The 43,301-nt window shown below is 39.7% G+C and carries 30 protein-coding genes, 1 tRNA gene and 2 pseudogenes; 20 read left to right on the top strand and 13 right to left on the bottom strand.

Annotated elements, in window-relative coordinates:
• Positions 1-943 precede the first annotated feature (943 nt).
• Genes RG963_RS08720 through RG963_RS08710 form a run of 3 tightly spaced genes read left to right on the top strand, consistent with a single transcriptional unit; the run spans position 944 to position 5,794 of the window.
• Positions 944-3,340, top strand: a complete 2,397-nt coding sequence (locus RG963_RS08720) for a glycosyltransferase family 4 protein (RefSeq protein ID WP_310575876.1) — start codon at positions 944-946, stop codon at positions 3,338-3,340.
• 13 nt (positions 3,341-3,353) lie between these two features.
• Positions 3,354-4,388: a glycoside hydrolase family 130 protein gene (locus tag RG963_RS08715; protein WP_310575875.1), complete on the top strand. Its 1,035-nt coding sequence runs from the start codon at positions 3,354-3,356 to the stop codon at positions 4,386-4,388.
• 29 nt (positions 4,389-4,417) lie between these two features.
• Entirely contained in the window at positions 4,418-5,794 is a 1,377-nt protein-coding gene (locus RG963_RS08710; RefSeq protein ID WP_310575874.1) for a glycosyltransferase, read from the top strand.
• Between the two features lie 153 nt (positions 5,795-5,947).
• On the opposite strand, the gene RG963_RS08705 is transcribed toward RG963_RS08710, so the two are convergent.
• Both RG963_RS08705 and RG963_RS08700 read right to left on the bottom strand, forming a co-directional pair.
• Positions 5,948-6,292, bottom strand: a complete 345-nt coding sequence (locus tag RG963_RS08705) for a hypothetical protein (protein ID WP_310575873.1) — start codon at positions 6,290-6,292, stop codon at positions 5,948-5,950.
• A gap of 320 nt (positions 6,293-6,612) precedes the next feature.
• Positions 6,613-7,368 carry an MBL fold metallo-hydrolase gene (locus RG963_RS08700; RefSeq protein ID WP_310575872.1) on the bottom strand — a complete coding sequence of 252 codons (756 nt, stop codon included), beginning with the start codon at positions 7,366-7,368 and terminating at the stop codon, positions 6,613-6,615.
• 96 nt (positions 7,369-7,464) lie between these two features.
• Here RG963_RS08700 and RG963_RS08695 point away from each other — a divergent pair.
• Positions 7,465-7,549 (top strand) — tRNA-Leu (locus RG963_RS08695).
• Between the two features lie 36 nt (positions 7,550-7,585).
• On the opposite strand, the gene RG963_RS08690 is transcribed toward RG963_RS08695, so the two are convergent.
• The 3 genes and pseudogenes from RG963_RS08690 to RG963_RS16560 all read right to left on the bottom strand — a co-directional run bounded on the left by RG963_RS08690 (position 7,586) and on the right by RG963_RS16560 (position 10,055).
• Positions 7,586-7,774, bottom strand: coding sequence for a PGF-CTERM sorting domain-containing protein (locus RG963_RS08690; RefSeq protein ID WP_310575871.1), 189 nt, complete (start codon positions 7,772-7,774; stop codon positions 7,586-7,588).
• Positions 7,775-7,828: 54 nt separating this feature from the next.
• Positions 7,829-9,111, bottom strand: a pseudogene (locus RG963_RS08685) (PGF-pre-PGF domain-containing protein); the annotation flags it as partial.
• Positions 9,112-9,947: 836 nt separating this feature from the next.
• A complete protein-coding gene (locus tag RG963_RS16560) occupies positions 9,948-10,055 on the bottom strand; it encodes a PGF-CTERM sorting domain-containing protein (RefSeq protein ID WP_396654705.1) in 108 nt (35 codons plus the stop codon).
• 303 nt (positions 10,056-10,358) lie between these two features.
• Here RG963_RS16560 and RG963_RS08680 point away from each other — a divergent pair, with 303 nt between their 5' ends.
• Positions 10,359-13,709, top strand: coding sequence for a PGF-pre-PGF domain-containing protein (locus RG963_RS08680; RefSeq protein ID WP_310575869.1), 3,351 nt, complete (start codon positions 10,359-10,361; stop codon positions 13,707-13,709).
• A gap of 594 nt (positions 13,710-14,303) precedes the next feature.
• Here RG963_RS08680 and RG963_RS08675 read toward each other — a convergent pair.
• The 3 genes from RG963_RS08675 to RG963_RS08665 all read right to left on the bottom strand — a co-directional run bounded on the left by RG963_RS08675 (position 14,304) and on the right by RG963_RS08665 (position 18,375).
• Positions 14,304-16,811, bottom strand: a complete 2,508-nt coding sequence (locus tag RG963_RS08675; RefSeq protein ID WP_396654704.1) for a HEAT repeat domain-containing protein — start codon at positions 16,809-16,811, stop codon at positions 14,304-14,306.
• Between the two features lie 679 nt (positions 16,812-17,490).
• Complete coding sequence (locus RG963_RS08670) at positions 17,491-17,658, bottom strand: hypothetical protein (RefSeq protein WP_310575868.1); 168 nt, start codon at positions 17,656-17,658, stop codon at positions 17,491-17,493.
• A 285-nt stretch (positions 17,659-17,943) separates the two neighbouring features.
• On the bottom strand, positions 17,944-18,375 hold the full coding sequence (locus RG963_RS08665) for a PKD domain-containing protein (protein WP_310575867.1): 432 nt from the start codon (positions 18,373-18,375) through the stop codon (positions 17,944-17,946).
• Positions 18,376-19,823: 1,448 nt separating this feature from the next.
• On the opposite strand from RG963_RS08665, the gene RG963_RS08660 reads away from it, so the two are divergent.
• On the top strand, positions 19,824-19,973 hold the full coding sequence (locus tag RG963_RS08660) for a hypothetical protein (protein ID WP_310575866.1): 150 nt from the start codon (positions 19,824-19,826) through the stop codon (positions 19,971-19,973).
• Between the two features lie 39 nt (positions 19,974-20,012).
• Complete coding sequence (locus RG963_RS08655) at positions 20,013-20,354, top strand: carboxymuconolactone decarboxylase family protein (protein ID WP_310575865.1); 342 nt, start codon at positions 20,013-20,015, stop codon at positions 20,352-20,354.
• Between the two features lie 64 nt (positions 20,355-20,418).
• Here the strand turns inward: RG963_RS08655 and RG963_RS08650 are convergent, their stop codons facing one another.
• Entirely contained in the window at positions 20,419-20,778 is a 360-nt protein-coding gene (locus RG963_RS08650) for an ArsR/SmtB family transcription factor (RefSeq protein ID WP_310575864.1), read from the bottom strand.
• A 1,053-nt stretch (positions 20,779-21,831) separates the two neighbouring features.
• Here RG963_RS08650 and RG963_RS08645 point away from each other — a divergent pair.
• Positions 21,832-22,503 carry a flavodoxin family protein gene (locus RG963_RS08645; protein ID WP_310575863.1) on the top strand — a complete coding sequence of 224 codons (672 nt, stop codon included), beginning with the start codon at positions 21,832-21,834 and terminating at the stop codon, positions 22,501-22,503.
• 336 nt (positions 22,504-22,839) lie between these two features.
• On the opposite strand, the gene RG963_RS08640 is transcribed toward RG963_RS08645, so the two are convergent.
• A complete protein-coding gene (locus RG963_RS08640; RefSeq protein ID WP_310575862.1) occupies positions 22,840-23,928 on the bottom strand; it encodes a radical SAM protein in 1,089 nt (362 codons plus the stop codon).
• A 218-nt stretch (positions 23,929-24,146) separates the two neighbouring features.
• Between RG963_RS08640 and sugE the strand changes: the two genes are divergently transcribed.
• The gene (sugE, locus tag RG963_RS08635; protein WP_310575861.1) at positions 24,147-24,464 is read left to right on the top strand and encodes a quaternary ammonium compound efflux SMR transporter SugE; all 318 of its coding nucleotides are present in this window, start codon (positions 24,147-24,149) and stop codon (positions 24,462-24,464) included.
• Between the two features lie 199 nt (positions 24,465-24,663).
• Entirely contained in the window at positions 24,664-25,542 is an 879-nt protein-coding gene (locus tag RG963_RS08630) for an SDH family Clp fold serine proteinase (protein WP_310575860.1), read from the top strand.
• A gap of 65 nt (positions 25,543-25,607) precedes the next feature.
• Here the strand turns inward: RG963_RS08630 and RG963_RS08625 are convergent, their stop codons facing one another.
• Both RG963_RS08625 and RG963_RS08620 read right to left on the bottom strand, forming a co-directional pair.
• Complete coding sequence (locus tag RG963_RS08625) at positions 25,608-27,407, bottom strand: DUF790 family protein (protein WP_310575859.1); 1,800 nt, start codon at positions 27,405-27,407, stop codon at positions 25,608-25,610.
• Positions 27,370-28,881, bottom strand: coding sequence for a DEAD/DEAH box helicase family protein (locus RG963_RS08620; protein WP_310575858.1), 1,512 nt, complete (start codon positions 28,879-28,881; stop codon positions 27,370-27,372). The genes RG963_RS08625 and RG963_RS08620 overlap by 38 nt, the downstream gene beginning before the upstream one ends.
• A gap of 523 nt (positions 28,882-29,404) precedes the next feature.
• On the opposite strand from RG963_RS08620, the gene RG963_RS08615 reads away from it, so the two are divergent.
• From RG963_RS08615 to RG963_RS08595, 5 genes and pseudogenes are all read left to right on the top strand, one after another.
• Positions 29,405-30,049, top strand: coding sequence for an HD domain-containing protein (locus RG963_RS08615; protein ID WP_310575857.1), 645 nt, complete (start codon positions 29,405-29,407; stop codon positions 30,047-30,049).
• Positions 30,050-30,137: 88 nt separating this feature from the next.
• Positions 30,138-30,866, top strand: coding sequence for a histidine phosphatase family protein (locus RG963_RS08610; RefSeq protein WP_310575856.1), 729 nt, complete (start codon positions 30,138-30,140; stop codon positions 30,864-30,866).
• A 425-nt stretch (positions 30,867-31,291) separates the two neighbouring features.
• Positions 31,292-32,572 (top strand): right-handed parallel beta-helix repeat-containing protein, encoded by a 1,281-nt coding sequence (locus tag RG963_RS08605; protein WP_310575855.1) that lies wholly within the window; start codon positions 31,292-31,294, stop codon positions 32,570-32,572.
• A gap of 868 nt (positions 32,573-33,440) precedes the next feature.
• Positions 33,441-35,750, top strand: coding sequence for an eCIS core domain-containing protein (locus tag RG963_RS08600; RefSeq protein ID WP_310575854.1), 2,310 nt, complete (start codon positions 33,441-33,443; stop codon positions 35,748-35,750).
• Positions 35,734-36,096: pseudogene (locus RG963_RS08595) on the top strand (IS1634 family transposase); the annotation flags it as partial. The gene RG963_RS08600 and the pseudogene RG963_RS08595, both read left to right, overlap by 17 nt.
• Positions 36,097-36,456: 360 nt before the next feature.
• Here RG963_RS08595 and RG963_RS08590 read toward each other — a convergent pair.
• A complete protein-coding gene (locus RG963_RS08590) occupies positions 36,457-36,744 on the bottom strand; it encodes a hypothetical protein (RefSeq protein WP_310575853.1) in 288 nt (95 codons plus the stop codon).
• 833 nt (positions 36,745-37,577) lie between these two features.
• On the opposite strand from RG963_RS08590, the gene RG963_RS08585 reads away from it, so the two are divergent.
• From RG963_RS08585 to RG963_RS08565, 5 genes are all read left to right on the top strand, one after another.
• A complete protein-coding gene (locus tag RG963_RS08585) occupies positions 37,578-38,246 on the top strand; it encodes an ATP-binding protein (protein ID WP_310575852.1) in 669 nt (222 codons plus the stop codon).
• Between the two features lie 98 nt (positions 38,247-38,344).
• A complete protein-coding gene (locus tag RG963_RS08580; protein ID WP_310575877.1) occupies positions 38,345-38,656 on the top strand; it encodes a DUF234 domain-containing protein in 312 nt (103 codons plus the stop codon).
• A 577-nt stretch (positions 38,657-39,233) separates the two neighbouring features.
• The gene (locus RG963_RS08575; RefSeq protein WP_310575851.1) at positions 39,234-41,603 is read left to right on the top strand and encodes an AAA family ATPase; all 2,370 of its coding nucleotides are present in this window, start codon (positions 39,234-39,236) and stop codon (positions 41,601-41,603) included.
• Positions 41,604-41,701: 98 nt separating this feature from the next.
• A complete protein-coding gene (locus tag RG963_RS08570; protein WP_310575850.1) occupies positions 41,702-42,301 on the top strand; it encodes a DUF4255 domain-containing protein in 600 nt (199 codons plus the stop codon).
• Positions 42,302-42,958: a hypothetical protein gene (locus RG963_RS08565; RefSeq protein WP_310575849.1), complete on the top strand. Its 657-nt coding sequence runs from the start codon at positions 42,302-42,304 to the stop codon at positions 42,956-42,958. It begins immediately after the preceding gene.
• The last annotated feature ends 343 nt before the right edge of the window (positions 42,959-43,301 follow it).

The raw sequence follows: 43,301 nt of genomic DNA, 5'->3' as shown, positions 1-43,301 counted from the left end.
AAATATTCTTTTTCTTCATTAGTAAGTGATATTTTGGGACGATGACTTATGCGAGCCATGACTATTATGTAAGGAAATAATTAATATTACATTAGAAAATACTTTATATTACATTATAAATATTATATTAATTAGATATACTGAATGGAATCGATGCACTAGACCCTATTTATGCACACGATCAGCTTATCGGGGAGGTCTTTAAAACTCAACTAGCCGCAGCTCCCATTCAAAGAATTCATGTTTTTCCTCATTAAATACTTTTAAATCTTACTATAACTTTTTTATATTTTGCTATTATTATTTAAATACATCCATATTTGGATAAACCGGGTAGGGATAATAAATAATTCATAAAAAGGTCTTAAGATAGATTCGAGAATAAATATTTTAACAGATTAAGGAAAGAGTAAAAATAACAATGTTGAAGCAGCTGCGTGATTCCGAGATACAGCTTCCAATTGACAAAACTTTTCTAATAGCTATTTTTGAGCGCTATCTTCTCTTAATTCTTTTTTCGCTTTCTTCAGTTAACTCGTACAATTATATTTATAAATAATATTAAATAGCATTGAATACAATTATTAGATTTAATCAATATTTTATTACTCACTTTGTTGAAATATCAAAGTGAGTAAGTAATTGGATGGGTATTTTAAATATAGCTATTCAGTAATCATCTGAGCTATTAATGATTAAAAATGCCTAACAAACTGACCATATTTACCGGTTCTAAAGGATATATTTTTCAATGTAATCGCATGTCCTGGATAACTATATATTGTATTAATTAAAAGTCATAATAATCTTTATTGGTATATATCTTTTGCATCAGTGTACCTCCGTATCGAGTTATGGAGAATTATGGTATGTGATTGGGGAATTATATATCTAAAAAAAATGGGGAATGAGATTAAATTACTTTGAGTCTGGGGGGAATTAATTGAATAGGCAACTGAAAGTATTATTTATAGGAACTTATGTTCCAAAAGAATGTGGTATTGCTACATTTACTTCTGATCTTTTAAATTCAGTATCTGAGAAGTACAATGACGTTCATTGTGAGGTAATTGCTCTGAACGATTCTTCTGAAACTTACAATTATCCTGAAGAGGTCGTTTTTCAGATTGAAAGGGACAAGCTCGAAGATTATTACAGGGCTGCCGATTATATAAACAAATCAGATGCTCGTATCGTATGTCTCCAGCATGAATTCGGTCTTTTTGGGGGAAATGCAGGAGATTACATTTTTGCTCTTCTATCAGGAATAAACAAGCCTGTAATATCCACAATGCATACCGTAATCCGGGAACCTGAACCGGATTACCGGGCATCCACTGAAAAGCTCATAAGATATTCCGAAAAGCTGGTTGTAATGAGCCAGACTGCAGTTGATATGCTCAAAGATGTCTATAAGGCTCCTGAAGATAAAATAGAAATTATTTTCCATGGAGTTCCTGACTATCCATTTAACAACTGCGGTAAGTATAAAAAAATGCTGAATCTTAAAGGGTCTCCCCTTGTCCTTACTTTCGGCCTGTTAAGCAAGAATAAAGGTATTGAAAGCGTGCTCAACGCTCTTCCTGACGTTGTAAACCAGTATCCTGACCTTATCTACCTTGTATTGGGTGCCACTCACCCCATGGTCAAAAAGACTCAGGGAGAAGTATACAGGCAATATCTTAAGAACAAGGTCTCCGAACTCGGGCTTGAAAACAATGTAGTATTCCACGACAAATTTGTCGAAAAAGAAGAACTCTGTAATTATATCCTCGCCAGTGACATGTATGTATCTCCTTACCTTTCCAGAGAACAGATAGTAAGCGGTGCTCTCACCTATGCAATGGGTATGGGAAAAGCAATAGTATCCACTCCTTACTGGTACGCCCAGGAAATGCTTTCCGACAATCGTGGACTGCTTGTAGATTTCGGAGACACGGATAGCTTTAAAAAATCCCTGTTATACTTAATTGAAAATCCAGAAGAGTGTGATAATATGCGCAAAAAAGCATACGATTTTGGTAGAAAAATGACATGGAAAAATGTGGGCAAAGAATATAATAATGTTTTCCTTAAGGCTTTAAAGAACCACAGTGCCTACCCCAGAACACCTAACAGATTTAATTTTCTTCCAAATCAGCTGCCTGAAGCAAAACTCGATTACCTTAAGCTACTAACCGATGATGTGGGCGTTATGCAGCACACTAATCTTGGCGTACCGGCTCGCCATCATGGGTACAGTACTGATGATATGGGCAGAGCTCTCGTTGCACTCACACAGTTAATAGATAACCAAAAAAAAGCTGAAGAGTTCTGGAGGTTAATTACCACATACATGAGCTTTCTTGAACATGCCCAAACCAACACGGGTCACTTTCATAACTTCATGAACTATAAAAGAGAATTTTTAGATGAAAAAGGCAGTGAAGATACTCTCGGGCGTGCAATTTACGGGCTTGGACATGTGGTGAGCTGCCCTTACCTGTCAAAGAATATACGTACGCTTGCACATACCCTGATCAGCAAATCCAGGCATGAAATGAAAAACGTGAGCTATCCGAGGGCAAAAGCCTATACAATGTGCGGTTTATATGAGATACTCAGGGCAGGCATAGGTGCAGACGAATTTGAGTCCGTGTTCAACTCTAGTAGAGACGCTGTAAAGCCCATAGACACTCTTGTAGACAAAGACACCTTTGAATGCATATTTACCAGCCACGCGAATTTCTTGGTCGACTTATATGAGGCCAACCATAAAGAAGACTGGAACTGGTTTGAGCCCACAGTTACTTACAGTAATGCAAAACTAAGCGAATCCCTTCTACTGGCGTATAATTACACCAAAAACAGAACTTACAGAGAAATTGGCCTTGCTACCCTGGACTTTCTTACTGAGATCCAATGGAAAGGAGACTTTTTTGACATTGTTGGAAATCAGGGATGGTACTCTTACAAAGGGGAAAAGCCGATTTTTGACCAGCAGCCCATAGAGGCAGGTTATTTAACTCAGGCATATGTTTCAGCTTATGAGATTGTGCGTGAGGAAAAATATCTCGAGCTTGCGAAATACTCTTTTGAATATTTCCTTGGTAGAAACCGTTTGCAGGCTCCAATGTACGATTATTCTACAGGTGCGGTTTGTGATGGGCTCAATGTAGATGGTATGAACTCCAACCAGGGTGCAGAATCCGTAATTTGTTTCCTTATGGCTTTAAGCTCTTTAAACAAACACACAAATAAAGCTTTCAACACGACCCTGCAATCCAGACTAAGCAACGAACTGGACGATGGAGCCATGCAGAAGAGAAAAAGCCTGTTATCAGTAAACCAAGTAGAGTGAAGAAGGGGATAACATGATATGGAAAGATCATGGGGAGCTGTTTCAAAGATGTGATAAAAATCCTATACTTACTGTTCAGGATTGGCCCTATAGAGCTCATTCAGTGTTTAACCCTGCTGCCGTTATAGTTGATGGTATAACCCTATTAATGGTACGTGTCGAAGACCACAGAGGTTTTTCTCACTTTACAGTAGCAAGAAGTAAGAACGGAATTGACAATTGGGAAATTGACACCGAACCGACTTTTGCTCCTGATCCTATAAACTATCCAGAAGAAATATACGGCATTGAAGACCCGCGCATAACTTACATAGATGAGATGGAAAAATGGGCTGTAGCATATACTGCTTTTTCGGATTCAGGTCCATTAACTGCGCTTGCCTTTACAGAAAATTTTCGTAATTTTGATCGAGTAGGACCTACCCTTCCGCCTGAAAATAAAGATGCTGCTATGTTTCCTGTAAGATTTAATGGCAGGTGGGCAATGTTGCACAGGCCTGTGCCCTGTATGCAGGGTGTAAAAGCAAATATCTGGATATCCTTTTCCCCGGATATGAAATACTGGGGAGAACACGAGGTCCTTCTGTATGCTCGGGAAGGCGGGTGGTGGGATGCAAACAAGATCGGGCTATCCCCTCAGCCAATGCGTGTATCTGACGGATGGCTAATTATGTATCATGGTGTACGCCAGACAACATCTAAAGCAAGTTATCGACTTGGGTTGGCCCTTCTTGATCCTGAAGATCCCAGGAAAGTGCTTCACAGGTCTGAAGGATGGGTTTTCGGGCCTCGTGAAATGTATGAACGCAGTGGGGATGTTAATGATGTTGTTTTCCCTTGCGGATGGGTCTTAGTAGATGATGAAATCCGCATTTATTATGGAAGCGCAGATATATCCGTATCAATGGCCAGCGCAAAAGTGCACGATATTCTGGAGTATATCCATGGATGCCCTGAGAAACAATGCCCTGAAGAGTACTGCAGATGGTTTGAAGAAGATATGGGAACTTCCACTGATCCGAAAAAAGGTTCTCTTAAGTTAAGATAAAATTAAATTAAAAAATTAAATTTGGGGATGTGAGTAATTTTGGGGGTGCCGTTATAAGAATTGCGATGTTATCTCCGATTGCCTGGAGTACGCCGCCTAAAAAGTATGGGCCGTGGGAATCTGTAGTATCCTTATTGACTGAAGGGCTTGTAAAACGGGGTATTGACGTTACGCTGTTTGCAACAGCAGATTCGCATACGGCAGCCAAACTTCATGCAGTATGCCCGAGACCATACGAAGAGGACAAGGAAATCCTTGTGAAGGTTTACGAATGCCTTCACATATCAGAAGTTTTTGAGAGGGCAAACGAATTCGATATAATACATAACCATTTCGACTATCTACCTCTTACCTACAGTGCGCTTGTCGATACGCCTGTCGTAACAACAATACATGGCATCTCATCTAGAAAAACCCTGTCTGTCTATAAAAAATACAACAATAGCACTTTTTATGTATCCATAAGTGATGCCTACAGATGCCAGGAACTAGATTATATAGCAACTGTCAGGCATGGGATAGATATTGAAGGTTTTACTTTTAACGACACTCCTGAGAATTATCTGCTTTTTATATCACGTATACATAGGGATAAAGGTACAAGAGAAGCTATAGAGACTGCCAAAAAAGCAGGAATGAAGTTATTGATTGCCGGTTTTATTGCTGATTCTGAATACTTTATGAAAGAAGTTGAGCCATATATCGATAACCAGCAGATTATTTATGAAGGGCATGTTTCCCAGGAACGCAAAAAAGAGCTTTTATCAAATGCCCGCGCTCTTCTGCATATGATTAATTACGATGAGGCTTTCGGGATTGGCGTGGTTGAAGCTCTGGCCAGCGGTACACCGGTAATTGCAATGAACAGGGGTTCGATGCCTGAGCTGATAATGGATAAAGAGACCGGATTTCTGGTTAACAGCGTTGAAGAAGCCGCAGAAGCTGTGAAAATGATTGGCTCCATATCCCGCAAAAAATGCAGGGAAAATGTTGAAAAACGTTTTTCTGTCGACAGGATGGTGGATGATTATATCAAAGTTTATGAAACAATCCTGGATAAGTGCAAACGTGAGTCGGTAAGACCCTGGGGTTATTATAAGGTGCTTAGTGAGAAGCCCGGATATAAAGTCAAAAGCCTTACGGTTTTACCTGAGGGTGAAATCTCACTTCAGCGCCATGCTCATAGAAAAGAGCACTGGTACATAGTCAGTGGAAAAGGAATTGTAACTAAAAACGAGAGTAAAATCAGGGTTTTAGCCGGGGATTCTGTCGACTTTCCGGTAAAGCAGGTGCATCGTGTTAAAAATATAGACAACGAAAACCTTGTTTTCATTGAAATTTCACAGGGTGATTATCTGGGGGAAGACGACATCGAAAGGCTTGAAGACAAATACGGTAGAGAATGAGAGATTTTTTACGGATGGAAACCTGTACAGACGATGATACAGCTTGTAATATCTTTTAGCCTTGCTTAAAGTTGTAATATCTTTTAGCCTCGCTTTAAGTCTTGCTCCATCATAAGCTCTGCCAGTTTCTATTTTACATACTCTAAATTATCCTTAAGCAGGGCATTCGGAATTTTCATAAGATTTTCTGACCTGGGATGCGATTTCTTCACCAAGCCTTTCAGAGACGTTTTCCACGAAGACAGTTATGTAATTAAAAGGTACGCAGCCCAGGCTTTCCTCTCCTGATAAAATAAGCCTGATAAGGTATTCGAGTTCATATCGGGATAATAAATTGATTCTTCTCAGGAAGTCGGCTGCATCTTTTGAATAATGATTTGCCAGGGGCGGAAGTATGGAACTGTAGGGTACTCCTGAGCCTGAGCAGAGGAGATCTTTACACTCCGGAGCAACCGTTTTCAGAATGCCGATGTCTGTTTCTGAGAGTATTCTTGCCATGGTGTCACCTGATGATAAAATATGCTGGTATTTCAGAACTTTACCTGAATAAAATATGATTCTGCTTTTCTGCTATTTAATGATAAGGATCATACTCTTAAACTGTAATAAGGCTACATATCGTTCAAGGCTACATATCGTTCGCCGCATAGCTATCAGGTTAAGAAATATGGAAAATAAACGTGAAAGATTTAAAGTCTGAGGAGTGCCGAAGAATTTGAAACCATTCTTCGGATTGTCTCTCATTCAACAGTACAAACTTACTTTCTAGCTGGAATTTTACTTTACAGCCGGAATTTCACTTTACAGCCTAAATCCCATTACAGTTCAAGTTTCATCAGATCTTCAGCAAGAATCACTTCTCCTTCGAAATATCCTTTCAAGCGGTATACTGCCTCTCTTTCATGTCCCCGCATATCCGGATAGAAATGCGTAAGGCAGATGCTTCCTATTTCTTTGTTATATTCTTCCAGCATGTCTGCAAGTGTGGTTGGAGTTGTGTGATTTGTGACGTTCGTGCCTGGGGGAAATGAGCATTCGTGAATCAGAAGATCGGCTTCAGCCGCAAGGTCCATTATGTCCCTAGAGGGCTCGGTGTCTCCTGAGTAAACAAACTCTCCGTCTTCTGCAGTTACACGGTAAGCCAGAGTCGGAACACTGTGTATTGCGGCTGTGCATCTGATCTCACAGTCAAAACCTTCTGGAGTAAAGTCCTTTCCAGGGAAGATCTCAATAACATCCACGTCCACTTCTTCCATAATATATTCATAGGCACCAAGCACCTTTGAAAGCCATTCTTCTGTCCCTTCTGGCCCGTAGATCCTCATATTGGTCTTTCCGCAGAGCCAGTTTGCTTTCAGGAGGGGAAGAAGGTCAGCCACATGGTCAAGATGAAGGTGTGAGAGCAATACGGTGTCTACCTCGGTATGGGAAATGTCTGTTTCAGGAAACTTGTTCAATACTCCGCTTCCGCAATCAATCAGTAGTGGCTTTTCCTCAAGCCTCACAAGGATTCCGGACTGTACCCGACCCTTCTGCGGGATCGCAACTCCAGTGCCAAGAAATGTAATCTCCATGAGGTAGAGAATAAACTTTAAATAATTTAACTTTATTTAAAGCATGTTCACATAACGAATTTTTGCGGCTCAAAAATAACCTTTCTTTTTTCAAGCGCGAGGGTTGCCCAGCCCGGTCAAAGGCGCCGGACTTAAGATCCGGTATCGAAGGATTTCGTGGGTTCGAATCCCACCCCTCGCACTACCTTTTTTACATCGAACTTGGATTTTACCTTTTTTACTTTCTTCTATACAGGAACACCGCAAGCAAACCAGCCACTCCATAATATATTTCAAAGCTTGGTGTACTCAGGATTTTCTTTTGTTGAGTCTGTAGTTCTTTATTCGTTATGTTGTTTTCATTAGTTGTTGTAGTGTAATCAATGTTTATTTTCGATACAGTTTCAGATAGTTTTGCTATACCCATTATTGCAAATGAAGAAAACCCTGAAGTTTTGGCTGTGAAATGCAAGTACTTGTTGTCTTCCCCGACAGGTTTACTGGGAATTGCTCCCATTTTTGATTGCTGTATCTGTTAAGAGTAATGGACTCTGGATTGACATTTTTATCCTTTACCCAGGCTCTTTCAACCTTGAAACAAAAAACTGGATTTTCTATATTCTTGGAAGTTGCAAACCCGCTGTTTCCAACCCAGACATTAAAGGATTTATAAACCTCTCCAGAAGGTAGTCCGGAAACCAAGGTCGATTTTCCTTTGAGCTGTTCGGCAATGGCTGTGGTTTTGCCGGCAGTCTTCTTTGAATCAAAGTTTACATACACAACACAGGTTGCATTCTTTGCGAAATCAAACTTTACAAGTTTTCCGTTTGTAATAAATGCCTGTGAAAGTTCCTTGACTTCAACGTTTCTTGCGGGCTCTGGGGAACCGCCTGCACCTCCACTTCCACTGCTACTTCCGCTGCTGGTATGGCTGCTTCCACTATTACTGCCTCCATTTGAGTCGCTTGGTGTAAGTACATTTATTGCAGCAGTTTTTGAGTCAGTTCTATTTGCATTATTTCCTGTCAAAATAACAAAATAATTCCCTGCTGAAAAATAAGTATGAGCTGGATTCTGCTCGGTTGAATTGATTCCGTCTCCAAAGTCCCAGTTCCACCCTGTTGCGTTTTCTGAACTGTCGTTAAACTTAACAGCAAGAGGAGCATAGCCACTTGTGACATTGGCGCTAAAGTTTGCAACGGGAAGTATTACTTTTGAATCCTCTTCTAGCTGGTTTTCGGGACTAACTTTAACTATCCAAGCATCGGTGCCACTTCCCGTTTCTCCTGCAAGTACATACTCTCCATCACTAATTTCCTGGACAGAGTTAAAATTTGCATATTGACTCTCTCCTTCAAAAGTATTATTCCATTCCTCATTTCCATTTGAGTCGGTTTTAATTAGCCAAGCTTCATAATCATTAGGATTACTGGTTAGCCGTGTTTGTCCAGCAAGTATCAAACCGCCGTCTCCGGTTCTTTGAGCTGAATTGAAACGGTCTCTGTTTGGACCACCAAAGGTTTTGTTCCATTCTTCAGTTCCATTTGAATCTGTTTTTATCAGCCAGGCATCAGATTTGGCCCCAAAATCGGAAACTACACCTGCTATCACATATTCTCTAGATTCTAGCTCCTGAACAGCATATGCACAGTCAAAGTATGTTCCTCCAAAAGTTTTGTTCCATTCTTCGTTTCCTTTTGAATCCGTTTTTATTAACCAGGCATCGTAGCTATATGGATCCGAAGAATTATTATATCCTGCCATTATATATCCCCCATCGCTACTTTTGTTAACAAAAAATGCATACCCAGAGCTATTTCCTCCAAAAGTTCTATTCCATTCTTCAGTTCCTTCTGAATCCGTTTTTATCAACCAAGCATCAGAAAAACCCGCCCCAAAAGAACTGGTACCTCCTGCAAGTATATATCCTCCATCTTCAGTTTTCTGAATACAGTGCAGAGAGTCATAATCTGCTCCTCCAAAAGTCTTGTTCCATTCTTCTGTTCCATTGGAATCAGTTTTTATCAGCCAGGCATCAGAAAGACCTGCACCCAGATCTCCCCTGCTTTCCAGTGACCCTGCAAGTAAATATTCTCCGTCTTCTGATTGTTTGACAGAATATACACTATCAAGCCCTGGACCTCCAAAAGTTCTATTCCACTCTTCAACTCCATCCGAGTTTAATTTTACCAAAAAGGCAGCACTGTCCTCTTCTCCATAATCAACCAAAGTTTCTCCTGCCAGCACATATCCCCCATCTTGGGTCTCCTGAGCATAATATCCATTGTCATACTCCATACCCCCATAAATTGCACTCCATTCCTCTTGCGGTACAGCACCTGCTAAGGAGATATTTCCTACAAGCACTAAAGATAAAAAACAAAAAATAAATAAAAGATATTTTATTGTCGTCGTAATTTCCCCTACATTTTATTTAATGAATAAATGATGTCAATTTCCAGAATATCGCCTTTCCCGCTTCCTACAGGAAGTAAAAAGGATAGGGATGTTAATTTTAATTGTCTCTTCATCCCTTACAAGCAACACTACAAAGCTGCCTTCTATCCTATCGAAAGTAACTTTGAAGCTTTCTGCTTTTATCATCTTCTTTTACAAAAGAATACTCCAAGTAACCCGGTTATCCCGTATATGATACCGAAGCCCGGTATGCTTGTATTTTTCTTTCTGCTCAGGCGTCTGTTCAACATTCGCTCCTGTACTGTTTTGCTCAAAATCCTGAAGATATGACATAATTAAAATACTTGTAAAGATGTGTATTAAATATATCTGTATTATCTTCAAAAATGCTCTCCTGTGAAAAACCCTCATATTTCTACATGGCTCGCTTCGATTCAATCTCTATTCCTGAAAAAGATTCAATTCAAGAATTTATTAGGAACTGGACAACAGGAAATGTTTAAAAGTTATTGAAATGTAATCTGTATTAATTTTTTTAGGGATAAATATACTAGAATTTAAGGAGAAATATACTAGAATTTAAGGAGAAATATATGATAAATCGAATAAAAGTTCCCTTAATAATTTTAATTTTTATTTTTATAATATCCAGTTCAGCTACTGCATCGGCAAAGGAAGTTACAGTAGATGATAGTTCTGGCGCTGATTTCAGGTCAATTCAGGAAGCTGTGAATAATTCTGTACCATGGGACACAATAATCGTGAGACCTGGAACTTATACTGAAAATATTCTTGTTAATATAACAGGGCTAACTATCAGGTCAGGATTGAAAAATAGCGATGTGGAGGTAAAACCTCTGGATGAAAGTGAAAGTGTTTTTCGCATAAAAGCTGATAATGTAGCAATCAGCGGCTTCAATATAACAGGAGCCAATAAGGAGACTTTTGATCATACTACAGGTGGAATCTGCCTTGAGAATGCTACCAATTGCATGATTAAAGGGAATATTTTCATTGAAAACAAGAAGGGTGTTTTTCTCAATAGATCTAGTTATAATACCGTTTCTGAAAACTTGTTTTTTAACGATGAGCTTAACGAAGAGATATTTACGTATCAAAGCGATATGAATAATCTGACAGGTAATACCATTGAAAACGGTTATATTACGGAGGGAGCCGAGTCATCAGGCAATTTAATAGCCGGAAATAAAATTTCTAACGGCGGTATAATTATTGGCTGCTGTGGGAGAAATAATGAAGTATCAGGTAATATGATCTCAAATTGTTCCCTCGGAATTAGTGCATATGATACGGGAGTAAATTTTAGTAATAACAGGATTACTGACTGCCAATGTGGTATACATCTTTCGTTTACAGGAGGAGCAGGAGTTTATGATAATACAATATCAAACTGTGGTGTAGGGATTAGTTTAAGTGATGGCTGTCTTGGCGTTGAAATAACCAACAACACGATAATGTCCAGTTCAGAATGCGGGATTGTTGATCAGTATGACGAAGGCGGTAAACGGATCTACAATAATTATTTTAATAACACTGTAAACGTAAGGCCTGTAGCTGGCGCAGGGGGAAATACCTGGAACAGTTCACTTACTCGAGGTAATAACATTGCCGGAGGCCCTTACATTGGAGGAAACTTCTGGGCAAAACCCGATGGAACCGGATTTTCCCAGATCTGCGTGGATTTGGATGGAAATGGGATTGGAGACCTGCCTTATAAAATTTATGAGGATCCTTATAATGTCTATGAAGATGAATTTGACTATTTACCTCTTGTATCTCTGTCCAGTCCGCAAAATACAGTGACCCCCACCGCGAACTTTACAGCCAGTGTCACTAATGGTACTGCACCCCTTGTTGTCAAGTTTGCAGACCTTTCGAAAAACGCAGTTTTATGGAACTGGGACTTGGATGGTGATGGGATATCAGATTCCACAAAACAAAATCCTGTATATGCGTACAAGACTTCAGGAAACTATACCGTTAATTTGACAGTTAGCAATGGAATCAATACTAGTTCCAAACTTGTTAACATAACTGTTGGAAAAAGAGTCTCAGCCACATGGCCATTTGTATACATTACGAATAACGGTGCATTCTCTGTAATTGACACAGAGACTGGAATAGTTATATCATCTGTAAAAGTAGGGAGTGGACAAGGAGTTGCAGTCTCACCTGACGGAAAAAAGGCATATGTGGCGAACCTTGGAAGTAACAATGTATCTGTGATTGATACCGCAACAAATACCGTTATAGCTACAGTGAATGTAGGAATTGATCCTTCTAAAGTTGCAGTAACACAGGATGGATCAAAGGTATATGTGGTAAATTATGGTAGTAACAATGTTTCTGTAATTGACACCGAAATAAATACTGTTAAAGCCACAGTACCTGTAGGAAATACTCCTAGGGGAATTGCAGTAACCCCGGATGGAAAAAAGGTATATGTGGCTAACTGTGGCAACAATTCTGTCCGTGGCAATACCACATCTGTAATTGATACTGCAACAAATACTGTTATAGCTACAGTACCTGTAGGCGAACATCCCTGGGGAGTTGCAGTCACACCTGATGGAACAAAGGTATATGTGACAACTTACTACTATGTCTCTATAATTGATACAGCTACAAATGCCGTTATAGCTACGGTGGATGTAACAAGAAGACCTCAAGAAGTTATAGTCAATCCAACAGGAACAAAGGTATATGTAACTGGCGGAAATAGCTTTGTCTCTGTAATTGATACAGCTACAGGAAAAGTACTAACCACATTGAATGTAGGAAAGTATCCTGAAGAGATTGCAGTCTCACCTAATGGAAAAAAGGTATATGTGGTTACCAAGGGCAGTTATGAGAACAATTATAGCAACAATATCTCTGTAATTGACACCTCAAACGATACTGTTTCATCAATAGTGAATATTGAGGTTTCTCCTGGGGGAATTGCAATTATCCCAGAGCCTGAACCAGTATTTCCAGTAGCTAACTTCAGCAGCAATGTCAATGAGGGTTTTGCACCTCTTGTTGTAAAGTTTTACGACAGTTCAGAAAACGCAACAGAGTGGAACTGGGACTTTGGAGATGGATCTACTTCAACCGAGCAGAACCCTATGTATACCTACTCTGAAATAGGGACTTATACAGTTAACCTGACAGCAAGCAATGAAAATGGTGCGAATTCAAAACTTACCACAATAACTGTCCTAGAAGTAAGTAGCTCAAGCGGTGGGAGTAGCCACAGAAGCAGTGGTGGTGGAGGTGCTGGTGGATCTCCTGAACCTCAAAGTAATGTTGGGGCTAAAGAGATTTCACAGACTTTCATAACAAGTGGAAGCACTGTAAAGTTTGATTTCCCACAAAAGGCTACTCCTGTTTTATATTTGAGCTTCGACTCACAGAAGACAGCCGGAAAGACAACAACTATTGTTGAAATGTTGAAAGGGAAATCGACTCTGGTTACAGGATTGCCTTCTGGCGAAGTTTACAAGTACCTAAATATCTGGGTCGGAAACGGCGGTTTTGGAGATTCAAATAATATCGCAAATGTAGTCATAAATTTCAAGGTTGAAAAAAATTGGATAAAAGATAAAAGTATCGGCCAGTCTTCAATCACTCTGAACAGGTACAGTGACAAGAAATGGAACCAGCTTTCAACCAACCTGTCAGGAGAAGATGACAAATATTTGTATTTTACAGCTAAAACATCTGGATTCTCGTCCTTTGCAATAACAGGTAATTCAACAGCAAAAGAAAACAAGGACGGTATAATATCTGAAAATAATGAGGATGTAGTTTCAGATATTACACAACAGCCTTTGAATCAAGAAAATGATAGTACTTCTGAGACGAAAAGTATGAGCACTCCAGGCTTTGATATAGTTTATGCTGTCATCTGCCTGTTTGGAGTATTACTTTATAGAAGATAAAATTGGAAAATATAATGAAATAGTTAGAGTTATATCAAATCTGGCAAGCATTTAACCATGTTTGATCAAATTTGAGAGATATTTTCACTCATATATTACATTGTCAGAATACTGAGAATATTAAAGATAAGTTCAGACTGGATGGTATTATAGCTTTATATAAAATAGATATTTTAAAAAGTAATTAAAGCCGATAGAATCCCGCAATTTTAAATTTTTCACGTATGGGTATTAAAATTATTTTTTCATATTTATAATAATATAATTTTTAAGATCCGGTATCGAAGGGTTTCGTGGGTTCGAATCTCACCCCTCGCACTAATTCTATGGGTAATAGGGATCTCGAATTTTTTGTACGCTGTTTTGTAGGAATGATGCACAACCGTATTTTCTCAAAAATTGCCTAACTAAAATCAAATCTATTTTATTCTATTTAATTAATAAAAAACGAATTTTTTGTATATTATTATAAAGTAATCACATGACTTTTTATGTATTTACTGAATCTAAAAATTAATTTGGAAAATACGAGAAGAAGGTAAGATAGAGACTTATACCATTTATTCGGTAATTTAGCCCATTTATAGATTGTTTTTAATGAGCTAGTGTAATCATCATAGGAATCACAAAACCAATTAATGTAATAAATGCAGAGGTTCTTTGTAGTATCCTATCAGACTCTGATTGTTTTAGTTCATCCAACTTTTTAGAATATTCCTGATGAAATTTGTCATTATTTTTAGAAAATTCATATATTATGTTTTTTATTTCATCGAAGCGTTCTAGCATATCGTTGTTTAAACCATTTAGCCTCTCAGCCTGCATGAAATCTAATTTTTCAATAGAGACTATATTTAAACTCTCCATTTCATTCAATTTTTCCAATTCTATTTTCATTGCATTGAGGCTTGAAATAATATTATGCGAATTCAGTTCGTTTTTGAAGATATCAAAGTTTATATAACTCAACTTTTTACCGATCATCTCCAACTCGATTTTAATATCCATAGTATTATCATAGATGAGATCCAACTTACAAAATTTATTATTTATTTCGGTCTCTGGAACAACTCTAATAGTAGGCAGGTTTTCAATAATAAAACTAAAGATTCTTAGTTTCTTTCCAGTATTCTTTTCATATCTCATTAACTCAATTTTATTAAGAAGATAATCGTTTTCAGGTATATCAATTATTTTTCGTTTTAAAGAATAAGCCATATCTTCTAAAAACTGCTCTAATTCCAGAGTATCACTTATTTTTCTCTCTTGAATTTCTTTATTGATTTCCCATACAATTTCTTCTGTGGCAGTTCCTTTTGATTCCTTACATGTAGTCTTTGCTCTTTCTTGAATTTCATCGAGAAGATCTTTTAGTTTTTGATCTAGAATGGGAAGCCCTTTTCTTATTAATTCTGTAGCATATGGGGCTGTTTTTTCAGTATCCTTCATTAACTCTGAAGCAATTTCGCAGTATTTTCTGCAGGAATTAAGTTTTTCCTTCTTATCTATAAAATCTAGATTTTCTACTTCTGTTAATGCACTAGCAAGGTTCTTAATAGCTTCATAGAGAGTCTTTTTGTCATTAGACCCTCTAATTGCTTTTTTTGCTTCAGTTAGATATTTCTGTACTTGATCTTCGGTTTCATTTTCCTTAAAAATTATTGCTTGGAAAGATCTATAGAATGGAAGACAAAATTGAGATGGATTAAAATCATATGCTCTCTTTGCAGATTTTTCAAAATATTCAACAGCGAGTTCTAGTTCTTTTTTACAATCAAATTCATTTGTTGCTTGAGAAGAGTTATATATTGAGATTTTTCCAAGAGAATGATATGCACATGAACTCACATATGTATGTTCATCTGATTCTAGCCTTTTTAAATCCTTCAATGCACGTTTTTTACCAGGCAAATAAGGAAATATAAAACCTATTGACTCAGCTATATGTCTTCTTGTAAGACTTTCCTTATCAAGTGTTAATGTGTGTAAGTCATCTGAAGCTTGCTGTTGCTGTTTTATCGATATATAAGGAAACGTGTGTCGAAAAGTTTCTGCAGCACCACTTCTTACAAGCCCATTATTGTCATATACTAATCTATTAATATCTTTCCAAGCTTGTTTCTTGTCTTCATCAGATAAACGACTAAAAATAAGTCCGATTGAAGGTCCTGAGAACCATCTTACATCATTATCATCATCAGAACTTAATCTGTGGAGTATAATCCAAGCTTGATGTTTATCTGGGGCGGAATCAAACAAAGTAGTGATTGAATATGGTATGCCACTTTTGACTCTCGCATCCCCTTCAAAAGCCATTTTACGTATATCATTCCATGCTTTTTCTTTATTTGGAGTATATAAATAGGCATCACCTAATTCCCCTGATGCAGTAGTACTCACAATATAATTTTTGTCATTTGTCAATCTTACTAAAACATCCCAGACTTTTTGTTTATCTACTAAATAAGGAAGAGCAGAATGAATACTTTCTACCACGCCTTTTCTTATTACATCCTTTTCATCTTCTAAGAGTTTAATAATATCTTCAGATGCTTGTTTTTTGTCTGGAATATATTGAAAAGCCCATCCTAACGATTTTGCTGCTGTAGGATCTTTTTTGTCTACAGCCAATTCACGTAAAATTTCCCATGCGTCTTTTTTGTCTGTGTCTGGTATGTCTTGAAAAACAGATCCTAAGATTTCTATTGCATTCCATTGAACATAAGAGTCCTTATCAAAAATTAGCTCGCGTAAATCTTCCCATGCTTTTTGTTTATCCAGTTGGTATTGAAAAACGGATCTAAGCATACTCTTTGCTTCACTTCTCAGATCATAAAATTCGCTACTTGTCAGCAGTATAATCAAATTTTTCCATACTTTTTCTTTATCAGGCACATCTTGAATTACTGTACCAAGTGCTTTTGATACTTCACTTCTAACATCTCTATCTTCACTTGAAATTAACTTAATTAACTCATCCCATGCCCTCTGTTTATCTGGTAATAAGTCAAAATACAACCCGACTTCACACACTGCGTTTCTACTTTTTTCGGGATTATCACAAAAACATTTTCTGAGAAGCTCATCCTGATCCATTTTCAATTTCCCTACACCATAAGTTCCTATAAAACTTAAAGTTCAAAACGGTTTCTTTTTGGTTGTTGTTTAACTTGGTTGTTGTTTAACTTGGTTGTTGTGTAACTCAAATTATTGAGATTATGGATTTCTTAATGCATTATTTCATTTATAAGAAAAAAATACTCTCTTTTTGGTTTTAGGAATTCATTATCAACATTTGTTTAAAAATTTTTGAATTTTCTTGAAAAAAAATTCTTTGTGAAAAAAAACCAGTTTTAGAAAAACAGTTCTTTAAAAAAAGTTTAAAAAGAGTTAAAAAACTTAAAAAAGCTTAAAAAAGAGTTTAAAAAAGAGTTTTTTGTAAAAAAACTTTTAGTTTTTTTTTCTTTAACCCCAAATTTTAAAACTTAGCCTCTAACCTTAAAAATTAAAACCCTCTCAAGCCTTAACCTGGCCCCTAGAAACCAAGTTTTCCCAAGCTTTGACTCTCTCTAAAACATGGCTGTTGAGAGTGAAAGGTTTATCACTTTTTGCGTTTTGTTTCATGTAATGTAAAGTTCCCTTCGAAAAACCTAGTTTTTTCCAATCAACATAAGAAATGTTAAGGATTTTTTGCCTAATTTCTTGAGAATCAACCCTAAAAACCCCAAATTCAGGATTAACAAAATCAAGTTTTTTGATTTTTTTTCTGTTAAATAATGGCTTAACTCCTAGTTTTTAAGAGTAAAACAGATCCCCAAGTTGTTTGTTTATCTCCATAGTCTACAGTTTTGTTTAACATATTCGAAAACTCATTAACTATTTTTTTAGCCCCAGGCCCCTTTAACCTTAGATTATAATTCTCAGTTATAATGAAATCTTTTTTATCCATTGTACCATTTTCAACTAAATTTACAACTGCTAAGTTGGGGCTAAAAATGAGGAGTTTTTTGAGGATATTTGTTTGGGATGGGTATTACAGAGATTATACAAATACACTTGTTTCCTTCGACGAGGAGCCGGTAAATGCAAAAAAATAGTAAGAAACATATATCTAAACTAATTTAGCGTTAGATGATTGCGATTTTAAACAAAAACAAATCAAAGAATTTTATTATTATAAAAACACGATTTATAAAAATTAGAAGTAGTAAGTAAGCTGTTAACTTTATTAAATTTATTTAAGAATTAAAGTCTTATGAACCCACATCTTCTCAACACAGCCACTACCCTTGATAGTCATACAACTAATATAATAACCAGTCTTTGGAAACTTGTGTACCGGATTTTTTAGTGATGAAGTAATTTGTGTTCCTGAGAGAGAGGTTCCATCTCCAAAGTCCCATCTGATATATGTCTCATCACCTGTTGATCGATCCTTAAATTGTACTACTCGTGGATCATTTGAAACGGCTACAGCCGTATAATCAATACGATTATCTCCGCAGGCGCAGGATAGACGTGATGTCGCTGGCGGAGTTCCTGCACCAAGAGGAGTCGGGTATATAGTAAGTTTTGCAGAGGCTTCTGCAGACAATAAAGTCAACATCATTAATATAGTGAAAAGAGATACTGTTATTTTCCATATAGACTTTCCATTATTTTTCATTTTATTCCTCCTGTTTTTTTTATAAGTTTGATCGGGGAACACCCGTACAAAAATCCTAGGGAAAATTATCATATAAGCATACTTATTTTCAGGAGATTAAATAAAAAACGCGAGGCAAATTTAAAGCTTTATAAAGCTTTATCTTTTTATCTAAAAGATTATGACATTATAAATTCATTCAATACTCTTCTCAATTGTTACAATCTTAAAAACAAGGATTATGAGAAGGTTATTCTCAACATACCTCTTAGCCCCCCTCATTAATCCCCCTAATCTGCTCTGTATACACGTCACAGCTCCCCCCACTCAAACGGAGTCTAAAAAGAGTGATAACAGCCAAGGGAAATAGTCTGAGATTGGTTAATAGAAGAAATAACCGGGTCGTTGTGAGGCATCGAATCTCCAACCGTACTCCAACCGTACTCCAACCGTAACTAAATAAGATCCCATCTTGCTTCAATTATTACAAGCTTGAAAACAAGGATTAATAAAATAGTCAGTCACTTTCAACTGGTTTGTTTCGGTTGCAGGAGCGTAGTCCTGGTTACCATCTAACTGTCATTGGAACTTTTTTTGAGTTTCCAGGACAAAACTTCTAAACATTTAAAAAATAATTTATCCCGGTTCATTCTTACTTATATAATTTTTGCTAATAAGGCTAAGTTTAAGAAAATATAAAAATATTAATAAAATATAATTGGGATTATTTGATTTTTAACTTAAAATTAGTGCCCCTATATACCAGTCGGTTGTAAACCTAAAACATATAATATAAATTAATTATATTATTTTTTTAAATATGTCCTTGGTAATTGAGATGTAATTACTTGGGAAGAAAAATCTTTTAAATTCTAAAAATATATCATTCTGTTCAAGAGCATGTCTTTTTAAATTCATTTTAATAGTTATTATTCAGATAGTACTAATTTTTTCTGATTTAATTTATTTCCAAAACTTCAACCAGGTTTATTGTTCTCACTGATCTCCGGCAATAGCTTCGTGGAATTCGAAGTCACATTAGAAAACTCCAACCCTACGTTTTTTTGGGAGAAAATTACAACTTATCAAAAATCAAAAAACCATAATCGGGATATGCTAAAAAAAGTGATATTGCGATTGTCCCGTTACAGGTGCCAGTAGACTTTTTGTCTTACTGTGATGTATGAAATATTCTCGTGCATCGCAGCCCCAACGGCAAAAAGCTTTGCAATGACTGTGTCCATCGTTATGTTGCAGTAGTCATTTTAGCATTAATATATTATTAACTGAAGACAAATGAAGTCCTATTTAACTATAAGATGGAATAATACGGAAAAAAGTAGCTATGTATCAATTTCTTTTGATATCTATCCTAAGGGTTTTTAAAACTTAAGTTTATATTACTGGTTATATTCGTTTTTTATCGGTTATATTCGCTTTGAAATTTAATTAATTAAGGAGGCTGGGAAATGAAAGAACAAAATAATGTGGTGCAGGAAGAGGTCCTTGAAAATAACTCAAAAGATAATGATGAAGACCTTCTGTATACTCATAAACCTGAAAATAGAGGTAGCAGCATGCAGTGGAACTCTGCTTTTTGCAGAAAGCCCGGTCATTGAACTTTATTATATCTCTAGTTATTTAGGGGGTTGATTTTAATGTCATTTTTGAACGAAATGCTACCTGAAACTTCGGAAGCGTTCGGACAGATGAGAAATTCCATTTTTAAAGATGGTTATCTGGACCTCAAAACCAAAGAACTTATAGCTGTTGCCTCTTCTGTCCTTATGCGCTGCCAGTTTTGCGTTGATGCGCATTCGCACAGAGCGATTACTGCAGGGGCCACAAAGGAGGAGATCGCAGAAGCCATTTCAGTTGCAATGTTTGTTGCTGCTGGTTCACAGATAGGATGGACGAATATATACGGGGAAAATATATACGATAAAATCTTTAAAAAAGATAAGGAAGAAGAAGACTGCGGATGTTGCTGTGGCGACTGAAAAATCCCAGTTATTTTCATTTTTATATTTATATTTATATTTATTCTCTCTAACTTAACTTAGTTTATTCTGATTTTTTGCTATGCAGTTGCGTAATAATGTTAAAAATATTTCCAAATTCGGGATTCAGTCTGTAAAAATGCCATTTTGAACTGCTGTAGGCTTCCACGATCCCGCAGGTTTTCAGGATTGTCAGGTGGTGGGAAACCAGGTTCTGTCTTTCATTTAGTTTAAATATCAGCTCGCAAACGCAGTGGTCTCTCTGGGAGAGAAAATAAGCAATCTTCAACCTTATAGGATGCCCGAGAGCACTGAATATCTCGCTGGCTTTTTTTATGTCATTGTCCAGGAAATCGATTTCCTGAAGCATTTTCTCTTCCCATTCCTTCTTTTTCTCAGGGTCGGCAGGACAACAATAATTCATAAATAAAATAAGTTAAGCTTTCTAAATAAGGACTTCCATATCAATTTTGTTTGATATCTAATATGCTGTTATTTATACTCAATCTTTTTCTGGACTTTACCTCTGGATATTCGAGATCTTATTCGATCATATCTACCATTTGGTTGAGTCTGTTGTAGATGAGATATATCAGTAAATAAAATTGATCACAGGGCTGTTTAAAAATACGGTTAGGACAGCTAAAGATCCAGGATTAATATGTCTTGAGCAATTACGCATTTATAGGTCGATAGTAAAAGCTTCTGCGTCAAAAAAAGTAAAAATGTAGCCGAGAATATTCTTTCTTTAGTTACCGCACCTACAGATGAGATTATAACTGTCGATATAGCAATTGAATTGTTAACTATTCCACCAAACGGAATAACGGTTCATCTGAATGAATACGGTTTCATTAAGGTATTTCGGATAGTTTCCAAAGATGGTGATACGCAATACGAGCTACAGGTGTACTGGATATGCAGGAAGAAAAAATGGGATTACGTGGTTTGAAACAAAGTGGAGCACTACAAGACATACTGTTAATCAATTTCTAACAAGGTAAACGTATTCCTTAGTGTAAAAATTGTGAAAATTCAAAAGTTGCATGCAACAGGCAACCGCGTAAATCCTATTATAATTCCTTAAAGCTTATTCTTGAATGCGTACTCTCTTGAGCTTAAGGTAAACCAGTAGTATTCCAATGAAAATACCAAAGATTATATATTTTATGATTTTTTTTATACTTATCAAATCCATCGACCCCATATTTTTTATATAGTTACTATTGCAATACATCTATACAAGCTTTCCCGCAAAGATCTCTAATGTGCCTGGATCTGAGTTTCAGGTTTTCTTTTTTATTTGTCTTTTTTGCTATCATACGACGGTACACAAAACACAGATTTTCAGAATTAATGCCTTGGCTATGTATTTATTATGCAGGCAATCTACAACTCAATAGAAATTACAAAAGGGATAATAAAGCTTTAATTGAATACAGTAGTGTTATTTTGTAAAAATTCATAGAGGGAAACCATGAAGATAGTCGGAATATCGTCAAGCCCAAGAGGCCAAAACAGCAATACTTTAAAACTGCTGGAAGCAGCTCTGGACGGAGCCGTAAAAACAGGAGCTAAGATCGAATCCATAGATATTGCGAAGATGAAAATCAAATACTGCACTGCATGCAATTCCTGTCATGAGACAGGGGTATGTATAATAAAAGACGATTATAATGTTGTACTGGAAAAACTGCTGGCTGCGGACGGCATAATTCTGAGCAGTCCCAATTACATAACAAACATAACAGCCCAGCTCAAAACTATGTTCGATAGAAGCCCTCGTGTTATTCATGAACAGCTCTTTGATGGGAAATACGGCATTTCCTTAACAACTGCAGGCAGCGGTGAAGTCGATTTTGTCCTTGGTATTATGGATAATTTTATGATACACTGCGGAGGCAACACTATAGGGGGAGTTGGCTACTCTATGTCTCAGGGTCCTTCAGCAATGGAAGCAGCCATTGAAAAATCGCGTGAAATGGGCAAAGACCTTGTTAAAGCGATAAAAGAGAATAAGGAATACCCGGAACAGGAAGCCATGCATGAAGCCTGGAGAGCGCGGTTCAAATACGTTATCTTTGCCAACAAAGAACACTGGGTACACAACTGTGATTACTGGATGGAAAAGGGCTGGATGAAAGAATAATGAAAGATGGAAGAATGATTCATCGAGTAGTTACATTATTTGGCCTTGTAACTATAGTTCGAGTGTTTTCCTGCCCAGGTAACAATAGTACTGAGAGTAATAAATAATTTATTAGAAACTCTCGCGAAGCTAGTGCTTTCGTTTTTATCTGCTGTACGCAGGCAGGCTCAAGTGGGGTCCGGCACGTGGAAAGAAAGAGCGCGATATACTATTACATGTATGGTTATTTCGGAATAATACCAGCCAATTAACCGGAGAGCACAAAAATTAGTAAATGGGATCAAAAAGAGATCTGGAGTTGTGCTTAAAATTGACTTTTCCCGGCTTCATGCACACTCAAATGAGCACGTCCTCAATCCCTGCCTCTTTCACAATATATATTGCTGCAGCCTCTTCTTCTGTTGTCAGGAAGCGATCCAGTTCCGGATATTCCATTGCCCTGTAGCATGGCCTGTACTGGAACATGAGGTTAAACCTGATTTGCGGAATATTTTTTGCAACCCATTCGGCAATTGGTCCTGTACAGCATTCGAGGTGACCCGGGAGGACAAGGTGACGGAGCAGGACTTCTGCGGTCTGGTAGGCAAATTCGAAATTGGGCTGCACGATTTCCAGGTAATTTTTTACCTTTGAGTATTTCTGGGCGCATACATCGTTTCCGTATTTGAAGTCCCCGAGGTACACATCCACGACCCCTTCAAGAATTTCAGCAATTTCAGGGGAATGGTACATATTTGCGTTCCAGACAACAGGATTATTTACGGACATTTCCCGGATTATTTTCAGGACGGTATGCGGATGCGGGGTAGGGGTTACAAAATTTACGTTCCTTGCTCCATGCATCCTCCTGAGATCGATAAGCTTTGCAAGTTTTCTGGGCTCGATGCGGGTTCCGGTTTCGGGGGCAGTTGAGATGTCCCAGTTCTGGCAGTAAACGCAGGCAAAGGTACAGCCTGTAAAAAAAATAGTATGAGAGGGCACAAGTTCCGGTTCTTCTCCCATGTGCAGGAATTCGGAGTCATAATTGGAAACGTCGGTCAGCCTGCAAAAACCCTTTTCACCTGCTTTCCTGTTGACTCCGCAGCGCCATCCGCAGCAGTTGCAGCTCTCCAGCATCCTGTCCACGATTTCAACCTTAAGGTCAAGGAGGGACGGATTGGCTTTCGGCAGTTTCAGAAAGCTCTCGGTAAACAGTGTCAACCTGTCAGCTGTATCTTTATATGCAAGGGCTTCCATAGCTTCAATTTCAAGGCTCTCCCGAAGTTTTCGGTATTCTATGATGCCTTTTCCATGAATTTTCCTGAGCTCTTCAAGGGGCATTTCCGGATCGAAGCTGACAGGAATTCTCTCCGTGATCTTGAAAAGGGCAGGCATTTCATCTCTCTGCACCTTGAGATAACGTTTAAGGTACTTCGGGGCTGCCATGTTAAAATATTATCCCGCATGAGTTAAAGGCTTATTGTTTGCTTCTTTCGATTTATAGTTATAATTTCAAGTTTCGAGAATTTTACCTTTAATAAATTTAACAGGCTTTTCCAGGAATTTTTTCAGGCAAGGTTATAAGAGAAAGAGGCTTTTAATACATTTTAATTGCTATCTTCACTATTTCCATAAAATTCACATAAGCAGGTTGTAGGATAAAAATGGAATGGACCTTTCTTTTTATCGCTGGTCTTTTTGAGGCAGCCTGGGCAATCGGGCTGAAATATACGGAAGGTTTCACAAGGCTTTATCCCAGCATCTTTACGGTCGTCTGCATGTTACTTAGCTTTTATTTCCTATCCCAAGCCCTGAAGACTCTGCCAATAGGGACCGGCTATGCGGTCTGGACAGGAATCGGGATTATCGGCACCACTATCCTGGGGGTCTTGCTCTTTAACGAATCCATGGATTTCGGCAGGCTTGTTTGCATCATTCTGATTTTCTCAGGGATAGTGGGACTCAAGCTGATTTCTCCATGAAACCATGTAAAGTTTTAATAATCTCTTTTCCTTTTCGATCTCTTTCTCCTTTTTTCTCCTTCTTCGGGATCTTTTCAATCTCCTTATAAGATCGCTTTTTCGTGCAGCGCGGCTAGCCAAAAATTAAAAACCTGCAGGACTATATAATCATGGGATTAAGCCCGGGGGTTTTAATTGCGCCTTTTGGTTAGCTTTGGCGGTGCCCTCGGGAAGTTTCCGGGGGAATTTTCTGGCTACCTTTGACACTTCGACAATCAGTTTCTGGGATTTAACGTCTCTTTTGTTCATACTTTTCTTTCTATATGCAGTCGTCTACCCGCAGTCGCAACTCAAAAAAATTCGGATGCAGCGTATGTCAAGACTCAAAGCTATGGAAAAAAGCCACGGCTGCAAAGTGCTCACCATGATTCACAGGCGGGAAGCGGTTTCTTTTCTTGGGCTGCCTGCTTACCAGTTCATAGACGAAGAAGATGCCGAACAGATCCTGCGCTGGATAAGGCAGTACAAAGATTACCCGCTTGAACTCATTCTGCACACCCCGGGCGGGCAGCTCCATGCCAGCATCCAGATTGCTCGCGCCCTCAGGAAGCACCCCAAAAAGACCAGGGTCATTATCCCTCATTACTCAATGTCAGGAGGCACGGTTATCGCCCTTGCTGCAAGCGAAATCGTTATGGATAAAGATGCCGTTATCGGACCTATCGATCCCCAGATAGGAGATTTCCTGCGCGGGACTTATCCTGCTCCTTCCTGGATCTATGCCGCCGAAACAAAAAAAGAAAATGCAGACGATACCACCCTTGTTATGAGTGATATCTCAAGAAAAGCCCTTAAACTCACCAGACACATTGCAAAAGAGCTTCTTGAAGGTAAAATACAGCCAGGCCCAAACGGGGAAAACAGGCTCGATGAAGTGGTCGAAAAACTGGTCAGTGGAGAGATGATCCACAGCACTCCCCTCTCAGCAAATGAAGCAAAAGAGATAGGACTTTCCGTAAGCACGGATTTTCCCGAAGACGTGCATGAGTTTATGAAACTCTTCAGGCCTGTAAAAAAGAGTGTGGAATATACCGAGTAGACCTGAAGTCAAAATTAGCCGAAAGAAATGGAATTGGGAACATGAAAAGAAGCTTATTTAATCTCTTATTTTTTCACCCTTGCGTCTTCTTCACTCAGCCCTGTCCAGATGACCTTATACCCGAGCTGTTCGAGCACAGGGTAATAGAGACTACGGTCAAGCCTGAAGCCTTCAAAGACTTTTACTGCACCGGCGTATGTCTCAGCTGCCCCGGGTTTTTCAAGTTCCCTGTCAATTCTTTCAAGCAGCTGCCTGTGGATTACGTAGTTTTCAAGGAGCACATAATTCTCGGATTCTCTGGATTTTGCAAGTCTGACTGCAATTACATCTTTTAAGGCATCGATCAGGACTCCTTTCTCAGTTGCAATTTCCTCAAGGCTTATCAGTTCTCCGGAAAGTGAGACATCCATTTCCTGAAGCATTGACCTGTCTTCAGTAAGCCTTTTTTCTTCGTATTTTCTAAGCATTTTCATGACTTCGTTTGCAGGAATCTTTTTGTCAAAGAAAATCACTTCCTGGGCAGGAAAATCTTTTTCAGAGCATTTTAGCTTTCTGTCAATCAGGAGAATCAGAGGTTCTTCCACATCCTTAAGTTTCTCAACCTTCTTTTCAAGATATTCCGGGGTCCAGAAGCCCACAATTTCCAGATATACCTGCATGCCATCCCTCCGAAGGGAAAAGTCCGGAACAAAAGCGTATTTTCCGGCTTTTAGAATTGTTGGTTCCCTTTTAATCTTCCAGCTCCCTAAACTGAAGCTGCTGAATATCTTTTCAAGTGTGCTGTCATAGGCTTCAATATCAGCATATGTTTCCTGAGCTTCAGCTTCCTCTTCCGCAAGTCCACTTTCATATTTTTTCCCGGTCTCTTCCCTTTTTCCGGATTCGTACCCTTCCTTTGCTTCTTCAAGTTGAAATCCTGAAGAGAGGGTCTCCGGATATCTGATTACTTCGGATGAGGGTTTGAAAGCTTCTTCCGAGTCGTCAAGGGTAAACTCGAGGATGCGCTTTCCCTGGTAACCTTTGTGGAGAACGCCTGCCTTAAGTCTCCAGCCTTTTGATCGAAGGAGGGTCGGAAAGAGTTTTGCAAAAGAATTCCCGTACCTTTCCGACATCCGGAAAAGAGAAGCAGGCCCGTCAAGATGGAGGTGAATACCTTTTAGTTCTTTGGGCTCTTCATTTTCATTTTTATTCCTCGACTTTTCCTCTTTTCTACCTTCTTTTTTCTCACCTGCTCCTTTTTTGCCTGTAGTCTCTTCAGTGTCTTCCACGGAGTACATAAGCCCGGAACGCAGGATCTTCCAGAGTATCTTCTGAAAATCCCCCTTTATCCAGATATCAAGGTCAACTGCGCGGAAAAACAGGGTCTGGGTCAGGGAAATGTTATACTGTTTAAGAAGTTCTGCAGGTGAAAGAGGAAGGAAGCTTTTAATGACCTGATTTTCTTCAAGGTCAGCCCAGAGTGCCTTTTCAAGTTCCCGGACAGAAATTGACAATTTTTTCGCCGCTTTTTGCAGCGCCTCTTTTTTTTCAGCAGAAGAAAGAGCCATTCCTCCACAGGCTTCAAAGACGGCTTCCCTGGCCAGAGAGGAGTCTACAGCCGCATCCGTTTCGATCACAGCTCGCCTTCCAAGAAGCTGAGAGAGACCCCTTATGAAGCGGTAATTCATCTCTTCATAACCCTCAAGTTCTGCCAGAAGGTCCCCGTAGGTTTTTCCGATATGCTGCTCGAAGGTTTCTATCAGGAGCCTTGCAAGTTCAAGGTTTTCGGAATCAAATGCTGCATATTCGGGCTTTATTTTCCCTCTAGAAACGCGGGTTACAAGAAGGTCAGATGTGAGCAGAAGAGCCACCTCCGGGATTTTCAACGTTTTGATTTCCTTTCATCCGATTTTCGTTGTCTGAAATCTTTTTTCCATCAACCTTCCTTTCTTCTGCAACCTTTTTTCCCTGTATGGCTTTTTCTTCAGGATTTTTTCGGGCTGAAACTGCTTCTTTTCTTCTCCTTGCAGTTCCGGTTTCTGTTGTTTCTTCGGCTATGATTTCGTAGAGCAGGGCTTCTTTCCCTTCTTTTTTCCTGAGGATCCTCCCGAGGCGCTGGACATATGCTCGCTTACTGCCTGTCCCGCTTGCTATAATTCCTACATTTGCTTCAGGGACATCGATGCCTTCATCAAGCACCCTTGAGGTGACCACAGCCCGGTATTTTCCTGTCCTGAACTTTTCTAGAATGGAATTCCTTTCTTTTGCAGGGGTCCTGTAGGTAATTGCAGGGATGAGAAATTCCCTGGAAATCCGGTGGACAAGTCGGTTATGTTCCGTGAAAATGAAGATCCTGTCTTCTCTATGTTCTTTAAGGATTTCTCTCAGTTTTACAAGTTTTGATCCGCTGTTGAAAGCAAGGTCTCGTGCCGCATTTCTTGCAAGGAGGGCTTTTCTGGCTTCAGGGTCTCTCCCACTTTTCATAACCAGCTTCCGGAAGTCCTGAGGACCTTTCATTATCATTTTGGTTTTCCTGAGGTAGTTAAGGAACACGGAATAGTGCTGTTCATACTCTTTCCGTTCCTCGTCCGTAAGTGCAATAGCTATCCGTTGGATTCTGTAAGGGGCAAGGTGACCTCCTGCAAGTTCCGAAACCTGTTTTTCATATACTTTCCCCCCTACAAGCCTGTTCAGTTCCGAGTGCAGCTCGTCTTCCCGTTCGTAAGTGGCTGTCAGCCCGAGCCTGTAGGGGGCTGCAGAAAACTCGGCAATGCTCTTGTATCCGGATGCAGGCAGATGGTGAACTTCGTCAAAAATAAGAAGGCCGAACCTGTTCCCAAGAGTTTCGGCGTGGATATAGGCAGAGTCATATGTGGAAACTGTTATCGGAAGAATTTTCTTTTCTCCTCCCCCAAGCTTTCCAATTTCCATGGAAAAGGCTTCTTCAAGCTGTTTTTTCCATTGTTCGAGCAGGTCAAGGGTCGGGACAACTACAAGAGCAGGGGTATTGCACCCCGCAATTGCCTTAATTCCAACAAGGGTTTTTCCGCTTCCTGTTGGCAGAACGAGCACACCCCATTTCTCATTCTCACCCCAGGACACGAGAGCTTCTGCCTGGTAGTCCCTTAATTTAAGTTTCTGTCCTGAAGCCTCGTATGCTGCTGCAAGGTCAGGACAGGGAAGAAGGTCAAGCACATCGTCTTCAAACTGAATTCCGGAATTTTTCAGGTAGTTAACTGTGTCTCTGTAATACATGGAAAGAGCTCTGAAGCTTCCGTTCCTTTCGTCCCAGACTGCATTGGGAACTCTTATATTACCCTGTATAAGCAGAGTTCCCTGCTTGAAGCTGATTTTGATCATTGTTTATTAAAAGTCTGGACGTTATATATAATACACGAGTTACAATTTCCGAATTGAGCTTTGGGAATACGCTGTCCTTCCCGAGTTCCGCTTCGGGATCACAGGAAATCGGAGATTTTCTGGGAGTTGCGATGTAATCGCAACAGCACGGGGTCCGTTTCACTCGCTTAGCTCGATCAAGCGGACTGGTTTATATTAAAGATACTGAGCTGCGCTCGAGAGGACTAATCTATAAATAAAGACACAGTTTTTCCGTTTCAAACTGCGCCTCGGAACCAGAAAAATTTATAATTTTCAATATTATATTTGTTTTGGGATAGGCTAAGACAGTGTTCCAGTTGGAATTTGCCACATCTATCTTTGTTCCCGTCGGGTTAACTGCAACGCCTGCGGGATTCACCCCAGTGGTTTCTGCCTTTTAATAATTAAATTGATTCTATTGCAACAGAATAAAGAGAACTGAAAATAAGTTTAAGTTAAGCTAATTATAATATAAATGAAAGACAAATTAAAAAGGAGTTCAATGAGTTCAGATAATAGATCTTCAGAAGATGGCCAATCAGGAGAAGGAGTATTTCCCGAACCTCTGCCTCTGGAAACTCTTTTCCATAAGTACGGGATCGAGCGCAGCCATGCCGACAACGTGGCAAGAAATGCTCTTGAACTTTTTGATATTCTTCATTCTATTCACGGGCTGGATCACGAAATTCGAAAATTTGTAGAGATAGCTGCGCTTGTTCATGATACCGGCGTGGTTACGGGGTTTGAAAACCACCACAAAGCAGGAAGAGATATCCTGCGCCTGCACCCGCCTTCTGAACTGCCTGAAAGGTTATGGCCCGTTATTGCCTGGACGGCTTTTCTGCATAAAAAGAAAATAGGGAAAAAGAAGCTCAGGAAACTTAAAGGAAAGGAATTCGAGAAAATGCCTGAGGATCTGCAGGACTTTACCTTTAGAGTGGCTTCCCTTGTCCGGCTTGCCGATGCTCTTGATTACAGCAGGATGGAAAGCAGGCTCGGGAAGGTCACTTTCGGAAAACGGGGTGTCAGGTTCGAAATTGAGGGGCAGGGAGCTGCAATTGATGCGGAGAGAATGGCAAAAAAAGGCGACCTCTGGCATCTTCTCTACGATACGAAGCTTGAGTTCAGGCCTGCATCGAAGAAGTGATATAACCGGGAACCTGAAAATCTCAACGCACAGAACCGGAGTGTCTACTGGCTTTTGTCTATGAGATTAATCTATGGAGTGTAATTTTATGAGCCTTCTTATACTTGTCAGGCACGGAGAACCCGGCTTGAAGCCTGAAGACAGGCTTGCTGGCTGGCTGGATATTCCTCTCAGCAGGAAAGGGATCGAAGAAGCCCTTGAGTGCGCAGTAGAACTTGAAAATATCGAACTGGATTTTGCTTTTGCCTCAAACCTTATCCGGACGCAGGAAACTCTTTTCATCATTCTGTCCGGGCAGAAAAAAACAGGGGTCCTTGTCCATGAAAGGGCAGATGAAGAAAAGAATTCAGAGAAAACTTCAGAACAGACTGCATGGTACTCATATCCCGAAAAGCTCGGCAAAGAACTCATTCCTATTTATTCCACAGCTGCTTTGAACGAGCGCTATTACGGAAAGCTCCAGGGCAGGAAAAAGCAGAAAATGGAAGAAAAATACGGGGCAGAAAAGCTTTCCTGCTGGCGGTGGAACTTTGAGCCGGGTCCGCCTGAAGGAGAAAGTCTCAAAGCCGTATATGAACGCGCAGTGCCTTATTTCGAGCAAAAAATCCTGCCTGCAGTAAAAGAAGGGAAAAATGTGATCGTCTGCGCTCACCAAAGTAGCCTGAGAGCACTGGCCAAATATATAGAAGGGATTTCTGATGAGGAGATAAGGGAAGTCAGGTTCTCTACAGGTGAGCTTGCAATTTATCGTTTTTTCGAAGGCAGGCTGGTAAGGGAAAACACTGAAACAAGTGCTGAGAAGAAGAGAAACCTCTGAATTCTTTCATAAAAGTACACTCATTGATTCCGAATTTAACTCAAAGGCGAAGAAATAAAAAACATTAAATATAAAAAATAAAAACTTATGTCTTCTAAAGGGTAGTCTGAGTTGTTGATTTCCTCCTACTCTGTCGGGCTGGAACAATTTATGTTACTTGTAGAGGTAGTTTTTATGTGGACTTAGCACTGAAGCCTGTTATTATAAAAGTTCACTTCAGACCTGAAAATAGAAAAACTATACCAGTTTATCTTAGTAAATAACGTGCTGATCACTATTTACTTTATAGTTTTATGTCTTTATTTTAATATTACTCTAATCCAATATATTCATATTATTTAATGTTATAATTCTCTTTTATTAATAAAAAGTTAAATAATAATTTACATTGAGTGTGGGGGATTTTAATAAACAGATTTGCCAGCTTGGCGGTAGCCTTTCTTATTTTCACATTAAGCTCTGGTATAGGAACTCCGGCTGAGATTTTGATCCGGCCGGGGGAATCAATACAGGCAGCAGTAGACAATGCAAGTTCTGGGGATGTAATTATTATAAAACCTGGAAACTACACTGAAAACATTATAATCAGTACACAAAATCTTACAATAAGATCGGATTCCGGGAATCCTGAAGATACGGTAGTTATGGCGAATAACCCGAATATAAATGTGTTCCAAACGCGGGCGAATAATACAACAATTAGCGGGTTTAAAGTTAAAGCAGCCAAATATACCGATGTAACAGGAATTTATCTGTCTGGATGCAGTAACTGCACTATCGCTAACAATAACCTTTCGGAGAATTCCCTTGGAATATATCTGAGTAACTCAAAAAATAATACAATTTCGGACAATAAAGTGAACTTGAACGAGAAATATGGAATCCAGCTCGTATATTCTGAAGGAAATATACTCTTAAATAATAGTGCAGATTCAAATCATCATGGAATTATTCTGGAGAACAATTGCAGCGACAACAATCTTACAAGCAATACGGCAGACTCGAATAGAGGTTATGGCTTTTACCTTATAAATTCAAGCATCAATAACCTCAATAATAACACGATAAACAAAAACGATATGGGTATTTATCTGACGAACTCAAACATGAGCATAATTTCAGGTAATAATATCTCGGAGAATATCAGGTACGGTATCTGGGTATCGCACTCAAATTCTAACATAATTTCCGGGAATATAATTAGAGAAAGCAATTGGGGTATTCATCTTAACTCCTCTGATAATAACATCCTTTCTGGAAATATTCTTGCTTCGAACGATGTTTCAGGCCTTTCCATGTGTCCTGCCTGCGATAACAACACTGTATTCAATAATTATCTCAATAATATCTTTAATGCAGACATCGGAAATAAGAGAAATACCTGGAATATAAAAAGGACTGAAGGCACAAATATTGTCGGTGGACCCTATCTCGGAGGCAACTTCTGGGCAAGCCCGGACAGGACAGGTTTCTCTGAGATAGCTCCGGATGCGGATGAAAATGGCATTTCAGATCTAAATTATAATGGAACCAATTTTACAGATTACCTCCCTCTTGTGCCTGTATCTGATCTGCAGGAGCAGATACTTCCTGCTGTAAACTTTAGTACGAGTTTTACGAACGTTACCGCCTCAAAAACTGTTATAGACATTCCTGCAGATCCCGTACCTGCAAAAAGCGGCTCAAGTGATGACAACGCCACATAAGTGGCATATCGTCATCCGTATTTTTAAGTAACCCGTCTTGCTACCTTTAATTTGACGAGCTGAAAAAAGCTATTTTGAACGTTAAATTATATATAAAAATTCTCTTAATTACTCTTATTGTGAGAAATGTGAACGCTAAAGTGAACTTATTTCTCGATATTCCAGTATTTAGAACAGCTATACAATAGATGACAAGGAAAAATAACGAAAAGTTTGGGGAACGAGCAGGCCGTCCAGCCCACTCGTCCATTGGGAAAATTCAAATGCCTGATGGAAAGCGCCCATGTATTATTAGCATTAACCTATGTAATCTTTTTTTGAAAGTAATAGGGACTTCTCAATTGTTGCAAGCAGCTTTTGAAACGAAGATGTAGAGGGATGAAAAAGACTAACCCGCCCTGGCTTGAGGCAGCAGGGGATAACCAAACTCTGTCCCCTGAATGAAACAGACTCCTAATTGTTAAGAGTCAGGTTGTATATCAGCCTCAAGACTATTTAACTTTTTTACAAATAATTCCACTGAATTATGGAAAAAACATTAATAACTCCAATAATAAAATTTAATAGAAAGTAATGCTTTTTTTGGCATGAACTGATATTTTGAACGGATTGATCTTACTTTGAGAAGTGCTTATCAAATTAGAATGCCGATTTTCGGAGCTAATTTGAGAAGGTCTACTCAGGTAGAGGCATGTGGGAAAAAGGATTAAGGCTTGAAGGCAGTGGCTTGTTCAGAGCCCGAACGGAGTTTTAAATCGAAGAAATTTTACCAAAAGTGGAACATTTTTATACTGTAACGAAGTCATATATCATCAATTTTTTGAAAATTTTTACAGTCAGCCGTTCAACCTCCACAGGGACGTTACCCATGCCCGAGCACCAGCAAATCCAGCAATCCAAGAAAACGAATACTATTTTTCAAAAGCAACCGACTCCAATAATCCAGACCCCCTCATCTAATCCTTATTCTATTATCCAGCGTGCCAGAATCAACCCGAAATCACTCACTCATGCTGACATTATGCAGCTTCAGCGTACCATTGGAAATCAAGCAGTCGGCAGGTTGCTTTCAAGTATCGGAAGTTCTTTCACGGCTCAACAGGCGACAGTTCAGAAGCAGGAAATCTCGGAGGAAGAAAAAGCATGTCCTTCATGTATGCAGAGGCAGGAGATCCCAGAGGAAGAAGAACCACTGCAAGGTAAGTTTGCATCGGAGCTGACCGGCATGCCCGATCACCTGAAATCGGGTCTTGAGAACCTCTCAGGCATGGATCTCTCAGGTGTGCGCGTGCAGTACAGCTCACCCAAACCCGCGAAGCTCAATGCGCTTGCGTATACCCAGGGGCAGGAGATCCATGTGGCGCCGGGGCAGGAGAAGCACCTGCCGCATGAGGGGTGGCATGCGGTGCAGCAGATGCAGGGGCGGGTAAAGCCGACAGGCAAACTGGGTGCGATGCCGTTGAACGATAGCAGGACGTTAGAGTCGGAAGCGGATTCTATGGGGCAGAAGGCACTACAGCAGTATGCACAAGTAGAGAAGCTGAAAGAGAACAAAAGTAGGGCGGTTGCTAATGATGTCGCTAAGAAGACGAGCAATGGGAAACAAAGTTTTAGGTTTGTGGATGATCGACCAAAGGCTATTGCACAAAGAAGGCTGCAAGAAGTAGCTAACAATAGTCACCAAGAGGAGCAAGCAATTCCAATACAATGCGTGTTAAAAAGTCCTCTAGATAAACTTACCCAGCTCTATCTGAAAAATTTTGCATTAAATTACCCCGAATTAAATAAATATAAAACAAGATTGAATGTATTAGATGCCCTCAAGAAAATGAAAGCAATCATAACTTCTGAGGACGAAATAAGGGAAGCATTGAAAACGTTAGATTGGGCAGAAGTGACGTCAGAGGAGACTGTAAGGCAAAAATCAGAGGCTGCGGGGGCAGAACTTGAACTCCCAGGACCAGAATCAGAGAAAGCAAGACCGGCACCAAAACCTGCAAGAATAGAGCTAGTACTCGCCTCAGCAGTACGGGAGGCCCAGGAAGCAGTCCTGAAGAAAGTGGATGCTCAGAGTGGCGGAGCAGCATCTCCACTGGATTTAGTCGACAAGGGTAAGCAAGAAGATAAGCGGAAGGAAATGGGCATCATGGATTCCCAAGCAGCCGGAGTCCGAAAGCAAGTGGCCGCCAGCCCATTGATCATCAATTACGTATGGCTCGGTGACAATAAACTGGGGAACTTGGAGAAATTCAACATCTACTCCTGGAGAGCACTTGGCCACGTCGTTAATATTTTCGCATTACGATTCGACAGAAAAACAGTACAACATGAAGATTTGGGAGTCTCCAAGGAAGACGCCAATGTGATAGACCTGTCCACTCAGTTAAAGGATGATGCAAATGTAAAGGATGCGAAAAGCCCGAAGGCCATACTCAACGATGCACGGACGGTGCTACTAAAAATGTACGATACTATTCGGGCTGTAAAAAGTGGAGAAGAGAAAGGTGATCTTATTTACAATATGGTTGATATCACAAAGTCATACATCGGGGGAACACAGCGCGGAATAGTGTTGGATATGAAAGTAGGGCCGAGTGAACACTTATCAAAGTATGCAGGAAGTTTCACCGACAAATTCATAAGTTACAGCAGAGGGGGGAAATCAGCTGCGGTAGAAAACCAGTGCATGGGCACTATGCAAGAAACTGAAGATTTGCGTAAAATCTACGCGGAAACTTTTAATGAAAATGTCCGGACGAACATGGAAGGATTATTGGAAAAGCCCAAAGATAAATGGTTTAATACTATAACTAGCTGGCACGGCCGCGCGTTTGAGCGACTAAGAAAGAGTGCATTGAGTGCATTAGATGTTGCCACCGAATCGCCGGAAGGGGAGCCGCTTGGAAAAAAGCAATTCGAAGTGGCTGAGCCTAGGGACCTAGGGCACGGACCATTCCGGGTGTTTAAGGCTGCCGGCGAACAAACCAATCAGGGTGGCAAAGGGTTAACCATACCAGAGGATATTCGTCCTCTAGCGGACATCGTGTTGGAAAAACAATTGGACATATTGGGCAAAGGCCCTGATAGGTTTATCGAGAAAGCACGGCATGAGAGGGATGCAATGCCCAAACGCAGTCCATTGGTTAATTTTAAGGCCCTCATGTCTCGATTTCAATGATAATTTGACACTTGAAAAGGCATTGGAAATATATCGGGAAAAGGACTCTATCGAGAAAATATTCAACTCACTTAAAAATGAAATACAGATTAAACCGTTAAGGGTTTGGTCAGACAATAGTATTTATGGAGCTATTCTACTGGGATTTATTGCTCAATTATTCATATCGCTGATGCGATATGAATTTGAGGAAATCAAGCATAAATCCACAAAATTCATCAAAAAAAGCTTGAAGAATTTGACACTTACAATAAAATTCGTGAAAAATGGACTCCGAAATTATATTTTTGCTAATTTTGACAAGATCAATAGCTTAATTGTAACAAAAATGGGCACTATTCCTTAGAAATATTATAAAAATTGACAAATTCATAGCTTTGTGTCAAATCAATTTGAGAAAAAAAATGGATAAATTTTTCAATATCAATTAGTGGATACTGTCAAAGTAAGGTTTCAATGAAAAGATCAAGCCCATATTTTGAGCGCTTAAACTGAAATCGATATTTAACTCCAGCTTAGTATCAATGAATAATTAACAAACTTTGTGGAAATCGATCCAATTGACAGTTATTTTTCCTTAACCGATGACCAATGAATGCCCATACGAAAACTTTATTAAATGTGCCTTGCCACTGTTTGCCGTTGTTGAATTTCAGAGCGAGCCGTCCTTTGTTCGGTGCCAATTGCGTGAGTTCCCATGTCCCCTTTAGTTGGTACGTACGCCTTGCCCCTTGACGAACGAATCATGTATACCCGAAAAAGTCCCATCCTCGAAGTACGTGATGATTGAGCCTGCTTCAAGATCGCCCATTTTTCGTTCATTTTGCCATTGACCCACGATAAATTCGCGCGGCTTCTCTGGCATCAAATTCGGCAGTTGCTGCTTTGTGATGACATATCCAAAACCGACGACACCAATGAACATCAACACAAATACAGATATCTTTGCACCAACGGGAGCATCCTTGAACAATGCCAGCGTAACGATACCCAAAATGAGACACACGAGGCATAGTATCCCCAAAGTGCTTGAAGCCGCCGCTTTTATCATTCACCATTCAATAAATTCTCCATAGTCTCCTCTTTCTTGATTTATCCAACGAGATAAGATACATATAAAGGGGTCACCCATTAAAAGGTCCTTGTCAAGAGAATAAACTTCCCCATTACAAAAAAATAATTCTTTTGTTCAAGGAGATAAATGGGGTCAAGTCTACTATTGACTCATGAAAGATAAAATGTTATATATCACAACATGTCACGTCCACTTAGAATAGAATATCCTGGAGCAATGAACCTCGTAATATTGCCGTTTATCTATTACGCCAAATACGAGGCGAGAACCTTAACAACATCAGCGAACAGTTTAATATTAAAGCATACAGCACAGTCAGCAGCATATTACGAAGAGTTTCGATGCTTAAAAAATATGACAGAAAAATTAAAAAACGAATAGGAGAAATACAGAATAGTATCAATAAGGGTCAATAGTAGATTTGATCCTATTTCACACTCAGGGAAGATGAGAGCCGTATTCGAAAAGATAATGCCCCAGAAAATTTTGCAGTAACCTTCGGTCTACTATCTATCCCGGAAATTTAACCTTGAGCAACAGGTAGAAGACTTTCTGGAAAAGGCATCTGAACAGCTCGGTATATACCAGCCAAAGATCACAAATGGGATGCAGCCCTCAAATTCATTGCCCGGCAAATAAAAGGCAAGCCTGTTATTATTATAGATGAGGTTCCATACTTAATCGAGGGCAGTAATGCGGCAATGCCCTCATTTCAGGCGGCATAGGACCTGCATCTTAACGATGCCAACGTCATGGTAATTCTTCCTGGTTCAGGCATAGGGATGATGGAACATGAGGTTCCTGGATACAAATCTCCTTTGTATGGCAGACGAACCGGGCAGATTAACGTGGAACCTTTAAAGTTCGCCCATGTCACTCATTTTTTCCCACAAAAAAGTGCACAAGATTTGGTGCAGATCTATGGTTGTCTTGGGGGTGTGCCTGCATACCTTAACAAATTTGATCAAAACCTTTCGTTTATCGATAATGTGAATAAGAACATACTGCAAAGAGCGACTTTTCTTTATGATGAAGCCACTTTTCTATTGAAGGAAGAACTGAGGACCCCGACTAACTATGAACTGATCCTTGAAACAATTTCAAAAGTCAGGAACCGGGTATCTGAAATCTCAGACGAAACCGGCATATCTGTCCAGAATCTCCCGAAGTATTTGCGCGTTCTTATAAATATTGGATTTGTAACCAAAGAATGGGCTGTAGTTCTTAAAAAAACACAAGATATAAAGACAGGCTCCATCTATCCCCTGGCAGACAATTTCATGAAATTCTGGTATACATACGTGTATCCAGCAAGGTCCATCCTCGAAATAAACAGGGACGCAGCGATTTTGCGAATAGACACCACATACGACCAGTATCTCGGTCAATCTTTGAAGATATTGCGAAACAGTACATTATAGATCTGAACATTTCTGGTAAATTACCCTTTTCTTTTGAAAGAACCGGGAGGCAATGGGGTAAGATTTCTGGAAAGTAAAAAGGGGCAGATACCTATGAGATCGATGTTGTTGCATTGAATGAGGGCTCAAAAGAGATCATATTTGTTGAATGTAAATGGCAGACTCTGACAGCTAATAATACAAGACAGATATTTGATGATCTAAAAGAGAAGTTAAAATATGTGTACTGGAGCAATGAAAGACGGCAGGAACATTTCGCGGTTGTTGCGAAAAAAATAGAAAACAAAAGCGAATTAAGGGATGATGGAATGATTGTTTTTGATCTGGATGATATCTCTGTTAAGATCAAAACTGCATTTTGTACCTATAATTTTCATACAAGTAATTTTTCATGGTGTATTTTGAGTTAACACATAGCAAATTTTATAAGTCACTAAATTAACCTCGATTCACAGGCCAGCCCTAATCCAAAACCAACGCCGTTCGTATCCCCAATACGGAGTTCATCCACACCTTGCTCATAAAGCCGGTTGATACGCCCAGCGAACCGTACAAACGTTTTTTCGGGCAATCTCAAGCCCGGAAGACATATCACAACGTAGACTGTTACGCAGATGGTTCGTCACTGCCCGCAAAGCACCCTTTGCCCCGCAGTTGTTGGTCAGATGGCATCATGGAGGGACATAGGGTAAGAGCATTGGGTTCTGGGAGTGTGGAGGCCTGGATGATCCGGTTCAAGGATACTGCCCTTTTTTAGAATTATGACCATTTATCAGGATCAGAAACTTAATTGGCCACTCAAAATACGAGACCAAAAGAAGCTAATTTTGAATTTTTGGGATCGGCTCTTTAACAAAAGATTAAGTTTATTAAAAATGTATCACTTTTAAACTGTAAAAAATCCGTAAGCTCCCGAAAGATCATAAGATCATAATATTTTCATTTTGCGGATGTAAATTAACTTAAAATCCCTTCAGGAAACCGAAAATGAGTTCCATAAACTGCGAGGATCTCGCTGAATTTGCGAAAAGCCAGGGCCACAAACCGAATTCGTATTTGAACGGAAATAGGCAGACTCCCGTTTTAACTGAAGAATTCTACAAGAACAGCCCTGAGCACCTTCAGGAAGAACTGGCACGTATAGGGATGCTTATTCGGCTCTTCCTTGAAAAAACTCAATCTGAGGCTGGAAAGGACAGACCGAACTTTCCAGGCATGTTCATATCGGAGGCTGAAGCAAACTCGATTCTACAGGCTGTATGCTGTGGCTCTGTAGCTTGTCAGGAGCAGGGGCTGGAATCTGAGGAAATTAATGCTCTGAAAAGAACGATCAGCAGGAAAAAAGCTGAGAGCCTGAAAAGAGGAATTGAATTAAGGCTGCACACCTTATCTGAACTTTTTTCCCTGACGCCTTTTGAAACAGATGTCCTTTTAATAGCGCTCGCCCCGGAACTTGACGGACGCTTTGCAAAGCTGTACACCTACCTGCAAAATGATCTAGCAAAAAAACAGCTATCGGTGGGAATGATACTTGATCTGCTCTGTGCCGGCCTTGAGGAAAAACTTGAGGCAAGGGAGCACTTTTCCCCTTCTGCCCCTCTGCTGAGAAACAGACTTATCTCTCTTGTCGGGGACGGTGCGGATGCAAATCCTCCTCTGCTATCAAGATTTGTCAAACTGGATGAGAGGATAGCGGCTTTTTTGCTGAATTCGGATGAAACTGATCCGAAAATTGCCAGGTTTTCAACACTTGTAAAGCCTGTCAGGTCTTTTGATGATCTTATTGTCCCAGATGACCAGAAAAATTGCCTTCTTGAAGCGATAAAACGGACAATTGAGGAAAACGCTAGGCTAATGTTTTTCTTCTACGGGCCATCTGGAACAGGAAAAAAGCTTGCGGCTGAGGCATGCTGCAAGGAATTTAAGGTAAATTTGCTTCTGGCAGATGCCGGGGCATTTCCAAAAGGCTGGGAAAGCGAGGCCCTGAGCCTGATTTTGCGAGAAGCTCTCCTCCAGCATGGGGCGGTTTTCCTTGAAAATTTTGACGCCTTATGGGGGCGCGGTGCACAGGGGCAGGATTTGGATTCCGGGCTTTCAAGTATTGTCCCAGGTTACGGCACTTATGGCTCCGGTTTCTCAGTTTCCGATTTCTCAAGATCTGGCTTTTCCGGGTCAGGCCTTTCAAGCCTTGTCAGGGCATTGGACTCTTTTCGAGGGCCTGTATTTTTATCTGCTGGACAATTGTGGGAACCTGGAAGTGTCCTGAAAAATAATACTTTTATAAGCTGTGCTTTTCCCCTGCTTGCTTTTGCGGAGCGAAAACAGCTCTGGAAATTGTTTCTGCAAAACTTTGAAAACAGTGTAGGAGAGGCTGAGCTAGAAAACCTTGCTGCCAGATTCAAACTAAGCGGCGGCCAGATAAGGGACGCTGTTTCGACTGCGCAGGGCTTTGTCGCATCGCGGGGCCAGGATAAAGCAGTTCTTACTACGGAAGACCTTTACAGGGCCTGCAGGAACCGTTCCAGCTTGAAACTCAACTCTCTTGCCAGAAAAATCAATCCTCGGCGGAAATGGCGGGATATCGTACTCGCTGCGGCGGTAAAAGAGCAGCTTGAGGAGATCTGTGCCTTTGTAAGGCATAAGGAGACCGTTTACTCCGAATGGGGGTTTGATAAAAAACTTTCGCTTGGGAAAGGGCTGAATATCCTTTTTGCAGGCCCTTCTGGCACAGGCAAGACTCTGGCTGCCGAGATTATCGCAGGGGAGGTTGGGCTCGACCTCTACAAAATTGATATTTCCGGCATAGTAAGCAAGTACATCGGGGAAACCGAGAAAAACTTGAAAAAGATCTTCGGGGAAGCTGAGATCGGCAATGCAATCCTTTTCTTTGACGAAGCCGATGCTCTTTTCGGGAAGCGTTCAGAAGTTAATGATTCCCACGACCGCTATGCAAATATCGAGGTAAACTACCTGCTCCAGCAGATGGAAGAGCACGAAGGGATAATCATCCTTGCAAGCAATTATAAAAAGAATCTTGATGATGCTTTTCTGAGGAGGCTGCAGTTTGCTGTGGAATTTCCAATCCCTGACGAAGCCTCAAGAAAAGAAATCTGGATCGGCATGTTCCCTGAAAAAGTGCGGATCGGGGAAGATGTGGATTTCAATTTCCTTTCAAAATTTAAGCTCACAGGTGGGAATATAAAAAATATTGTCCTGCTTGCCGCAGTTCTGGCTGCGGACGGTTCCGGAGTTATAGGCATGAAAGAAATCCTGAGAGCTCTGAAGCGAGAATTCCAGAAAATGGGCAAAATCTGCACCCCTGGGGATTTCGGAGCTTATTATGAGCTGGTAAAATGACGAATATTTATGAAGAGAAATTATAACGAAAGTTATAAAGATGGACTTCTTAACAGGTAAAGGATGTTATTTAAATTCAGGCAGCAGGAGATATGAAAATGTCGGATTATACGGCGATAGCTGATGTCGGAGAAACCCTTGTAGAACTCCTGAGAGAAAACATGCAGGATATCATACCTTCGGATTCGATAGCCCTTGTGTCTCCGGGAGAAATCGAGGGCAAGGACAATATCCGCCTTTCCCTTTTCCTCTTCCAGGTTGAAGAAAACATCCACCTGAGAAACCTGGATATGGAAGTTCTTGGGCCTTCGAAACTCAGAGCTCCGCCCCTTGACCTTGACCTTTACTACATGCTAGCCTCATACCCTTCTTCTGGAATTCAGGACAGAACCGAAAGGACCGCAGAAGAGCACAGAATTCTGGGAAGAGCTATGCAGATTCTGCACGATAACCCTATCCTTACAGGTTCAGTTCTGAAAGGGAGCCTTTCCGCATATGATACTGAACTGCACATAATTAACAGTGCATTGAGCCTGGACGACATAACCAAGATCTGGAGCACTTTCAAAGACAAAAGTTTCCGGCCTTCGGTATGCTATCAGGTAACGCCAGTGAGAATCGAATCTTCAAGTGAAAAGAAAACCAGCAGGGTTACAGGAGGCCCTCAACGGCAAATGCCCGAAAGGAGGGAGAAGTAAGTGGCTTCTGTCAAATCGTATATAGCCATAACTGAAACGGGAAGAATCGAGGGCAAGGGCAGGCAAGAGTACGTATTTTCCTGTCCCTCTTCTCTCAGCCTGTCCTTTGCAGTATGGCTTGTTGATGACTATACGCAAAAAGAACCTCTGGGAGAGGTAAGGGTGATGCTGAATGGGGAAAAAATAACAACTGTAAAAGCTTTGAAAAACCTGAGTGGATACCATACCTTTTCTGGACTTCCAAAAGGTACGTATACGTTAAGCGTAAAATCCGAATTTTACTTTTCCGAGGAAAGGATAGTCGATACCTCCTCTTTCGTAAATTCAAAAGAACCTGTTGTCGAAATTGTCCTGAAGCCAAAGCCTCTGTATCCTTTTCCGGATAGGATAACACTTCTAAGAGGCCTTCTTGACCCGCTTGTGCCAGAGCCGGATCTTCTTGCAGGTATTACAATAAAGGCGATATCAAAATCTACAGGCCGGGAAATTCTGGGAATTCCGGACGAAAAGGGAGAATTCGTTCTTTATTTCAGGGAAATCATTAATAGAAAAGCCGAGATTATCCTTGAAATCAAAGGAGAAGGAATCGAAAAAACTCTTCCTGTATTGATAGAAGAAGCTAAGAGTATATTTGCAGGAGTCATTAAAATTCCCTAAACGCCATTTATTTATATTTTACTTTTATTATAAATATGGATCTTTGCTATTTAGTGTGGATATTTAGATCATTTTTATATTTTCTCTTTACGTGCTATTTTATGTTTTTGATCTTATATTTAAGATATTACATAAAGTCATTTTAAAAAATTAAAGTTTTATAAAGTAAAGATTATAGAAAAGATACGTCAAAATCTGTTTTCAAACTGGATTGGAAAAATTGCAAATTATGGAAGTTTGTTAGGTACACAACGAAATACAGCTGCCCAAAAATAGTCTAACATTAAGATAAATTGTCTAACAAATAGTTTTTTATTTACTATTCTATTATAAGTAAAATATT

The sequence above is a fragment of the Methanosarcina baikalica genome (genome assembly GCF_031461075.1).
In the GTDB taxonomy this organism is placed as follows: domain Archaea; phylum Halobacteriota; class Methanosarcinia; order Methanosarcinales; family Methanosarcinaceae; genus Methanosarcina; species Methanosarcina baikalica.
This window is presented reverse-complemented; position numbering and strand designations above follow the sequence as displayed.

Excerpts from the sequence above, each read along its gene's own strand:
- RG963_RS08715 (WP_310575875.1), top strand. The coding sequence starts at position 3,354 with ATGATATGGAAAGATCATGGGGAGCTGTTTCAAAGATGTGATAAAAAT.
- RG963_RS08705 (WP_310575873.1), bottom strand. The coding sequence starts at position 6,292 with ATGGCAAGAATACTCTCAGAAACAGACATCGGCATTCTGAAAACGGTT.
- RG963_RS08700 (WP_310575872.1), bottom strand. The coding sequence starts at position 7,368 with ATGGAGATTACATTTCTTGGCACTGGAGTTGCGATCCCGCAGAAGGGT.
- RG963_RS08690 (WP_310575871.1), bottom strand. The coding sequence starts at position 7,774 with ATGGGTATAGCAAAACTATCTGAAACTGTATCGAAAATAAACATTGAT.
- RG963_RS16560 (WP_396654705.1), bottom strand. The coding sequence starts at position 10,055 with ATGTTGAACAGACGCCTGAGCAGAAAGAAAAATACAAGCATACCGGGC.
- RG963_RS08680 (WP_310575869.1), top strand. The coding sequence starts at position 10,359 with ATGATAAATCGAATAAAAGTTCCCTTAATAATTTTAATTTTTATTTTT.
- RG963_RS08670 (WP_310575868.1), bottom strand. The coding sequence starts at position 17,658 with ATGGATAAAAAAGATTTCATTATAACTGAGAATTATAATCTAAGGTTA.
- RG963_RS08665 (WP_310575867.1), bottom strand. The coding sequence starts at position 18,375 with ATGAAAAATAATGGAAAGTCTATATGGAAAATAACAGTATCTCTTTTC.
- RG963_RS08660 (WP_310575866.1), top strand. The coding sequence starts at position 19,824 with ATGAAAGAACAAAATAATGTGGTGCAGGAAGAGGTCCTTGAAAATAAC.
- RG963_RS08655 (WP_310575865.1), top strand. The coding sequence starts at position 20,013 with ATGTCATTTTTGAACGAAATGCTACCTGAAACTTCGGAAGCGTTCGGA.
- RG963_RS08650 (WP_310575864.1), bottom strand. The coding sequence starts at position 20,778 with ATGAATTATTGTTGTCCTGCCGACCCTGAGAAAAAGAAGGAATGGGAA.
- RG963_RS08645 (WP_310575863.1), top strand. The coding sequence starts at position 21,832 with ATGAAGATAGTCGGAATATCGTCAAGCCCAAGAGGCCAAAACAGCAAT.
- RG963_RS08640 (WP_310575862.1), bottom strand. The coding sequence starts at position 23,928 with ATGGCAGCCCCGAAGTACCTTAAACGTTATCTCAAGGTGCAGAGAGAT.
- sugE (WP_310575861.1), top strand. The coding sequence starts at position 24,147 with ATGGAATGGACCTTTCTTTTTATCGCTGGTCTTTTTGAGGCAGCCTGG.
- RG963_RS08620 (WP_310575858.1), bottom strand. The coding sequence starts at position 28,881 with ATGATCAAAATCAGCTTCAAGCAGGGAACTCTGCTTATACAGGGTAAT.
- RG963_RS08615 (WP_310575857.1), top strand. The coding sequence starts at position 29,405 with ATGAGTTCAGATAATAGATCTTCAGAAGATGGCCAATCAGGAGAAGGA.
- RG963_RS08610 (WP_310575856.1), top strand. The coding sequence starts at position 30,138 with ATGAGCCTTCTTATACTTGTCAGGCACGGAGAACCCGGCTTGAAGCCT.
- RG963_RS08600 (WP_310575854.1), top strand. The coding sequence starts at position 33,441 with ATGCCCGAGCACCAGCAAATCCAGCAATCCAAGAAAACGAATACTATT.
- RG963_RS08585 (WP_310575852.1), top strand. The coding sequence starts at position 37,578 with ATGGTAATTCTTCCTGGTTCAGGCATAGGGATGATGGAACATGAGGTT.
- RG963_RS08575 (WP_310575851.1), top strand. The coding sequence starts at position 39,234 with ATGAGTTCCATAAACTGCGAGGATCTCGCTGAATTTGCGAAAAGCCAG.
- RG963_RS08570 (WP_310575850.1), top strand. The coding sequence starts at position 41,702 with ATGTCGGATTATACGGCGATAGCTGATGTCGGAGAAACCCTTGTAGAA.